Genomic DNA, 56,629 nt, shown 5'->3' with positions numbered 1-56,629 from the left:
CGGTGTCGGACAGGCGTTGGGCCAGCCAGGCCGCATTCCAGAACGTGATCAGAAGCAGGCCAACAACGGCAAGGAATACGCCTGCATAAACAAAGGCTTCTACGGGCTTCTTGATCTGGTGTGCATACAGGATCAGCGTGGTGATGGTGCCGGGGCCTACCAGAATGGGAAAGGCCAGCGGATAAAAGGCGACGGTGTCGGGTTCGGGGTAAGCGTCCTTTTCCCCCTTCGTCCCGTGATGAGAGGTGCTTTCGTGTCCGTTCAGCATGTTCAGACCGATCATCATGACAACCAGACCACCGGCGACGCGCAGATGATTGACGCTGATGCCAAAAAGGCCAAGCGCCTGACTGCCGACCAGGGCAAAGGCACCGCCAAGGATCAGGCAGTAGATCACGGTTTTGACCGCAATCTTGCGCTGTTCGGTGGCGGACAGGTCCTGAGTGACGCTCAGAAACACCGGCAGGTTAGTGACCGGGTTCATGATCGCAAACAATGCGCCGAAAAATCCGACGGCAAAGGTGGATTCCATCGTGTAGACCTCGTTTCTGCCTGTTCCCCGATGAAACCTGTCCTATTTTACAAGAACTTGAAAGAGGCGGCCTGAAAGATGACGGGAAAACTGCTGGCAATTCTTCTGCTGCTGTCGGCCATCGTGGCAGGCCTCGGCATGTATTATCTACAGGTCTACGGCTATTATTATGAGGTCGAACCGCAACCGGGGCAGGACGTTGCCCTGATGACGGATGCAGGCGGTGTGCCGGAACCCATCGCCTATTCCGGGTTTCAGGCAATTGACGCCGACAGTTCGCCTATTCGGTATCGCGCCTGTTTCGAGACCGAATTGTCGCCGGACCAGATGGCTGGATACGTGCCTGTCGAAAACTCCAAACCCCTGACCGCACCGGGATGGTTTGAATGCTACGATGCGGTGTCTTTGGCGGAAGCGCTTGAATCCGGTCAGGCGCGGGCGTTCATGGGGGTGAAGAACATTCATTTCGGCGTCGACCGGATCGTGGCGATCACCGAAGAAGGCAAGGGCTATGTCTGGCACGCGTTGAACAATTGCGGTGAAAAAGCCTATGACGGTACCGTCGTGGGCGAGGAATGTCCGCCGCGCCCGGAAAACTGAAGGAGCAGACCGTGGGCCATGTCATAGAAATCCCCGATTTCCTGACGGCCACTCTGGGGTTTGCGGTCTATCTGATCGGGGCCGAGATCAACGCACGTGTGACAACCCTGCGCAATTTCAACATCCCCGAACCCGTAACAGGGGGCCTGCTGGCCTCGCTGGTGGTTCTGATGCTCTATCTGGTCTTCGGGATCGAACTGTCCTTTGGCCTGACAGCCCGCGATTTCCTGCTGGTCCTGTTTTTTGCCGGGATCGGCCTGAACGCCCGCCTGTCTGACCTCATTGCTGGTGGTAAGCCGTTAATCTTGCTTTTGATTCTCACTCTGGCGACGATAGTCTTTCAGAATGTGATTGGCGCGGCTGGGGCGGTGATCTTCGGCTATCCCGCACAGGCCGGTGTGTTGTTCGGATCGGCCGCTCTGATCGGTGGGCACGGTACGGCAATCGCATGGGCGCCGGACGTGGCGCAGGCAACGGGGCTTGACGGCGCGACCGAACTGGGTGTGGCCGTCGCCACCCTTGGATTGGTCCTTGCCGCGCTGGTTGGCGGCCCGATTGCGCGCCTGCTGGTCGAGCGGCGCGGCCTGAAGCCTGACCGCCCCGACGAAGAACACAGCATCGGATTGCCGGATGAGCATGACGGGCACACCGCAAACATCGATCATCTGACCGTCATGCGCGTCCTGCTGCACCTGAACCTGGCGATCATCTCGGGGTATGCGCTGAATGAATCAATTGCCGCCGCCGGGCTGAAACTGCCGCTGTTCGTGCCCTGCCTGATCATGGGCATCGTGATCGCCAATCTGCGGGACGCGCTGTTTCCCGGCGCTCCGAAAGTGTCGCGCACACCATCGCTGGCGTTGATTTCGGAATTTGCGCTGGGCGCGTTTCTGGCAATGTCGCTGATGAGCCTGCAACTCTGGACCATCGCGCAGCTGGGCATGGCTATTGCCGTGATCATGACAGCGCAGACGCTCTTTGCGGTGCTGTTCGTCCTCTGGGTGCTGTTCCCGGTCATGGGGTCCAACTATCGCGCGGCTGTACTGGCCGCTGGGTTTGGCGGCTTTGCGTTGGGGGCCACCCCCACCGCTATCGCAAATATGACAGCCGTGACCAAGCGATATGGCCCATCGCCTATTGCCTTTATCGTGCTGCCCCTTGTATCCGCCTTCTTTGTGGATATCGCCAATGCCATCGTCATTCAGACGATCGTCAATTTCTAAGGACCGACAATGCCCGACCTGCTGATCGAACTGTTCTCCGAAGAGATCCCCGCACGGATGCAAGCCCGTGCCGGCGAGGATCTTAAAAAACGGATTACCGATGGTCTGGTCGAGGCCGGTCTGACCTATGCAAACGCCGCCGCCCTGACCACGCCCCGCCGCCTGACGCTGGCGGTCGAGGGGCTGCTGGCGAAAAGCCCCACCATCCGGGAAGAACGCAAGGGCCCAAAGGTCGGCGCGCCCGACAAGGCAATCGAAGGGTTCCTGCGCGGCGCGGGCCTGACCCGTGATCAGCTGGAAGAACGCGAAACGCCCAAGGGGGCCATCTATTTCGCCACCATCGAAAAGGCCGGTCGCCCCGCGGCTGAGATCATTGCTGAAGTGCTCGAAACCACCATCCGCAATTTCCCTTGGCCTAAGTCCATGCGCTGGGGCAGTGGCAGCTTGCGCTGGGTGCGCCCGCTGCATTCGATCCTGTGCATTCTGACGGATGAGGCCGGGGCGCAGGTTGTGCCAATGGATGTCGATGGCATTTCGTCCGGCGACACCACAGCAGGACACCGCTTTATGGCGCCCAACCGGTTTTCGGTCACGTCTTTCGACGATTACGCGGCCAAGCTGAAGCGGGCTTTTGTCGTCCTGTCCCCCGAGGAACGCGCCCGGCACATCTGGAACGACGCCCAGAACATGGCCTTTGCCGCCGGTCTTGAACTGGTCGAAGACAAGGGCCTGCTGGCCGAGGTCGCCGGGCTGGTCGAATGGCCGGTCGTTCTGATGGGACAGATTGACGACGAATTCCTCGACCTACCGCCCGAGGTGCTGCAAACCTCGATGAAAGAACACCAGAAGTTCTTCTCGGTCCGCAATCCCAAAACGGGCCGGATTGAACGGTTCGTCACTGTTGCGAACCGCGAAACCGCGGACAATGGCGCGACCATTCTGGCGGGCAATCAGAAAGTGCTGTCGGCCCGTCTGGCGGATGCCAAGTTCTTTTGGGAGAATGACCTGCGCGTCGCCAAATCGGACATTGCACAATGGACCCGCGCGCTGGAGAACGTCACCTTCCACAACAAACTGGGAACGCAGGCCGACCGGATCGGGCGCATCGCCGCGTTGGCCCGCGAACTGGCCCCAGTGACCGGAGCCGATGCCGATCAGGCTGAAAAAGCCGCGCGCCTGGCCAAGGCCGACCTCAGCTCGGAAATGGTCTACGAATTCCCCGAACTCCAGGGCCTTATGGGGCGGTATTACATCGAAGCGGCAGGTGAAGATGCCGCCGTGGCCGCCGTCGCGCAAGAGCACTACTCGCCTTTGGGGCCGTCGGATGATGTCCCCACTGCTCCGCTGTCGGTGACCGTTGCATTGGCCGACAAGCTGGACACACTGACCGGGTTCTGGGCGATTGATGAAAAGCCTACTGGCTCGAAAGACCCGTTTGCCCTGCGCCGTGCGGCGCTGGGGGTTATCCGGTTGGTGCTCGACAATGACCTGCGTCTGCATCTGGATCGGTTTTTCGACAGACAGCTGCTGCGTGCTGAAAGCGCTGCAAACGAGGCGCTGGCGGCTGAAAATGTTGACGAACTGTTGGATGAAATCGCAGATCATGGCGTGTTTGGCGCAGCCTTCCAGACTGTCAAGGAAAGGCTGGGAGAATTGTCGGGTGCCGATTTCCTGAGTCTTGAAAAGAAGATACCCGACGCATCCGACGATCTCCTCTCGTTCTTCCACGACCGCCTCAAGGTCTTCCTCCGCGACGAAGGCATCCGTCACGACGTCATCGATGCCTGTATCGCGATGGACGGAAATGATGATCTCAACCTGCTGGTCAAACGCGCCCGCGCGCTGAACGCGGTGATCGCGACCGAGGATGGCGAGAACCTCGTGCAGGGCTTCAAGCGTGCCAACAACATCCTGACCCAGGCCGAAGAAAAGGACGGGGTGGAATATTCCTACGGTGCGGATGTGAAATTCGCCGAAACCGACAGCGAAAAGGCATTGTTTGCCGCTTTGGATGCAGCACAGGCGCAAATCGAGCCCGCGCTGAAATCAGAAGATTTCCCCACGGCCATGGCCGCCATGGCCGGGCTGCGCGGGCCGGTGGATGCGTTCTTTGAGGATGTGCAGGTCAACACCGACAATGACATTGTTCGCCGCAACCGGCTGAACCTTCTCAGCCAGATCCGGCAGATCTGCTCCAGCGTGGCCGATCTGACCCGGATCGAAGGGTAAACGACTGGGCGCACTGGCAGGCGCGCCCACAACGCACTTGCGTGAAGGGCGCAAGCGCCTATGCTGCAGACAAACCAAAAGGTGCTGCAGTGCAGAATAATCCGAATACAACGCTCATTACATCCGACGCGCCTGTCACCGCCCATACACATGGCGGGCGGGCCAAATGTCTGCAACGTCTGGTCCGGCTGGACCTGCCGGTGCCCCGAACCGTTGCGCTGTCATTTGATGCCGTTCACCAGATTGCAGAAGGGGCGATCCCGGATATTGCGGCGATCCTCGAACAGTTCGACCCGACCTCGTTGCTATGCGTCCGACCCAGTTCCGAAGATCCCGATTGGGGCGGCCCCGGCGCGGTTCTCAATATCGGAATGAACGACGCGCGCTATGTCGACCTGTCCGACACCATGGGCGCCGAGGCCGCCGCAGCTCTGTATCTGCGGTTCGTTCAAAGCTATGCGATCCACGTGGCACGGCTGGATGCGGATGTGTTCGATGACATCGAAGCTGATGGCCGCGAGGGGTTGCGCCACTCGCTGCGCGCCTACGAGGATGAAACCGACGAGGTCTTTCCGCAGGACAGGGGCGAACAGCTGATCGGTGTTCTGCGCTCGATGGCGCGTGCATGGGACGGGACGTCCGCGCGCTTGCTGCGGCAGGCCAAGGGGGCACCCGCAGATGCCGGGCTTGGGTTGGTCATCCAAGAGATGATCCCCGGCGTCGGGAAAGGCGAATGCGGATCTGGCGTTCTGCAACTGGTTGATTCCACAACCGGAATGCCACAAATCACCGGCCGCTATCTAAGCCAGAGTCAGGGGCGCGATGCGCTGGGTGAAGATGTGGCAGCCCTGTTTCTGGAAAAAGACCCGCGCGGCCCCTCGCTGGAAGAGGTCGCACCAGATGCTTTCGCCGAGGTCAAGGCTCAGGCCGCGCTGATGCGCGAGAAACTGCGCGAAGAGATGCAGGTCGAATTCGTCATTCAGGACGGCACCGTGCATATTCTCGATGGTGTCCGGGTGCAGCGATCGGCCCGCGCGGCCATGCGCATTGCCGTACGTCTTGCCGAAGACGGTATCATACCGCCGCAAGAGGCGGTGATGCGTGTCGACCCGCACGCGCTGAACGAACTACTGCACCGTCAGGTCCACCCCGATGCGCAACGCGATGTGCTGACCACGGCCATTGGTGCCAGCCCCGGTGCCTCGACCGGCAAGATCGTGTTTACCTCGGCCGAAGCACAGGCCAGTGCCGCCCGTGGCGAGGCATGTGTTCTGGTGCGCCGGGAAACCTCGCCCGAGGATGTGCGCGGGATGCACGCCGCCGTTGCGGTTCTGACGGAAAAAGGCGGCATGACCAGCCACGCGGCCGTGATCGGGCGCGGATTGGGTCTGCCCTGTATCGTCGGGGCCTCGGAAATGCGGTTTCAGACGAAAGACAAGATGCTGACCGCACCGGATGGCCGGGTATTCAAAACCGGCGATATTGTCACCATTGATGGCAGCTCGGGTCAGGTGCTGGCCGGTCAGCCCGCCATGCTCGAGGCCGCGTTGGATGACTGTTTCCAGACGCTGATGGGCTGGGCCGATGCCGAGCGTGACATCGAAATCCGCGCCAATGCCGACACACCGGCTGATGCGCAGACGGCCCGGAACTTTCAGGCCCAGGGGATCGGTCTGTGCCGGACCGAACACATGTTCTTTGACCCCGGTCGTCTGATCGTGATGCGCGAAATGATCTTTGCGCAAACCTCGGCGGGCAGGGCGGCGGTGCTGGAACGCCTGCTTCCGATGCAGCGCGAGGATTTCGTTCAGCTGTTCAGGATCATGGAAGGTCAGCCTGTCTGCATCCGCCTGTTCGATCCACCCTTGCATGAATTTCTGCCGACAACGCGCACCGGGCAACGGGAGTTGGCCGAGGCGCTGGACCTGCCCGTGTCCGACGTCGAACGCCGGGTTGAGGCGATGACCGAATACAACCCCATGCTGGGCCTGCGCGGCGTTCGTCTGGGTGTCACCGTACCCGAGATCTACGACATGCAGGCGCGCGCGATTTTTGAAGCCACGCTTGACGCCCGAAAAAACGGTGCTCCGGTGGTGCCCGAAGTGATGATCCCGCTGGTATCCGCCAAGCGCGAGGTTGAACTGGTCAAATCCCGCATCGACTCGGTCGCCGCCGCCGTTGAATCGGAACGCGGGCAGAAGTTCGAATATCGGCTGGGCGTCATGGTCGAAACGCCACGCGCCTGTCTGCGCGCGGAAGAGATCGCGCCACAGACTGCTTTCATGAGTTTTGGAACGAACGACCTGACGCAGATGACCTACGGCCTGTCCCGCGACGATGCCGGTCGTTTCATGTCCGCTTACGTGCGGCAGGGGGTCTTTACCGAAGATCCGTTCCATGTCCTTGATCCGGACGGGGTGGGCGAGCTGCTGAAACTCGGGGCGGAACGCGGGCGTGCCGCGAAGCCGGATGTGACCCTTTCGGTCTGTGGCGAACACGGCGGGAACCCCGAATCAATCGCCATTTGCCGCGATCTTGGATTCGACTATGTGTCATGCTCACCGTTCCGGGTTCCGGTCGCTCGGCTGGCTGCCGCTCAACTGGCGATTTCCTCCAGACTTGGGGGTTGACACCGCGCCGAACCCCAAGAAATAGTGGGTTATACGGTCACTCGTAGGCGAAAAATATTTTCGCTACGGGCGATTTTCCACTTGCTTTTTTCAAGATACTGGACCTTTGCCTCAGTCTGGGGTATCAGCCTCGTCGCGCCCGCCGGGGGAGGGTATGGCGCGTGATGTGCCTGTGCGAGGTTATCTGATGCTACGTTACATATTGGCTGTTGCCGCAGTGGCGGCAACCGTGCTGCCGAGTGCGTCCTTCGCCGAGAAGGAAGCGACTGATACTGCAAAACAAGAACTTGTCGCCCGCAGTGAACTGCCGGCGCAAAGTTTTCGGGACTATTTCAAGCTGTTCCAGCCCCGCAAGGCGGCTGAACCTGTCGAAGTGTCCTTCTCCAAAGACTGGCTTGACCAGCAACCAAAGGCCTCTGGTGGTGAAAACTGGAAATGCCTGTCCGAAGCCCTGTACTTCGAGGCGCGCGGCGAAAGCGTGCGCGGCCAGTTCGCGGTTGCCGAAGTGATCCTGAACCGGGTCAAAAGCAGCCGTTTCCCGGATTCCCTGTGCGGGGTGATCCATCAGGGGACCGGCAAGAAATACCAGTGCCAGTTCACATACACCTGCGATGGCCGCAAAGAGGTCATCCACGAGAAAACGGCGTATGAGCGTGTGGCAAAAGTCGCGCGGGCAGCCATTGATGGTGTGGCGGATGAGTTGACCGAAGGGGCGACGCACTATCACACGACGTCGGTTCGCCCATCCTGGTCGCGGGTCTATAAACAGACGGCGAAAATCGGCGTGCATGTTTTTTACCGCCACAACTACCGGACAGCGAGCAACTGATTGACGCACCCGCGCTGGAAGCTTGCTGGCGCGGGGCAGGTTGCATCCTATATTGCGGGCCAGGAGGCCCGTAATGAATTTGAACCGCAGACACCTTTTGCAAACGGCTGCAGCAGCACTGCTGATGCCGCGTGTGGCCAGTGCGGGTTTTGCACCGCTTAATGCGCGTGTAACCAAACACCCGATCGCGCCTGCAAGTTATCCTGAAACGGAAGTCTGGACATATGACGGGTCTGTCCCCGGCGTTGAACTGCGCGTCAGGCAGGGCGACCGCATCCAGCGCACCCTGATGAACCAGCTTCCGCAAGCAACTTCGGTCCATTGGCACGGCATTCGCATTGAAAACGCCATGGACGGCGTGCCCGGCCTGACACAGGACGCGGTCGAGACGGACGCAAGCTTTGATTACTCCTTCGTCGTTCCCGACGCAGGGACCTATTGGTATCATGCGCATAACCAGTCGATGGAACAGGTTGCGCGCGGGCTTTACGGGCCGCTGATCGTCGAAGAAACCGCGGCCTCCGATGTGGATCAGGATCTGGTGCTGATGCTGGACGACTGGAGGCTTGATCCTGAAACCGCCCAGATCACGGATGATTTCGACAATGGCCATGATCTCAGCCACGCTGGCCGACTGGGGAATATCATCACTGTTAACGGATCCCTTGACCCGCGCGTTCAGGCGCGACGGAACGACCGTCTCCGGCTACGCCTGATCAACGCCTCCAACGCGCGGATTTTTGACCTGAATCTCGATGGGTTGTCAGGGTGGATCGTCGCCCTTGACGGTATGCCACTGGAAACGCCGATCCCATTGTCGGGGGCTTTCCCAATCGCCCCTGCACAACGCATCGATCTTGTTGTGGATGTCGTGGCTGCGGGTGATACGGCAAGTCTGGTGAGTGTTGAACGCGACGGTGCCTTTGGCATCGTTCGGTTCGATGTCGACGAACTTCTCGCACCCGCGCCACGACAAGGCGTGGCAGCGCTGCCGCCCAACCCTTTGCCAGTCATCGAGGATGTCTCATCCGCACCATTGCACCGGATGTCCCTGCAAGGCGGGGCGATGCGCTGGCTGGACAACGCCCGGATCGGGGACACTGAATTGTCAGGCCAGGAACTGGCGCAGTTGGGCCGGTTCTGGGCCCTGAACGGTTATGCGGAACGCCCGTCCGATCCGTTTCTGGACGCCCGGACCGGCGGCCTTCACAGGATCGAGTTCGTCAATGAAACAGTCTTTCCACATGCCATGCATTTGCACGGCCACCACTTCCGACTGATCCAGCCGGACGGATCGCTTGGCCCGTGGCGCGACACTGTTTTGGTTGATCGCGGACAAACCCGCCAGATCGCGCTGGTCGCGGATAATCCGGGGGACTGGCTGTTGCATTGCCATATGCTGGGCCATGCCGCTTCGGGTATGATGAGCTGGTTTCGCGTCACCTGACGCCGCATTCGGCGGTTGGAATGGCGTTTGTTTGAATGTTATAGGCGCTTGCAACGCCTATAGTGGGCAAGCCCTGCAACAAGCCGAAAAGGCCGGACCCATGAGTTCTGAAATCCGACTGGCATTTGCGCACCCGTCCGAACGGTCCGAGGCGACCTCGCCCCGAGGGCCGCTGGACCGCATTTCCCTGCGCGACCATATTGTCGAGGTTGAAATCGGTGCGTTTCAGGCCGAGCGGGGAACAACCCAGCGGATCTGTTTCAATATCGTCGTCGAAGTCCGGCCTCTTACTGACCCCATTGACGACGATGTGGATCGCATCCTGTCTTATGACCGGGTGACGGAATCCATTGCCTATGAGCTCGCGGCCGAACGTCTGAACCTGCTTGAAACCCTTGCCGAACGTGTGGCCGAACGTATCTTGCATGAACCTCAGGCTGTAAGGGTCTTTGTTCGCATCGAAAAACTGGATCGTGGTCCGGGCGCTCTGGGGGTCGAGATCGTGCGCGGGAAAGACTCGGTTCATCACGACGTGACCGAGGAAGACCGCCCGCATCCCCGTCTGGTCTACCTATCGAATGACGCCATCGCCTCGGACAATCTGACCGGGTGGATCGACCAGTTGCAGAACCGCCAGCGCCCGCTGATCCTGTGTGTGGGGGCGTCAGACCTGGCTGCGCCGCAAACCGGCCACGCAATGACACAGCGCCGGATTGACCTGCTTGCGATCGAGCAAAACGCGTGGGTTCTGGCCGCGCGCGATCACCGCTGCAAGGTGGTTTCAACCCGGACGGAACTGGACTGGGCCATGAAGAACGGCCAGATCTGCGTCTGGGCCCCGTCCAAGATCGTTCTGGACGCGGTGGATGGTCCTTCTGCCGCGCCATCCGACGCCGTGGCTTTGGCCGCATGGTTTGCCGCGACCTTTGAAGCCAGTGAAATGATGGTCATCGGCGGCGAATTGCCGAAAGCGCCCAAAACCCCGCTGCGGGCTGTGGCCGTGGATCAGGCCCAATTGTGAGCATCTATTTCAGACCGCTGGTTCAGCACGGCCAGACCCGGCCCGCTGGCGCGTATTCTCTGGCCGGTCAGCCCCTGTGGTTTACCCATGTCGAAACGCTTGGGCGCGATACTACACCGCAGATCATGTCGGCATCGGATATTCCCGGTGGGGCGCTGGCGCGTTTGACCGGCCCGCGCGCACCCATCGCCGGGCTGGATATGCAGGTGCCGCATATCATGGGCATTCTCAACACCACGCCTGACAGTTTCTCGGACGGAGGCGTTCACAGCTCGGTCGAGGCCGCCCGCGATGCCGCTGCCCGGATGGTGGCGCATGGGGCCACCATTCTGGATATCGGCGGGGAATCAACGCGCCCGGGTGCGGATTTCATTCCGTCAGATCAGGAAATTGCCCGCACCCGCCCGGTGATCGAGGCGATTCGCGCGCAAACGGATGCCTTGATTTCAATCGACACCCGCAAAGCCAGCGTCGCCAAAGCGGCGTGTGCGGCGGGCGCAGGGCTGGTCAACGACGTCTCGGGGTTCACGTTCGATCCCGAACTGGCACCGTTTTGCGCCGACAAGGGCACACCGGTCTGCGTTATGCATATGCAGGGTGATCCGGCCACGATGCAGGAAAACCCCAGCTACGACAACGTGTTGCTGGATGTTTACGATTTCCTCGAAACCCAGATCACTCTGCTGGAAAGCTTGGGGCTTCGGCGCGACCTGATCATCGTCGATCCGGGCATCGGTTTCGGCAAGACCGAAGACCATAACCTGACCTTGCTGCGTAATCTCAGCCTGTTTCACGGGCTTGGCTGCCCGATCCTGCTGGGCGTGTCCCGCAAGGGCTTTATCGGAACAATTGGACGGGAACCGGACAAGACTGCCCGCGCGCCGGGTTCAATTGCTGTGGCTTTGGCCGGATTGTCTCAGGGCGTGCAGATCATTCGCGTTCACGACGTCGCCGAGACTGCTCAGGCCTTGCGCCTATGGGCCGCTGTCCGGTAATCCGGTCTCACGGAAAATCACGGAGTGACACCAATGCGCAAGCTGTTCGGAACCGACGGGGTGCGGGGCACGGCCAACACGCATCCGATGACGGCGGAAATGGCGTTGCGCATCGGGGCTGCGGTGGGGCGCTATTTCCGGCGCGATGCGACCGGTGTGCACCGGGTCGTCATCGGCAAGGACACGCGCCTGTCCGGCTATATGCTGGAAAACGCGCTGACCGCCGGTTTGACCTCAACAGGAATGAATGTGCTGTTGCTGGGGCCGGTCCCCACGCCTGCGGTGGGTCTGATGACGCGCTCGATGCGGGCCGATCTGGGTGTCATGATCTCGGCCAGCCACAACCCGGCAGAGGACAACGGTATCAAGTTCTTTGGCCCCGACGGCTATAAACTGTCCGATCAGGCCGAGATAGACATCGAAAAGCTGATCGACGAAGGTGTCCGGCCTGCTCAGGCCCAGAATATCGGACGGGCGCGTCGTGTTGATGACGCCCGGTTCAGATATGGCGAGCGTGTAAAGTCCTCGCTGCCGCGCGATGTGCGTCTGGATGGTCTCAAGGTGGTGATCGACTGTGCCAATGGCGCCGCCCACCGCACCGCGCCCGAGGTTCTTTGGGAACTGGGTGCAGACGTGATCCCGATCGGGATTTCGCCCAATGGGAAGAACATCAACCTCAACTGCGGATCGACCAAGCCGCAACTGGCCGCCGAAACCGTCGTGGCGCATGGCGCTGACGTTGGTGTCTGTCTGGACGGCGACGCGGATCGGGTTGTTATCGTCGACGAGACCGGTCAGATCGCCGATGGCGATCAGCTTATGGCGCTGCTAGCGACGGCCTGGAAAAAATCCGGGCAGTTGAAAGGCGATGCCCTTGTGGCCACGGTGATGTCCAATCTGGGGCTCGAACGGCACCTCTCGTCACACGGCATGCGACTGGAACGCACGGCTGTCGGCGACCGCTATGTGGTCGAGCGCATGCGCGAAGGCGGCTTCAACCTGGGCGGTGAACAATCCGGTCATATCGTGATGAGCGATTATGCCACCACCGGTGACGGCCTGATGGCCGGCCTGCATTTCCTGGCCGAGATGGTTCTGTCTGGTCGCAAAGCCTCGGACCTGTCCAAGCAGTTCGAAACCGTGCCGCAGCTGTTGAAGAACGTCCGCTATGCCAACGGTCAAACTCCGCTTGAAGTTCAAAGCGTTAAAGCTGCCATTGCCGATGCCGAGGCGCGGCTGAACGGGCAGGGCCGGTTGCTGATCCGCAAATCCGGCACCGAGCCGCTGATCCGCGTCATGGCCGAATGCGAGGATGACGCGCTGCTGGTACAGGTCGTCGACAGTATCGTGGCCGAGGTCGAAGCCGCCGCAGGCTAGCGCCCGAACAGAACCCTGCGCAGGCTGAACCACTGGCTGATGGCCATGCCCGTCAGAATCAGGGCCAGGGCGACGTAGAATCGCAGGGGCAGGGCCTCGGACAGGATCCAGGCCCCGAACACCATCGACCAGATCGGCACCTGATAATTCACCAGCGTCAAAAACACCGATCCGGCGCTGCGGGTGATCGAAACCCGCAGCAAATTGGCGAAAGCTGTGGGGATCAGCCCAAGGACAATCAGGGCCAGCGATGGGCGGTTGCCCTGCCAAGTAGGGACACCTTCGACCAGCAGCATGATGGGCACCAGCAGAACAGCGCCGACCAGCAGGGTCAGCGCGGCCAACGCCAGCGGCTCGACCGGCGGGCAGCGCCGCGTCAGGATCGATGTCGAGGCATAGCAGAGGGCAGCCGAGATACAGGCCAGCTGCGCCAGCGGCTCGGTCCCTTGACCCAGCTTTGCCAGACCGGGTCCGATCAGGACCAATGCGCCGGAAAACCCAAGGCACACGCCCAGAAACCGACGCAGGTTCAGCGGCTCATCTGAAAAGAAATGCGCCAGCGGCAGCACCATCAGCGGAATTGCGGCCATGGACAGCCCTGCAAAGGCCGAGGGTACATATTGCTGCCCCCAGCTGAGCAGCATGAAAGGCACCGCAGTCGACAACACGCCAATCAGCAGGATTGATGTTGTCAGCGCGGGTGTCAAAACCGGCATACGGCGCCCGGTGATCCGCATCAGGACAAGCAATGTCACCGCACCCAAAGTGGTGCGCGATGTCGCCACGGTAATCGGGCCATAGCCTTCCAATGCCATCGCGACGACCATGAATGTGCCGCCCCAAATAAGCCCCAGCGTGAAAACGCCGCTCCAGTCCTGCTTCGTGGGTTGTTCAACCATTCCATCCCCTTATCCCGCGTGCGCGCCGGTGTCACGGGCTGATCTTGACTTTATGTTAGTTTCCACTTACCGTAAGCAATGACTTACGATATGACATTTTCAGCTTTGGGCGATGCGACCCGCAGGCAGGTGTTCGAAGCCGTCGCCAGCCAGCCTCAGGCAGTGGGCGAACTTGCGTCAAAGCTGCCGGTAAGCCGACCGGCCGTCTCACAACATCTCAAGGTGCTGTCTGATGCTGGGCTGGTGACATGCCATGCGAAAGGGACGCGCCGGATCTATGCGGTGCGCCCCGAGGGGTTGGCAGAGCTGCGCAGATGGCTCGACCGTTACTGGAGCGACGTGATGAACAGCTTTGCAGATGAGGTGAACAGAGCGGGAGAGAGGCCATGACAGACCCGATAGTCAAGACAATTGTCGTAAGTGCCTCTGCTGCGCGCGCTTTCGACATCTTCGTCAACCGCATCGGGACATGGTGGCCGCTGGACAGCCACGCGGTGTCCGCATCGCAGGGGCAACCGGCAAGGGACGTGGTTATTGAACCCCGGATCGGTGGCGCGGTCTATGAGGTCATGTTCGACGGAACCCGTGCCGACTGGGGTCAGGTGCTGGCAATTGATCCCGGCCAATCCGTGGCATTCACCTGGCATCCGGGCACCAGCAGGGAGTCTCCAACGCGCGTCGATGTGCGTTTTGAGGATTGCGGTTCGGGACAGGCCAAAGTCACCCTGATGCATTCCGGCTGGGACGTCTGGGCTGGGGAAGCGCCCGAAAAGCGCGGCGGCTACGATACGGGATGGGATATCGTTCTGGGTGAACGCTTTGCCAAAGCGGTCTTAAAATGAAAAAGGGCGACCGCCTGGGCCGCCCTTTGCCTGACATCGGTCAGGTTTAGTTCTTTTCTTTGTCGACCATCTTGCCGGCCGAGATCCACGGCATCATGCCGCGCAGCTTGGCGCCGGTCTCTTCGATCATATGCTCGTCATTGGCGCGGCGCGACGCTTTGATGGTCGGCTGGCCAACGGCGTTTTCCAGCATGAAGTCACGGACGAATTTGCCCTGCTGGATGTCGTCCAGAACCGCTTTCATGCGGGCTTTGGTCTCGTCGTATTTCAGGATGCGCGGACCGGTGACATACTGGCCATACTCAGCCGTGTTCGAGATCGAGTAATCCATGTTGGCAATGCCGCCTTCATAGATCAGGTCAACGATCAGCTTCACTTCGTGCAGACATTCGAAATAGGCCATCTCGGGTGCATAACCGGCCTCGACCAGAGTTTCAAAGCCGCAGCGGATCAGTTCGACCAGACCACCGCACAGAACGGCCTGTTCGCCGAACAGGTCGGTTTCACATTCTTCGCGGAAGTTGGTCTCGATGATGCCCGAACGGCCGCCACCGATGGCCGAGCAGTAGGACAGGCCGATTTCCAGCGCCTTGCCGGTTGCATCGTTGTGAACCGCGACCAGGCAGGGCACACCGCCGCCTTTGGTGTATTCGCCACGTACGGTGTGGCCGGGGCCTTTGGGGGCCATCATGATGACGTCAACGCCGTCTTTTGGCTCGATCAGGCCGAAATGGACGTTCAGGCCGTGGGCAAACGCGATGGCGGCACCGGGCTTGATGTTGTCATGGACGTATTTCTTGTAGGTCTCGGCCTGTAACTCGTCGGGCATGGTGAACATGATGACGTCGCACCAGGCAGCCGCTTCGGCGATGCCCATCACTTGCAGACCTTCCGCTTCGGCTTTCTTGGCCGAGGGCGAGCCTTCGCGCAGGGCGATGACCAGGTTCTTGGCACCCGAGTCGCGCAGGTTCAGCGCGTGGGCGTGACCCTGGCTGCCATAGCCCAGGATAGCCACTTTCTTGTCTTTGATCAGGTTGATGTCGCAATCGCGATCGTAATAGACGCGCATTTTGCCGGTCCTTTCTGGTTTGGTTGGGGCGGTTCTACCTGCCGTGCGTCGGATTGGCGATAGGGTTGGGCTTGAGTATTTGTAAAAAAGATGAAGAATAATTCTTGAAAACGGAAAATACTGAAAAAATTATGCTTGACGATATCGACCGGCGCATTTTGCGTCACTTTCAGGCGAACCCCAGCCTGACCACCGCGGAACTTGCCGATCTGTGCCGGATCAGCGCAGGTGTTTGTTGGCGCAGGCTGGAAAAGATGCAGGCAGCCGGGATCATCGAAGGGCAGGAGGCGGTGATCGACTGGACCGCGATGGGCTATGCTGTCGAGGTCTCGCTTCGGATCACCCTGGACAAGACACAGGCCCGCGCCTTTGACGAGTTTATGGAAGAGGCCCGCAACGTGGCCGAGGTGATCGAAATCCAGACATTTCTGGGCCGGGTGGATGTCCGCCTGTCGGTAATTGCGCGGGATATGAAGCACTATCAGCAGCTTTATCGGGACCGGATCCTGACCCTGCCGCATATCGCCGATATCGAAGCGCTGATGCATATCGCGCGGGTCAAGCGGGACGAGGTGTTACCGGTATGATCGAGCTGGACGAGATTGACCGCCGTCTGCTGCGCGCGCTGCAACAGGACGCCACCCAAAGCGCAGGTGCCCTGGGTCGGAGGTTCAACCTGTCTCAGCCCGCCACCTGGCGGCGTATCCGCAGGTTGGAGGACGTCGGGATCATCAAGGGCCGAAGGCTGCGTCTGAATGCCGAGGCGCTGGGGTTCGGCGTGACCGTGTTTCTGGGGGTCAAGCTGGCGCGCAAGGGACAGATCAGCCTTGAGGATTTCGAACGCGCCGTAAGTGCCATCCCCGAAGTGCAGACCGTCGAGCATGTTCTGGGATTGTACGATTACCGCTTGCGCGTTGTGGCGCGGGACCTGTCCGATTTCGAACGCGTGTTGCGGCGCCGGATCATGACGCTGCCCGGCGCTGGCGATGTCGAAGCGAACGTCCTGCTGAGCGAGGAACGGCTGCCCGGACCGATTGGATGACCTGCCTTAGTATCTGGTGCGGATGTAATATCCGGGATGATGGGTCAGGCGGGCAAACGTGATCGGTTTGTCTTCTTTCCAAGTGGTACGCTCCATCTGGATCATCGACGCGCCCGCCGTGGTGCCCATGAATTCCGCCAGCCTTGCGTCAGCGGAAATAGCGCAGAACGCGACCTCGGCATCGTTGAACGGAGCGGCATTCAGCAGCCACTCATGCGGTCCTTGCTGGGTCAGGTCGGCGTTTTCCACATCGGGGACGGTTTCGATATTGATCCAGCGCTCTTCAAGCTGGAACGGGCGGTTGTCCGCGTAATGCATACAGACGACATGCAGAACCCGCGTCTCGGCGGGGACATCAAGCTGAGAGGACAGCCAGCGGGGGCAGGCCTCGACAGTCCGTTCCACCAGCGCATAGCGATAGACGGCATTCTGGCTTTCGACCATCTGCCGCGCCAGCGAGAATTCCAGCTTGGCGTGTTTGCTGGGCTCTTTCTTGACCCGCGTCCCGCTTTTGCGCTTGCGTTCGATGAAACCCTGATCGGCCAGTTCCCTGAGGGCACGGTTCACCGTCGCGCGGGCGCAATTGAATTCTTCGGCCAGTTGCGTTTCGGTCGGCAGTAATGATCCCTGAGGCCACACGCGGCTTTCAATACGTCGTTTTACTTCATCTCGAACGGACTGGAAGTTAATACGCTTTTGTATCGTCACAGGAAAAATATCCCTTCAAGTAAAAAGTGTGCGCATCTGTTCAGAAGCAAGCAGAAGTGTAAAGGGGAAGTGACACTGGTTGGCGTCATTTTCTTGTGTTCCCAGTGTTATACAGCACCGAATGGGTCGATTTTACCCGCATTCCGTCGCGTCACTTTTTGTCGCGAAATGGCTTTACTGGCCAAGGTAAAGAGACCAAGACTGCACTGACGATATTGAAAGGACGCCATATGCCTGCCTTGCTGAAGAACGTTGACCCGAACGGGCTCGAAGAATTCTCGGTCGTATTCACCGATCGCTCGCTGAACCACATGTCCCAAAAGTTTCAGGGGGTAATGCGCGACATCTCGGCCATGCTGAAAGAGGTGTACAAGGCAGACGGGGTGGCCATCATTCCGGGCGGCGGTACCTATGCGATGGAGGCGGTTGCCCGGCAATTCGCGCGCGGGGCGGATGTTCTTGTGGTCCGGAACGGGTGGTTTTCGTACCGCTGGAGCCAGATCATCGAAAGCGGCGCCCTGACCAGCTCGACCACTGTGATGAAGGCGCGCGAGACCGGCAATGCCAGCCCGTCCCCCTTTGCGCCCGCACCGATTGACGAGGTCGTCGCAACGATTCGCGAACAGAAACCCGGCGTTGTGTTCGCACCGCATGTTGAAACGGCGGCGGGTGTCATCCTGCCGGATGACTATGTGACCGCCCTGGCCAGCGCGGCGCATGAGGTGGGTGCATTGATGGTGCTGGATTGCATCGCATCCGGGTGTGCCTGGGTGGATATGAAAGCCAGCGGCGTCGACGTGCTGATCTCGGCCCCGCAAAAGGGCTGGAGCGCATCGCCTTGTGCCGGTCTGGTCATGCTGTCCGAACGGGGCGAGGCGCGTCTGGAACAGACAAGCTCGGACAGTTTCGCCATCGACCTGAAGAAGTGGCGCCAGATCATGCAGGCCTATGAAAACGGTGGTCACGCCTATCACGCCACAATGCCCACCGATGCGCTGCTGGCTTTCCGCGATACCATGGCAGAAACCAGGGGGTACGGGTTCGAAAAGCTGCGCAAGGCGCAATGGGCATTAGGCGACGGCGTGCGGGCGATGTTGAAGGAGTATGGTATTGTCTCGGTGGCTGCTGACGGTTTCGGCGCGCCCGGCGTTGTGGTCAGCTACACCTCGGACCCCGAAATCCAGAACGGCAAGAAATTTGCCGCTCTGGGGATGCAGATCGCGGCCGGGGTGCCGCTGCAATGTGACGAACCCGAAGGCTTCAGCACCTTCCGTCTGGGCCTGTTCGGATTGGACAAGCTTTATGATGTGGACGCCACCATCGCGCGCCTGAAGCGTGTGCTGGATCAGGTTCTGTAAACGGGCCGGGCCTTAGCGAACGCCAAGGCCCATCTGCATCAGCGTCTTGCGCACAGGCGGCAGGGAATACAGCGCGCTCAGCCCCATTGCGCGCGCATCCCGCAGCGGGCGCGCCTCGATCATCGAGGCGCGGTTCAGCAGATCAATCCCTTTGACCCGCATCTCGATCTCGGTGTGGCGCGCCTTGTGATAGGCGTCCAGCATCTGCGCGTCGCCCAGATCTTCGGGCCGGGACTGCGCCAGATCCAGCAGGCAGCGCAGATCGCCCAATGACATGTTCAGCCCCTGCGCGCCGATCGGTGGCACCACATGCGCGGCCTCGGCCATCAGGGCAATGCGCTCACCCGCCAGCCGTTCCGCGGACTGGCTGATGATCGGCCAGATCGTCCGGCGCGATGCCAGCCTCAAGGGGCCAAACAGGCCACAGGACCGTTCCGTCATAGCGGCCTCAAACGCTTCGGCATCAAGGGTCAACAGGTCAACGGCATTCGGCCCGCGTTCCATCCAGACAATGGCGGACGAAGGCTGCCCCTGCCAATCGGGCAGCGGAACCAGCGTGAACGGCCCGCCAGACCTGTGTATCTCGGTCGAGACATTCTCGTGAGGAACAGGATGCGTCACCGCAAACGCCAGCGCTTTCTGCCCATACCGTGTTGTATGCACTTTGATACCGGCGGCCGTGCGCATGGGAGAGTTGCGCCCATCTGCGGCCAGCACCAGCTTGCAGCGGATGCGGCTGCCGTCGCTCAGGCCAACGCGGGCTTCGGCAGTGCGGGTGAACAGGCTGACGGTCCCGGTGCCGGGGCGGAAATCGACATTCGGCAGCTCTGCCAGCCGCGCGACCATCTCCCGGCGCAACAGCCAGTTGGGCAGGTTCCAGCCAAACGGTTGCTCGGAAATGTCAGCGGCGTTGAAATCGCGTATGACGCGGGGTTCGGGCACGTCCCCGCCGGCATCGACAATACGCATGATCTGCAAGGGGGCCGCATGGGCATCCAGCCGTGCCCACAGGCCGCATTGCTCCAGCAGGCCGCGCGCAGGTTGCAGAAAGGCGGTGGTGCGCAGGTCGGACCCGTCCACATCCCGTTCGGTGATCGGTGGCGCGGGATCTACGCACACCACGTCAAACCCGGCGGTTCCAAACGCCGCCGCTGCGGTCAGACCGGCGATTCCACCGCCGGAAATCAGGATGTCACAACGGTCAGTCATGGCGCCTCTCATCAGTTCGGGCAGACCCTAGTTCGGTTCCACTCCCTGTGCCAAGTGACATCCTGTCCCGTATCTCAGCCGCGTGAGATCAGGATCAGGACCAGGAACATCACCGGCACCATCATCAGGGCAGGGATGTAAAGGCCGGGAAGACCAAACACCATGGCCGAACAGCCCCACATGCTGAGGACCGCGCCGACGGTATAATACAGGTCCTCCGCCTTGGCGTTGGCGGCGTCGCGGGCCAGCCACCCGAAAACCGGAATTGCAAAGAATAGGCGCTGCCAAACCGGCAGGCGTCCGGGCATCTCGATCGCACTCATGGGGCTCTCCGTTCTGTTCGTCGCTCCAGCGCATATAGGGCTGCGCATGCGGGTGCAGAACGTACGGATCGTCGCAGTGTGACAGGCTACCGCAGGCGGGCCAGAAATGCGGTCAGATCATCCGTGTGATGGTGGATGTGATCGGCCTCATGCGGGTCCGGGGCGACATGAACCGTGCGCATTCCCATCTCATGCGGGGCGGCCAGATTACGCGGGTCATCCTCGAACATGGCGGCCTTGTCAGCCTGAATGCCGTCCTGTGCAAAGATGGCTTCAAAGGCGGCTTTCTCGGGCTTTGGCCGATACCCGGCATGTTCGACGCCATAGATTGCATCAAACAGCCCCGAAAGCCCGCGCGCCTGCAAAACCCGCTCGGCGTAGGGTGCGCTGCCATTGGTGTAGACGATGCGCCGTCCGGGCAGGGCGCGAATGTGATCGGCCAGCTCTGCATCCGGGTCCATATGGCTCATGTCCACCTGATGCACCGCGTGCAGATAGGGCTCGGGGTCCAGATCATGTTCGGCCATCAACCCGGCCAGCGTAGTGCCGTATTGGCGCCAGTACTGCCCGCGCAGCCTGTCGGCCTCGGCCCGGTCCACGCCGATGGCCTGCACCACGTAATCCGTCATCAGAACTTCGATCTGATCGAACAGCTGCATATGCGGCGGATAGAGGGTGTTATCCAGATCGAACACCCATTGCGTGACATGACTGAAGGACGGTTTGACCATGGCTTGGGTTTAGGGCGCGGGCGGGGTGTTTTCAATGCCGTACTTGATTGACGCCCCCAGAGACGGATAGACATGTCCGAACGAGGAGACAGAATACCCCATGAGCCAGACCCGATCCCCCACCAAGGATGCCTATAGCCTGATACTCGAAGCCATTGATGTCGGCGTCTACAAGCCCGGCGATCGTCTGGTGGAAAGCGAGCTGGCAGAACGGTTCGGGGTGTCGCGCACCCCGATCCGCGAAGCGTTGCAACGCCTGGAAACCCAGTCTCTGCTGGAACGGGACGGTCGGTCACTGATCGTGGCGTCGCTGGACCACAACCAGATGGCCGAGCTTTATATCGTGCGGCGCGAACTGGAAGGGCTCGCCGCGCGGCTGGCTGCCAAACACGCCACCGAAGAAGAGATCAGGGTTCTTCAGGACATGGTTCTCGAAGATGACAAGCTGGTGGGCGATCCGATGGCGCTGTCACGTGCCAACCGGCGCTTTCACGAACAGATCCATCTGGCCTCGCACAACCGCTACCTTGTCCAGCAGCTTGATCTGGTGCACCGGACAATGGCCTTGATGGCGACTACGTCCTTGGCCGTGCAGGGGCGCGGAGAGATTGCCCAGAGCGAACATAAAGGCATCGTCGAAGCCATTGCCGCGCGCGATGAAGAGGCGGCGGGGCGGGCGCTCAAGGACCATATCTCGATCGCATTCATGACGCGCCTGAAGCAGGACGCAAGCCGCCGCGACAAGTGATTGTCAGGCCAGCGGCTCGTCTTCGCTGGCCTGTCCGTGCTGGGTCTTGTCCCAGAAAAACGGGTTGGTCGCCAATTCCCACAGCGCCTTGTAACCGGCAATCACGCCCAGCGGGAAATATAGAAACATCGTCGGAACCCAAGGCAAAAGAAACCGCCGCTCGCGTGCGGATACGGCGATCAGACCAACACCGATACTCAGCCCCTCTGCCATCAAAAACAGCCCGATCAGCGCGGTAGAGGTTGAATGCGGCACGATATTATCCATCGGATTGGCCAGCCCCAGGCTTGACAGCCAGAATACCCAGAGAACGGGCGCCAGCAGAAATTGCCCAAACGTGCCCAGAAAGAACGCCTGAAGGCCCAGAAATCTGGCACCTCCAAGGTCACGCCACAGCTTTTGCGGGCTGCGCATATGCACCAGATACGTGACCATGAACCCCTTGAGCCAGCGCGAACGCTGTTTGACCCAGGGCCACGCCCGGAAATTCGCCTCTTCATATGTTGTGGTATCCACCATTTCGGTCCGGTACCCGGCCCGGCACAGCCTTACACCCAGATCAGCATCCTCGGTGACGTTATGGGCATCCCAGCCGCCCAGTTCCAACAGCTTGTCGCGACGGAAAAAGAACGTGGTGCCCCCAAGTGGAACCACCAGCCCCATGCGGGCGATCCCCGGCAGGATCACGCGGAACCAGCTGTTGTATTCGATGGTAAAGCAGCGTGACCGCCAGTTGGTGCGCGGGTTGTAGTAATCCAGAACTCCTTGCAGGCACACCACATCCGGCGCGGCCTGGGTGAAATGCGCCACCACGCGCTCGATCTGATCCGGTTGTGGAGCGTCCTCTGCGTCCCATACGCCGACGAAGTCGCCCCGGCAGAAATCCAGCGCGTAATTCATGGCGCGCGGCTTGGTGGTCAGTCCGTTCAGCTCAGGCACCTCGACGATGCGCATCCAGCTGGGCAGGCTCACCTGCGCAAGGGCATTGCGCGTCACGTCATCCTTTTCCTCAAGCACAAGGATGAGATCCAGCAACGCCTTGGGATAGGTCAGCCGCTGTAGTCTCTGTACCAGAGCGTTCGCGATCTCGCGCTCCTTGTACAATGGCACCATGATCGATACGCAGGGTTGCCGCAATGTGATGGCAGCTTCGGTGTGGTCCGGCTGCGTTCTCAGGCGATGCCAAAGGTAAGCCAGCGTGCCAGCCATCCGAAAGGCTGCAAAAAGCACCAAAGTTCCCACAGCTATGCCCAGCACCGCCAGCAGGCCAAACGCCGGGAACATGGCAAACAGCCCCAGCACACACAACAGGGCCACCGAAGGCCCCACGCGCGACCTAAGGGTCCAGTTGCGGCAGCTTTGCGCGGGATCAACCCGCGTTTCCGCCGATCTGGCCAAAGACCCCGAGAATTGCCGCGCAATCGTCCGATCGATCTGATCGGATGCCGCCAGCACCGGGATCACGGCATAATCGCATTCCCGCATCCCGGCGGTCACGGTTGCGAACCGGTCGGGCCGGGCGGTGGCCACCAGAACAAGGGGGCCAATCCGCATCCAGGGGATGACATTGTGTTTCAGCCAGAAGTCGACCGGCATTAACCCGCTCAGTTCCGGCATCGGCGGGATCTGTTCAAGATCGGCAATCTGCCAGCCGGATTGCGCAGACAGCGCGCTCAACACGTCCTGCCGGGTGGCATAGCCTTCTCCGACCAGTATCTCTCCCAGCGGTGCGTTCTGTCTGGTTTGCTGGCTCAGCGCATGGTCCAGCTGGGATCGGGTGATAGCCCCGGTTTCCAGCAGGCAGGTGCCCAACGGTTTCCGATACCCGGGCGCGGGGATCGGTGCGGCGGACGTGAAATCCAGAAGATCAAGCTCAGCCATAACAAAACCCTGGCGCAGTTACCTGCGCTCAGGGTTGTTCGATCAGGGTTAACACCCGGTTAACACTGCACAGACAAGCAGTTATGCCTGAATTTTCTTCTTTTCCATGGCCTCGGCGAAACGCTCGAACAGATAGAAACTGTCCTGCGGTCCGGGCGATGCCTCGGGGTGGTATTGCACCGAATAAACCGGCCTATCCGCCATGCGGATACCGCAGTTCGAACCGTCAAACAGCGACCGGTGGGTTTCCACGACGCCATCCGGCAGGGATTGCGCATCGACAGCAAAACCGTGGTTCATCGACGTGATCTCGACTTTGCCGGTGTCCAGATCCTTGACCGGGTGGTTCGCGCCATGGTGGCCATGGTTCATCTTGACCGTCTGACCTCCCAGCGCCAGCGCCAGCATCTGGTGTCCAAGGCAGATGCCGAACACAGGCAGGTCTGTCGTCTCCAGAATCTCTTTGATCATCGGCACGGCGTATTCGCCTGTTGCTGCCGGATCGCCGGGACCGTTCGACAGGAACACACCGTCGGGCTGATGTGCCAGCACGTCGGCTGCGGTCGCGGTTGCGGGCAGAACGGTAACATCACATCCGGCGGATGCGAGGCAGCGCAGGATGTTGCGCTTGGCGCCATAGTCTACGGCAACAACCTTGTGGGCAGGGGCCTTCTGACGCTGGTACCCATCCGGCCAGGCCCACCGCATCTCATCCCAGCGATAGCTTTGGGCGCAGGTGACTTCCTTGGCCAGGTCCATGCCCTCCAGCCCGGCAAAACCGCGCGCGGCGGCGACCAGCGCCTCGATGTCGAAATTTCCCTCGGGGTCATGGGCCAGCGCCACATGCGGCGCACCTTGCTGGCGGATTGCCCGGGTCAGGCGGCGGGTATCGACACCCCCGATGGCGATGCGCCCCCGGCGGGCCAGCCAATCCTTGAGCTCCTCGGCCGAGCGCCAGTTCGATGGCTCGGTCGGATCCCATTTCACAACCATGCCAGCGGCGACCGGATCACCGGTTTCGTCATCCTCGGGGTTCACGCCGACATTGCCGATATGAGGGAAGGTGAAGGTCACGATCTGCCCGGCATAAGACGGGTCGGTCATGATCTCCTGATATCCGGTCATCGCCGTGTTAAAGCACAGCTCGGCCACGGTTTGCCCGGTCGCGCCGAAGCCTGCGCCGTAAAACAGGGTTCCATCGGCCAAAGCCAGACATGCGGTGGGCTTGGACGGGGCATTCGGGGCCATGGCGCGACTCTCCTGTAGGGTAAATCGGCGCATACCTAAGGGGGTTGGGCGTCTGGGTCAAGTCTGTTCAATTTTTGGGCTGTTGTTGTTTTTCAATGGGTTAGATGGATCGACCCCCGGTTGTATCAGGCTTTTTGTTTCTATATGGTCGGGGTTCCGTTGTCATGGGGATGGACAAACCAAATGGACATGCGATCACGGGTGAATGCCGCCCTGAAGCAAGCAATGAAAGACAAAGCAGCCGAGCGTCTGTCGACGCTGCGGTTGATCAACGCCGCCATCAAAGACCGCGATATCGCGGCACGTGCGTCCGACAATGAAGAAGCAAAGGGATGCAGCGACGCAGAGGTTCTTGAAATCCTTGGTAAAATGACCAAGCAGCGCAAGGAAAGCGCCCGCGCTTACGAAGAGGGCGGTCGCCTGGATCTGGCCGAACGCGAGATTCGCGAAGTTGAGGTGATCGAGGAATTTCTGCCCAAACAGTTGGACGACGACGAGGTCAGCAAGGCCATTCAAACCGCCATCACGGCAACCGGCGCGGGTTCGATCCGCGATATGGGCAAGGTGATGGGCGAGTTGAAGACGCGCTATACCGGCCGGATGGATTTCGGCAAGGTCGGTCCGATGGTCAAGGATCACCTGTGCGCAGCATCAAACGGCGACTGCTGAGGCACTGGGCCCCGTGAATTGCTACTGCGCGACTGGCTCGCGCAGTCTTAGGACCAGCTCGTCATAAAGCGTGATCCGCTCATCTTCGGACAGAAACGCCCCGATTTCGACCTCGCGCCCGTCTCCGACAAGGGTGACATAATGCGGAACCGGGCCACCTTTCTCGTGCATCGTCGGTCGCGCCCAATAGCGGTTGCAAGACCATTCGTGCTGCTCTTTGCCGGGGGTGTGGTGCACCAGCCGCGCATGCGTGCCCGACAGGGTCAGAACCTCGAAAACACTGCGGGCGCGGTAGTTGGTCTTGATGGCCAGCCAAAGCCCCAGCACAGTGATCAGCAGAAACGGCAGCAGCCCCCACAGGATTACGGAACCAAGCGTGGCCAGCAATGGGATCAGGCCAAACAGGAACACCGACAATATCGTGATCATCGCCCCCCGCGGCGGCAGCGAGTTATGCGGCCAAAGCCGCAGTTCCTGTTCGGTTTCCGAGGTCTGATTCCACGTATAGGGCATACCGCGAACATAGCGCAGCGCGGCCTCGTGTCGACGGGTTTTGATCAGACGACGTGGCCGACCCGAGACCAGGACAGGGCGTCATCCAGACGATCGTCACCCCAGAATACCTCCTGCCGGACAACAAAGCTGGGGGCGCCGAAAACACCCAGTTTGACGGCGGTTTCGGTTTCCACCTCAAGGGCTGCGACGATGTCGTCGCCTTGCGCGCGCGCCAGGGTCAGTCGGGGGTCCTGCTGACACCGCAAAAGCGCCTCGGACAGTGCACTTTCGCGACCGGCTTCCACCCCTTCTTCGAACCAGATGCGATAAAGCGTCTGGGTGAACGTCACGCCCCAGCCGTCCATCATTCCAAGCACCGCAACCTGATTGGCCAGCGGCAGATTGGAAATCGGATAGGGCGCGGGCAGGTTGGCGTGGATGTGGTACTTGGCACAGCGGCGTTCGATGTCGCGCCACATATAAGCCGATTTCACAGGCTTTCCGGCAAAAGGAATATTCTGCTGAGCCGACATCACCGTACGCACGTTGAACGGGCGCCAGTTCACCGTGGCGTCATGCTGGGCACACCATTCGTCCAGACGCATCACGGTCAGGAAGCTGTACGTGCTGCCAATGGAATACCAAAAGTCGATCTCGGGCATTGCCGACCCTCCGACTGTTCCGTCCGCACATCATAGCCGATTTCGGGGCAGTTGGCGAACGCGGGGTGAGGGCAAAGAAAAACCCCGCCACCTGGGCGGGGTTTTCTTGGTTCAGATCGGGATCAGTGCGCGTGGCCCTTGTCCCAGTCTTCCTGCTTGGGCAGCTGCTCGAACGTGTGCTCGGGCGGCGGCGTGGGCAGGGTCCATTCCAGCGTATCCGCATACTCGTTCCAGTAGTTGGGCCGGGTCTCGCGCGCGCCACGCAGCAGGGCGTAGATCACGATGCCGAAGAACAGCAGGAACGAAGCGAACGAGATGAACGCACCAATCGACGAAACATAGTTCCACTGCGCGAACGCCTCGGGATAGTCGATGTAGCGGCGCGGCATGCCCTGACGACCCAGGAAGTGCTGCGGGAAGAAGGTCAGGTTGGCGCCGATGAAGAACATCCAGAAGTGAACCTTGCCCCAGAACTCGGAATATTGGCGACCGGTCATTTTCGCGAAGTAGAAATACATCCCCGCAAAGATCGCAAAGACGGCACCCAAGCTCATCACATAGTGGAAATGCGCAACCACATAGTAGGTGTCGTGATAGGCACGGTCCACGCCAGCCTGCGACAGAACCACACCGGTCACACCGCCAACGGTGAACAGGAACAGGAAGCCGAAGGCAAACAGCATCGGTGTCTTGAACTCGATGGAACCGCCCCACATGGTCGCGATCCACGAGAAGACCTTAACGCCCGTCGGAACCGCGATGACCATCGTGGCCAGCATGAAATAGGCCTGCTGACGCAGCGACATGCCGACGGTGTACATGTGGTGCGCCCACACGACAAAGCCCAGAACACCGATCGCGATAATCGCCCAGACCATCGGCAGATAGCCAAAGATCGGCTTGCGCGAGAAGGTCGCGATGACATGGCTGATGATGCCGAAACCGGGCAGGATCACGATATACACTTCCGGGTGGCCAAAGAACCACAGGATGTGCTGATACAGGATCGGATCGCCGCCACCGGCCGGATCAAAGAAGGTAAAGCCAAAGTTGCGGTCCATCAGCAACATGGTGATTGCGCCCGCCAGAACCGGCAGCGACAGCAGAATCAGCCACGAGGTGACGAAGATCGACCAGCTGAACAGCGGCACCTTGAACAGGGTCATGCCGGGGGCACGCATGTTCAGGAAGGTGGTGATCATGTTGATCGCGCCGAGGATCGAGGAGGCGCCCGATACGTGTACGGCAAAGATCGCAAGATCCATCGACATGCCGCCCTCGGTCGTGGACAGCGGCGGGTACAAAACCCAGCCGACGCCCGAACCAAGCTGATCGTTACCCCCGGGGCTGAGCAGCGAGGCCACACCCAGCGAGGTACCAGCGACATACAGCCAGAAGGACAGGTTGTTCATCCGCGGGAACGCCATATCCGGCGCGCCGATCTGCAACGGCATGAAATAGTTGCCAAATCCGCCGAACAGGGCAGGGATGACAACAAAGAACATCATCAGAACACCGTGATAGGTGATCATCACGTTCCACAGATGCCCGTTGGGCGTACACGGGTCGGCCATGAAGCCTTCCAGGCACATGTACTGAACACCGGGGTGCATCAGTTCAAGCCGCATGTAAACGGTCATCAGAACCGAGATCAGACCGGCCAGAGCCGAAACGATCAGGTACAGAATCCCGATGTCCTTGTGGTTGGTCGACATGAACCAGCGCTGGAAAAAGCTGCGCTGGTCTTCATGGTCGTGACCATGAATGGCTGCGTCTGCCATTATAGGTGCCTCCTGTTGCAACTACACCGCGCAGCCGGACCTCTCCAACGCGCGGGATTCCTGCTGGTTTTAGAATGCGTAGGGGCGACCTTCAATGGCCGAGTTTGATCTGGATCAAGATAAATGGCCGCACCCCCCTTGAAAACGGGTGTTCGAGAAGCCGGGATCTGAGCGTTCGGGGGGGGCTGGTGATACAGCGGATCTGGTACCTGTCGTCATGCCGCACGCAATGGGACCGCCTCCCTAAGCCGACCCGGCAAGCGTGAACGCCTGCCGTCGGCCCACTCCGCAGGATCGAGGACAGGGAAGGGGGGTGTTGAGGCCAATTTACCGAATGCTGCATAACGATTAAATGTCCGCTATATGTTCGGAGGTGCAACGAGTGCGCCAACTTGGGCTCGAAGGCAACTCTGGAATTGCAGTGTACGGGAGAATCGGAACAGCGTTATGGCTCAGCAAAATAGACGCATCGTACCTCAACCCAAGAAACTCGTATGTACCCCCCAGAACTACCGAACAACTGGAGGTCTGGAGTTCTGGTATGAACACGAAAGCAGGCGGATCGCTACGTCAAACCCTGACGTATCGTTGAATTTTGTCAGAACTGGCGGAATGGAAGCGGTAATGTATTTGTTTTTAAAGTTGGACGGTCTGAGTATTCAGATCGGTCAAAAGGGAGGCAGACCGTTCCCGCCCAGCGTTTATCAGGGGCCCAAGCGAGAAACGACTTGGGTAATAGGCTCTCTTGGTATGCCACTCTATTTTGATACATTGGCAAAAACGCATACGTCACGCCGCGTCCATAACCCATCCCACCGCTTTGAGCCTGTGGCTCTTGACGAACATTTTATCTCAATCGAGCAGCAAGAGGACGCGATAGCTTTTCTGAAAGAAGCTCTCGCAAAATACTGTGGGGAATGGATCGGTGCATGCCGAGGAGAGGAGCAACACGCAAAGGTATACTTGCTCCCAGAGTTGGAAGAACAGTTGGCGGCTGGGCAGTTCTTGAAATGAACTACTCGCAGGCAAATTTGTCATTGGCGCAATTGTAGCGAAAGCTCAATTTGTCCGCACAGTGCACCTTCGACTTGAGCTTGATGAAGTATTCAAAAACTTAACCAGTTTACGTCCGATTAAGAGTTGCGAAATCGGTACTCTGCTGCGCGGGCAGACATCACCTGTCGGGAACGTGCCGCATCTGTCTCTGATGATGTGATCTCATGCCAAATCCAAGTGTACAAAACGTACAGCGCCCTCTGAAAACCCGGTACATTTTGTACATTTCAGGGCTCAATCCCCCGGCTTGACCCGGCGGGGCGGGTGGACCACAACTCGGGCAAAAGCCCCTCAAGGAACGGATGGCAACCATGGTTTATGATCCCGACAACATCTTCGCCAAAATTCTGCGCGGCGAGATACCTTCGTCAAAAGTTTACGAAGACGCCGACACACTGGCCTTCATGGACATCATGCCTCGTGCCGATGGGCATTTGCTGGTGATCCCCAAAACGCCCTGCCGCAATGTGCTGGATGCCACGCCCGACCAACTGGCGGCGGTTATGAACACCGTTCAAAAGATGGCTCGTGCAGTGATGAAAGCCTTCGACGCGGACGGTGTAACCATTCAGCAATTCAACGAAACCGCAGGCGGGCAGGAGGTTTTCCATCTCCACTTTCACGTCCTGCCGCGTCATGACGGCGTGTCGATGCGCCCACCTGGTAAAATGGGTGATTTCGACCTGATTGCCGAGCATGCGGAGAAGATACAAATCGCTTTGTAGTCAATATCTTACGGTCTTTTTGTGAGGTGATAGTTCGGACTATTACCCACACCCGCCCGCGCATATCGTCGTGACCGGAGACAAGAAAACCCGAAACCCCTCCTTGGGACCGACCAAGTGACTCAATAGCCGGATAACGCAGAAATCGCCTGCTCCCTTGCAACGCGAATTGGCCATAAGATTAAGCGGGAAGGGGGAAATGAATTGCCGTTCCGATTTGGGGTCGGAACGGCAGACTCGTAACCAAACACTTCTCGGATTTCGAGGGCGAGCCCTTGATCACCGGTTTAACATACCACTCACTCTTGATTGGCAGTTTCATATTACTCGTTAACAACTCCGGTGTATCCCAGAGAATTAAAATTTGCCTAAAGAATAACGTAAAACTGAATAGTTCTTGGTAAATTGCAACGTGTTTCGGAAACAGAGCCTTCCACACATGCATATTGTTGTATCCAAGCAGAGCGGATGCTGATTCTCTGACGAAGTAGAATCAGAGATCAGAGGCACCAAAAACGTCCGAGAAGGTTTTTTTCAGGGCCGCATCAAGATCATCCATAGTGACCGGAAGCCCCAGATCCACCAACGAAGTCACGCCATATTCGCTGATCCCGCAGGGAACGATGCCCGAGAAATGCTCCAGATTCGGTTCGACATTGATCGAAATGCCGTGAAAGCTGACCCACTTTCGCAAACGCAGGCCAATTGCCGCGATCTTGTCCTCTGCCGGTTTGCCAGTCACCGTCAGCGGTTTGTCGTCGCGTCGCACCCAGACACCAACGCGTCCGTCGCGTATTTCGCCGTGTACGTTGAATTCAGCCAGTGCCGATATCACCCAGTTTTCCAGCTGCTTCACAAATTGGCGCACGTCGCGCCCGCGCTTGTTCAGGTCCAACATGACATAGGCCACACGCTGACCGGGCCCGTGATAGGTGTACTCGCCGCCGCGTTTGCTTGCATAAACCGGAAAGCGGTCAGGATCGGTCAGGTCTTCGATCTTTGCCGACGTGCCTGCCGTATAAAGTGGCGGGTGTTCCAGCAACCAGATGCACTCCTCCGCGTCGCCACGTGCAATCCCGGCGACGCGCGCCTCCATAAAGGCGGTGGCGTCGTCATAACTGGTCAGACCATCGGTGATTTTCCATTCCATGGCGGCCTCATATCCGCCCAAAGCGGGCAGGGGAAGAGGGGTCAGGCCGCTTCGGCCAAACACTGTTGCAGCACCCGAGAATAGGTGTCGACCCCTTGCGCGCCGGTCAGCAGGTATTTTCCGCCAAATACCATGGACGGCACACCAGAGATCCCCCGGCTGGTCCAGAACTGCTGTTTCTCTCGCACCAAAGCGATATGCTCCCCGGTCTCAAGCACCTGCCGTGCGGTATCAGGGTTCAGCCCTGCAGAAGTGACTGCCTGCAACAGAACCTCAGTGTCGGAAACATCCTGTTGCCGGGTGAAATACGCGTCGAAAAGCGCAAGCTTCAATTGATGTTGCAGGCCCTGACCTTCGGCCCAATCCAGCAACTGATGCGCCTTGAATGTATTCACGATCCGGCTGTCTTCATCAAAGTTGAAGGTGAACCCCAGTTCCGCCCCGATCGCCGTTAACCTTTCGCGGGCCTGCTGGCTCTGTTCAGGGGTCGAGCCATATTTCTCCGTGATGTGTTCCCGAAGGTTCTGCCCTTCAGGCGGCATGTTCGGGTTCAATTCGAACGGGTGCCAGCGAAGTTGGGCTTGGATGCCCTGCTGTTTCATTGCCACATCAAGCTGACGAAACCCGACTATACACCATGGGCACACAACGTCCGACACGATATCGATCTGTATGATGGGGTGGGTGTCGGTCGAGGTCATCTGAGGCTCCTGTCAGATCGAAACTGCGCTGTGTATCGGCTTAGATAAGACTGCTGCGAAGGATTTTAAACCAGCGTGTTTTTGCCTCTTCACATCGCGCGCGCCAACGTCTATACGCCGCTCTACCAAGTCACTGGCAGTGCGGTCGTGGCGGAATTGGTAGACGCGCAGCGTTGAGGTCGCTGTGGGGTAACTCCCGTGGAAGTTCGAGTCTTCTCGACCGCACCAAAAAATCTGAAATAAATTAACTATATCAATGTTTTATTGATTCTGGATGGAGGCGTGCCCACCCCTGTAACCACCGTTAGATTGCGCTTTAGTCAATCGCCGCTCAATTGCAGAGGCTTTTTTGCTAGGTCGAGCACCATGGGGCTTGAAACACTTATTAGGTGCTCGCGACCTTCAAGTGGCTTAACACAGTCCCAACATCATTTGGTCCATTGCGTTTCGATCTCGACTATCGCAGAAATTGTGCAATGGATCAGATGCAAAGTAATTTCGATTTTTTGGGTAAGCTAGACGGTGAACTTGCCAATTTAGGCCGACTTGCCGAGAGCTATTTTCAAGAAGACCCCGGCACAAGCTTGATTAAGCTTCGGCAATTCGGCGAACGTCTTGCCCGACGACACGCCGTGCTAGTGGGCGTTGACTTAGTTGACGCAGATACTCAAGTCGATCTGCTGCGTAGGCTAAAATATGATAGGGCCGCGCCTGACCGTGTGCTGGATGTGCTTCACCACATCAGAAAGCTTGGCAACATTGCGGTTCATGAGGGTCAGGGTGATCACCGTCAAGCACTGACATGTTTAAAGATGTCGGTTCAGCTCGGAGTTTGGCATCTTCGTGCCACCACAAAGGATCGAGAGTTCTCGCCTGGCCCGTTTGTCCCCCCGCGTGCCCCTAAGTCATCAACAGAAGAGCTTGTGAAGGAACTTGAGCGGCTGCGGCGTGAGCGTGACGATGCACTGACCGCTGTGCAAAGAGCGGAAGAGCAAAGAAGACAGGCTCTTCTGGACGCTGAAAGCGCCGAGGCGAGGCATCAACGTGAACTTTCCGAGCGTCAGACTTGGGAGGCTTTGGCGCAGGATGCCGACAAACAGCTGCAAGAACTGGCCGCACAGGTGCAAGGACAATCGGCGACGCTGCGAGCTGAGTTCGTAGAAGCTGCTAATGTAGCAGTTTCGGCTATAGACCTAGACGAACAATCTACACGTGCACTGACAGATCAGCAGCTTAGAGATCGCGGGTGGGAGGCAGACAGTTCCGAAATTCGGTACAGCAAAGGTATTCGGCCCGCGAAAGGGCGAAACGTAGCAATTGCCGAGTGGCCAACTAAATCCGGTCCTGCTGATTACGCCCTTTTTGTTGGAGAATACTGCGTTGGTATTGTTGAAGCAAAGCGGTATCGAAAAAACGTGTCGGCTGCGATTGATCAGGCCGAAAGGTACTCAAGAGGATTTGAGTGGACAGGAAACAAGGTAAAATGGACAGAAGAGTTCCATGTCCCATTTGTTTTTTCAACAAACGGACGGCCCTTCCTGAAACAGGTTGAAACCGAGAGTGGAATTTGGTTTCGAGACGTAAGGCTGCCGCAGAACCTACGTCGCGCCCTCATGGGATGGTTCTCACCCGACGAATTGATTTCCATGCTGGAAGTCGAGAAGGACAAGGCGCAGGCTGCCTTGGAGGCCCGTTCCTTCGACTTTGGTTTCCAATTGCGCCCGTACCAGAAGGCTGCAATCCAAGCAGTTGAGCATACACTTAGTTCAGAAAAACGCGAAATGCTGGTGGCTATGGCGACAGGAACCGGCAAGACCAAGCTAGCCATTGCCATGCTTTATAGACTGTTGGCCACGAAACGTTTCCGTCGCGTCTGCTTCGTTGTGGATAGGTCCGCGCTAGGCACTCAGACCAGTGAGGAATTTATGAGCACTGCGATTGAGGGGCCGAAAACCTTTGGGCAGCTGTTTGGCATAAAGGGGCTTGAAGACGTCAAACCTGATCCCGAAACACGTGTGCACATTTGCACAATCCAAGGGTTGGTGAAGCGTGTTCTTTATAACTCCGACCCCACAGATGTTCCACCGATTGGTCAATACGACCTGATGGTGATTGACGAATGCCATCGTGGCTACTTGCTCGACCGGGAAATGTCGGATGCTGAACTGAGCTTTAGAAGCCAAGATGACTATGTCTCGAAGTATCGGCGCGTTTTGGAGTATTTCGATGCGGTTAAGATCGGGCTTACAGCTACGCCCGCGCTCCACACAGCACAGATCTTTGGCGATCCAATTTATACCTATACTTATCGAGAAGCGGTGGTGGACGGCTGGCTGATCGACCATGAACCTCCGGTTCGTTTTCAGACGGCCCTTAGTAAGGCGGGTATCACCTTTGAGGCCGGAGAAGATGTGGAAGTTCTTGACAGCCAAACGGGAGAGGTCGACAGCGTTACCACGCCAGACGAACTGAATTTCCAGGTGGAAGCATTTAACAAGCGAGTGATCACACAGCCTTTTAATCAGGTCGTCGCGGAGGAACTGGCAAGACACATCGATCCAAATCTGGATGGAAAGACTTTGGTGTTCGCGGCCACGGACGCCCATGCGGATATCGTCGTGCATGAACTGAAAAAGGCATTCGCAGCGCAATACGGTTCGATTGAAGATGCTGCCATTCGAAAGATCACAGGCAGCGTAGACAAAGTTGGGGCATTGATCCGCTCGTTCCGAAACGACGCGTTTCCGCAGATTGCAGTTACCGTTGATCTGTTGACCACTGGTATCGATGTGCCAAAGATCACCAATCTCGTTTTTATTCGGCGCGTGAATAGCCGTATTCTATATGAGCAAATGTTGGGTCGGGCCACCCGCCGGTGCGATGATATCGGGAAGGAGGTTTTTCGTATTTTCGATGCCGTGGACCTCTATGCCTCGCTTCAAGACCTAACAAAGATGAAACCTGTGGCCAGCAACCCCAAGCTCACGTTCGAACAGCTTTTTGATGAGTTAGCGTCGGTTGTTGAAGAGGACCAACGTGAGCTGGTGCGCGATCAGGTGCTGGCGAAGCTCCACCGCAAACTCAGAAAGTTACCTAGCAAGGTAGCGGATGCGGTAAGAGATCTGACGGGGGAGACCGCAGAGGAGCTGCGGGACCGTTTGAAGAACCACAGCTCTGAGCAGGCCGCTGAATATGCCAAGCGGTTTGCAGGGTTGGGCAAAATACTTGATTGGGACCCTGACGGGTCTGGACCAAACCTCGTGCCGATCTCGCACCATGAAGACAGCATGGAGGCTGTAACAACCGGGTACGGCGACTATGAGAAACCGGAGGATTTCTTGGATACCTTCACGTCCTTCGTGAAAAACAACCAGAACAAAATCGCAGCACTTTCAGTCGTGGTACAACGGCCTAGGGAACTCACGCGGACCGAGTTGCGAAACCTGCGCCTTGAACTGGATAAGATGGGCTTTTCTGAAACTAGTCTTCGACGCGCTTGGAATGATGCATCAAACGAAGATATAGCCGCTTCAATCATCGGTTTCGTCAGGCAGGCGGCGTTGGGTGATCCTCTGATACCATTTGAAACACGCGTGCAATTCGCTACAAAGGCGATCCTAGCAAAGGCAAGGTGGACAGACCCGCAAAAGACTTGGTTGCGACGTATCGCCGAACAAATCACAAAAGAAATTGTCGTGGACCGTGACAGCATCGACCAAGGCACCTTTGCAGCGCAGGGGGGCTTTAACCGCCTCAATCGGGTGTTCAACGGTCAGTTGGAAACCATCCTCCACGACTTTAATGAAGAACTCTGGAAAGTGAGCGCATGAACCCGAATACCGCTGAAATCGTCGCCAAGCTTTGGCGTGAATGCAAAACGCTCCAGTCGGCTGGGGTGTCGTACGCGAACTACGTTAACGAACTGACTTACCTGCTGTTTTTGAAGATGCTGGAGGAAACCGGTCAGGAAAGCCGACTGCCAAACGGGCATTCTTGGCGAAAACTAGCAACGACGGAGGGCGGTGATCAACTCGAATACTATAAGTCGATGTTGCTGGAACTGGGTAACCCCAAAAATACGACTGACCCGGTGACGCTGGCGATCTTTACCGACGCAATGACGCACATCCGATTGCCCAAAGACCTCAAGACACTGACAACCAACATCGACAAGCTCGATTGGTTCACGGCTCGTGAAGACGGTTTGGGTGATCTCTATGAAGGTCTTTTGGAAAAGACCACTTCGGCTACAAAGTCCAAGGCTGGACAGTATTTCACACCTCGCGCCCTGATCGACAGCATCATCCGCGTGGTCAAGCCGCAACCCGGCGAGATCATCCAAGATCCCGCCGCTGGCACGGGCGGTTTCCTAATTGCCGCTGATCGCGCGATCAAGGATGTCACCGACGATCTGTTCACGCTGTCCGAAGAACAGGGCAATTTCCAGCGCCGCCTTGCCTATCGGGGACACGAATGGGTGCCTGATACGCACCGGCTGTGTGTCATGAACATGTTGCTTCATGGTATCGAGAGCCTTGTGGGATGCGAAGACAGCTGTGCACCACAAGGGGAAACGCTTGGCAAAGCCGATGTGATCCTCACCAATCCGCCGTTCAACAAGATGTCGGGCAATGTGAACCGTCCCGATTTTACTCTAACTGCGGGCGAACGCGTAGGCCCTATGCCATTCCTCGAACATGCTGTTCGCAACCTTAAAAAAGGAGGGCGTTGCGCGATTGTCATGCCGGACAACATTCTGTTTGGCGACGGCTTAGGCACCGAACTGCGACGCTTTCTGATGGCGAACTGCAACCTGCATACCATCTTGCGTCTACCCACGGGGATTTTCTATGCCCAAGGGGTCAAGACGAACGTGCTGTTCTTCACCCGCGTAACGGACAAAGTCTATCCGGCCAACCACGGGCAACAGGCCACCAACGACGTCTGGTTCTACGACCTGCGCACCAACATGCCGTCCTTTGGCAAGACCAACCCGCTGACGCCAAACCACTTCGAAGAATTTGAAAGCCTCTTTGGTCCCGATTCCCTCGGCAACTCTGACCGAGAGGAAAAAGGCGAGGATAGCCGTTGGCGCAAGCTAACGCGTGAACAGATCACTGAGCGCGGTGATAATCTCGATTGGACATGGCTGCGCGATGAAAGCGGCGACCCCGAGGATGACATGACCGAGCCGGACGAAATTGCCGCCGCGATCATGGGCCACCTCCGCGCCGCCTTGGACGAGATCGAAGCGCTCAGCGAAGAATTGGAAGACACCCCAGCCGTCGAGGCCGCAGAATGAGTACGGGCGAAACCTTTGGGCGCACCATCCAGCTGTTTCTAGTCGATGGTAAACCTACCGGCCTGCGTAAGGCGACGATCCACGGCTGGACGGGCGTAGTACTTGTCTCCAGCCAATCCACATTCGCCAAACTCACCAGCCGCGACGAGGTGGACCGCACCGGCGTCTATGTCCTGACCGGGCCAGATGCCGACAAACAGGGCATGACCCGCGTCTATATCGGCTCGGCCAATTCCGTGCGCGAGAGGATCAAGACGAGCGCTGAAGAACGCGAGTTCTGGGAAACGGCTATCGCGGTCACCACCAGCGATGATGACCTGTCAAAAGGGCATGCTGAATACCTTGAGGCGCGGCTGATCGAGTTGACCGCTCAAGCAGGCCGCGTGACTCTTGACAATGGCACCCAGCCTGACACCACCCGTCGCAGGTTGCCCGAGGCGGACGTGGCGAATATGGAGCAGTTTTTGGCCAATCTTCGGACCATCCTGCCGGTAATCGGGCTGGATATGCTCAAGCCGCAGCCCCGCGCGGTGACGCAAATAACCAAGCCTGCGGAGGAACGTACTTCGGATGGTGTGCAATTCGAAATTCGAAACTCAGGAGTGGACGCGCTGGCTGTAGAAGAGAACGGCGAATTCATTGTTCTGGAGGGCTCAAACGCTCGCCAAAATACCGAAAACGTCAAGCTGTCATACATTGGCTTGAAAGAAAGGTTGATCGAAGATGGCGTGTTAGAAGTCGTTGACCGTAATTTGCTACGTTTCGCAAAACCGTACCCGTTCAGAAGCCCATCCGCGGCAGCCGCAATCGTTTTAGATCGAAATGCTAACGGACGTGTCGAGTGGCGTGTCAGGGGCAAGAAGCAAAGCTATGACGACTGGCAACAGGCGCAGGCCGCAAAGCAGGAGGCAGCGGAATGAGCGAGCTTCCAACGGGTTGGGCAAAAAGTACAATGCTGGAGTTGACCGAGTATGTCACTAGCGGGTCGCGCGAATGGTCTAAGTTTTACTCAGACGAAGGTGCCTTGTTCATCAGGACGCAAGACATCAAAACAAATGCGCTTTGCAGTCAAGAGCATATTGCGCGTGTTTCCCTACCAAAAAAGGTAGAAGGCAAGCGGACGTTAGTAAAACCCAATGACTTACTTGTAACTATTACCGGTGCCAATGTTGGCAAAGTGGCGATTGTGCCTGAAAGCATAACCGAAGCCTACGTCAGCCAGTCAGTCGCATTGATTAGGCCAACGCATTGGAAACTGACAGAGTACCTCCATTGCTGCTTGATGGCACCGACAATAAATGGGAAGACATCGCTTCAAAACGCAGCTTACGGTCAGGGACGTCCGGTGCTAAGTTTGGGAGACGTCCGCAACACGGAAATCCCACTCCCCCCACTCCCCGAGCAACGGCGGATTGTGAGGAAGCTCGACACCCTCAGCGCCCGCACCACCAACGCCCGCACACACCTCACCGCCATCGCAAAGCTGGTGGAGAAGTATAAAGCGGGTGTGTTGGAAGCAGCGTTTTCCATTTCAGCGCCACCTGTCACGGTTGGCAGCCTTATCGATGGCATTAAAGCCGGTAAAAACCTGAAATGTGATGAGCGCCCCCCGCGGGACGGCGAACGAGGCACAGTGAAGGTCAGCGCCGTTTCTTGGGGAGCGTTTCGGGCAGACCAGTCGAAGACCTTTCCACCACACTTTGAACCGGACCCTGATACTGCAATCAAGTCCGGGGACTTTTTGTTCTCCCGAGCAAACACTATCGAGCTAGTTGGGGCGGTGGTCATTGTTGGCGAGGCACCTGGAAACCTTTTCCTAAGTGACAAGGTTCTCAGGTTGGATATGGCATCTCATTTCAAGCCTTGGCTGCTGTGGTTTTTGCGCAGTCCACAAGGGCGAATGCAGTTAGAAGAGATCTCATCGGGCAATCAAATGTCTATGAGAAATATTGGTCAGGCAAAACTGAAATCACTGCTTTTGCCTTTGCCAGAAAAAGCGCAACGAGATGAGGTGCTAAACCGAATCGAAACCGCCTTCGCCAAGATCGACCGCCTTGCAGCTGAGGCCGATAAGGCCCTGAAACTCACCGACCGACTGGATCAACGCATCCTCGCTAAAGCCTTCGCCGGCGAGCTTGTCCCCCAAGACCCCACCGAAGAACCCGCTACCGAACTCCTAGCCCGCATCCGAGCGGCCCGCAGCAACACCCCCAAACCTAAACGCGGACGCAGGAAGAAGGTTCAGGTATAAGTCATGGCAAGGCACATACCCGGTCAGCGTGTCGAAGGCATCCCAGAGATCACCGTAAAACAAGGCAGTTTACCGGGCACTTGGGATGTGTTCATGAAGCCCTCCAAAGAGCGAATTGAGGAAGCAGGCCTTGGCTCATTTACCGATAATATCGAGCCGGTAGTCCTGTACATCCTTGATACAGCGAACGAGCGCGTGCGGCTCTTTCCGATCTTTACTAGACCAGAGCCAGATGGGTCGTACACGCCCAAGCATAAGAAAATCAAGGCGATCTCTTTTGATTGGTTCCTTTCCACCCCAAACCCGAATGAGAACGACGCAGATGCTGCCCTAGACTTCCAACCGGATGGCCTTACCCGTGACCCGAACTTTGGGTTGGGGATGAAAAAAGAGTATCGTTTTGTTTTGGATGCGGTTGCTGAGCACACAGACAAGGATGTTCTTTACATCGGCGAAGGCGATCCGTTGGAAGACGAATTCAAGCTATCGTTGGACGACTTTGAAAACCTAGTCACGGAGATCGATCGAATTGATCGTCGCGCTCAAGTGGCTGAAAATGAGGTAAAGGCAACGACGGCATTCAATACTATTGCCGCAGTTGTGGGGGCCGAGTCGCGCCCATTTCGGTTAGGCCGTAACGAAATTCGGCAGTTGATCCAGAAGTATGCGGCTGACCCGGACTATCGCGACCCAGATGCACAGAAAGAATTGGTCACTGAGCTTGGGCGCTCAGCCCGTACTTTCGCTCAGCATGCGCCGGAAGCGACGGAGCAACTTATCTCAGAACTTGAACTGACCCGATTGGAGATGGCTGTCAGAGAGTTTGAAGATTTGATTGCCAAGAACCACAATGAGAACAAGTGGCAGAAATTTTTTGAAGATGACCCGTTCCTACTGTCGTTTGCTTTTGGTTATCCCCTAGTTTGTGTCAACGGTCAGTCATATGTCGGAGGACGCCGAATAGATGGTAAAGGCGAAAAAATCGGTGACTTTTTGTACAAGAATAGTGTCAACAACAACGCTGCTCTTGTCGAGATTAAGAAACCCCAATCTCCGCTTTTGAAGAAATACCGAGATGGCGTTTTTAGCCCTCACGATGAGCTTACTGGTGGCGTGACACAGGTACTCGATCAGCGCTATCACTTTGTCCGGCGGTTTGCGCTGCACAAGTCTGATAATGATTGGCATGGGGATGACGAAGTTGCCGACTACGAGATTGATTGTGTATTAATCGTCGGCACCATGCCTAGCGAGACAGACCAACGACGTTCGTTTCAGATGTATCGAAAGAACTCCCACGGTGTCCGCATCGTCACATTTGATGAAGTGTTGGCGATGCTAAAAAACTTGTTGCACTATTTGCAGACGACCAGCCTGACGAGTGCTAGCTGAGGGTGGTCTCAACAACGGGCTTACAAAGCATTACCAAGGCGGGCGCAAACGCATGACAGATTGTGACACTTGCAACTATCTTAGTTGCCGAGTACCCGCGCGTTGATGAAGCCATACAGGACAAAGATCGGCCACGCTACTATGAAGACAGCCCTGCATAGAATAACAGCAAGGTTGCCGGATTGTTCACCTGTGAGCAGAAAACGCTGATCTTCGCGCAGGGTCTCCAGTTCTTCATCCGTTCGGCAATTTGATTGTTCCAACGTCGAGAGGTCTCTGAGAAAGACCAGCTTCCAAAGATATGCCCCGGCAAGTAGATATCCAGTGGCGGCGGCAACGGTCCAGAATGCCATGTTAATCTCCTTCCATGTTTTTCGTTCTGCAAATGGTCCCGGTGGTTGCAACCCGTTGCAATTTACGCGCTGGGCGCGGTCACTTCGATATGACCGTTGCAACGGGTTGCACCTCCCTCTGACAACTGGTGGATACGTGTCTCAATCATTTGCCACGGGATTTCGCGACGGATGGCCGCTGTCTGCGGTCCATGATGGGGGCGGGCCTCCGTAGCAGCCACGTAGGCCGCCCTCAGAGCAGCATTGGGCACTTCAAGGGCCTCACCCAGCCAAAACACCATTGGAGGGCACTGAAGCTGGTTGTAGATGAACTGACAGGACCGGCCAGAGTTTGGCTTGCGACCATAGACACCGGGGGTGTCGTATTCCTTCAGCCAGCGCAGCCAATGTTCTTTCTGACTGCTATACCAAGCATTACCGAAGCCAACGCCAATCTGGAGGAATTGCTCCAGCATCGTGGTCATCGGCTGGTCTTCGATAAGGGTTTCAATCGTCTTCAAAAGGTCATCTTTCTTCATGAGGAACCATACAAACGTAGTCGGTTCAGTAAACAGTAACTGACTGTTATCATTTCATTTTATGCCGTCTTTTAATACTTCTTATCGTCTTGAAGAAGTTTTCCTCGAATGGGGTCCATTGGGCAAACAACCTCCAGTGCATGTGCATCAGCATGGGGTCGTTCGACGCCTCAGGTATCCACGCCGATGTGGTAACGAATTCGGCCATTTCCGCCTCTATGTCAGTCGTGCTGGAATAACCGGACGCGAAATCGAGGAGCGTACTCCACATCGCGAAAGTCTCTAACTCGGGGTTGGCAAATTTGCCGTTTTCAAACTTTTGTTCGAGGGCATTGAGATGCCGCATCAGTCGCTCTCGGGCCTTTTGGCCAACGCCGATGGTCGCACCGTCAGTAGGGTGATTATAACCAAGAAACTCTATCCCGTGATCCGGGTCAGCGGATGTCGGGCTATGCAACGTCAGAGGGCCGAAAGGGCACCGACCCAAGCCGTCGGCCAAGGTATCCCTAATCATCCGGCTGCCTTCCTCGGTGCGGCTGGCAACCAAAAGGTTGTCAAAGCACACGATCACCCGAACGTCGTCAATACAAGGTAAGTCATTGAGAAAGGCGTTCAGGTGCCACGCCAGAATGGCGCTGGAAGCCGGAGAGCCTTGCATAAGTCCCGAAGGCCCTCTGGTGTTGCAAACAATATCATCGGTATGGGAACCAATAGGAGCATGATCCCGTACCATGTAGTTCTCCGGCGTTGCCGCATCTGGCGTTTCCGGCGAAGCCCCTTTCTTGGCTTCATGTTTCGAGGAATGTGCTTGGAACGAAAAGTTGTCGCTTCGCGTATCTAGAGCATTGGCGATTACCTGATTGGGGAGTGGCAAGTCGTACAGCGCGTCCAAGTTGAAGCTGTCAAAGCAGTCTTCAATGTCGGTTTGCCAAAGATTGGCGTATCCTTCGCGTTGCAGTTGTTGGATGTGAACTGCTGCTTGGTCTCGACCAAAGTGCTTGACGCCAAACAGTGAAGGGTGCCGAACAAACTCGGCGTCTAGGGCGCTTTTGATGATCTTGTGCGTTGCAGATAGCACCGGCGGCATAATGCAGATATTTCGCTTGCCACCGCTGGCTTTTGCTATCGGATATGTTGCCACGACATGTTCCTGCTGGGCGTACGGGTAAACTTGCTGGGCCAAAGCATAGGTTTGTTCTCGACCAATCTTTCCCTTGGTCGCTTTGAGAATAGCTGCCTGCTTTACCTTCGGGTGCCGTAAAAATTCACGTTGCAGGGCATGGCGACGCTTACCCGCTTTCAGTCCAGCCATCAGCCTTTGGGCCTGCTGCGAATAAATCCGGTACAGAGCCTGCTTCTCCACTTTCCAAGGGATGTTACCGGAGGTGTTAGGATTTTGGTGGTCGTTGGGCTGCATCGCTTGTTCTTCGGTTGTTTGGAAGTGCTGCGAGAGCAACGCGATTGAACGCGCGGCGCTCGCGGGAAGCATGGCAACTAGTTGCAACTGGTTGCACGAGAATGGGCGGGGGGCTTGGTTCGCCCCTTTAAACCCGCTTGAACTGGGAATACCGCTCCGGCAGCATCAAGGCATCGCTGGGTGCATCCGTTTTGGTTTTCTTGCGCCACACGCGGAGCAGCGAATTGCAGTTCCGGTGGTAACTAATGGCTTTCCATGAGATGCGGGCTTTAGACCGCGCTCCAGAATTTTGCTTCTGGATGATCCACTGGATGTTGTCCTTGCAACTGATGATGCGGAAACGCTCTACACGGACGATTTCATAGGCATAGTTGTCTTGCGTTTCGCGGCGCGAAATACACGATGGCGTGTTGTTGGTTTTCGTGTTTTCGTGCAACTGGTTGCACTGGTCTCGGCGTGACCGAACGAAGTCGGAATGTTGGGGTTTTTTGCAAAGCATTTTGGGTCTCTCGGTTTGCCACCGGAGCCGGAAAGTGCTATTCTTCAATTGGTTAGATTGAGACAGCCCGTTCCCGGTTTGCCGGGGCGGGCTTTTTAGTTGAAGCGTTTGTCTTCAAGGGCTTTAACGGCTTCTTCAATCTCATCGCTCTTCCAGTACGAGCGACTGCCAAATTTCACCGGCGGAGGGAATTCACCCTTTTCTATAAGGCGATAGAGGGTAGTGCGGCTGATCGGATATTTCGCCAGAATTTCTTTGGCTGTGCTGTAGCGTATTTGGTTCTGCATGTTATTTTCCGTGTCTCGGCGTTTCTTCGAGACCAACAAACAGACGCTCGACGGAGCAGTGGAGAGCAAACCTCCAGTTATTTTCTTTTGATGTGGTAGTCGTAGATTTTTCTATTGGCGTCGACGCTGGTACCAAGCCCGCGCTTCAGAGCTAAAGCGGCAGCGCTCGACTTGCTTTTCCCATTAAAGATTAGTTCCTGCATTACACGGACTATCTCGGATGTGTCTTTCTTCACCTGCCCACGCTTGCTTTCGCCGCCTTTACGCCGCGCTTCCTTTTGTGCTGCTTCCCGTTCAACGTCATTTAGGTGACCGCTCCGCAAAAACTCTTCAGTCAATAAACTACCAGCAAGGAATGCTTGGTTCAGTGCGTGAGAAATTGCTTCGTGATATTTTTCTGGAACATTCGTTATTGCCTCTCCGGCGGCGTCCAATGCTCCTTGCGCTCGTTCGCAAAAATCGTTCGCTGATAAGTCGTCAGCCGCTGGCGGGGGCATTTCGTCCAACCGCTTTTTCGCGCTGGAAATCGAGCGCGGTGCGTGGTTTTCACTGAGTTTTTGAATGTTTTGGAGCACTGCATCCAACCCATCTCCGCTATCGGTGGGGAAAGATATTGTGAGCCGAGATTTCCTCGACATGGCATCTTCCGCTATGATCTCTTTTTGGATTGTAATCCGCGATTTCTTAGCGTTCATGGTGCAACCAGTTGCAAGATTGCTGATTGTTGGCCAGTTACATGTTGCGCCCAGCGTTCCATGAGAATACGCCGCTTCTCCAAGTAATCAGTCCGTCGATATGACAGTTCCACTTTGCCTCCGACGGAATGAGCCAAAGCCATTTCGGCAATGTCGCGTGGCGTGTCGGTTGCTTCGGCGCACCATGTGCGAAAACTTGATCGAAACCCGTGGGGACGAGCCTTCAAATTACGTCTTTTCATCAACTGAGACATGGTGGCATCCGATATGACGCCTTTGTGGGTGCTGGGGAAAAGAAAGCCGCCACGGGCGAAAGGTTTGGCCTGTTCGATCACTGATTTGGCTTCGGTGGATAGCGGGACGCGAAACTCTTTTTCCATTTTCATCCGTTCCGCCGGAATGACCCATGTGTCTCCATCAAGCTCATCCAAATGACAAAACCTGATCGGAGTGGAGCGAACGGCTGTCAGAATGAGGAGGCGTAGCGCAAGGTGGGTGATCGAACCTTCGTCGAGGCTTTCAAAAAACTCGGGTACCTTGGGCCACGGCATTGCGGGGATGTGCTTCCTTTTTTGTCTAGATTTTCCCAGAAGAGCTTTGGCTTTTGTAGTGGCTTGCATGTCAACGTCGAGGCCCATTGCCGCGCCATATTGCATAACAATGCCGAGCCTGCTCATGGCCTTCTGAGCGGTTTCACCTTTTGAATGCCAAATCGGAGCTAGTGTGTTCTTGATGTCTTGCTGGTCTATTTCTTCAATGGGAACTTTGCCAAGCTTGGGCAACACATGAAGAGATAACGGCGAGAACCAACGCCCTGCTTTTCCGTCGTTTTTCAATTCGGCCTTGCGGGCCTCATAGGCTTCCTCTGCAACTGTTCCCAAAGTGTGGTCCGCTTTGGCTGCCGCTCGGAGCAAACGCTGTCGCTCTTTAATTGGGTCTTTGCCACTCCGGGCGACCTTGCGCCATCGCTCGGCACTGTTACGGGCTTCTTTCAGGCCCACTTCCGTAAATGAGCCAAGACCCATTTCGCGTCGTCGGCCGTGGATTTGAACCCGCAGAAACCATTGCCCGCCGCCATCGGCGCGTTTGTGCAGCCAAAGCCCGCCACCGTCGTTGTATTTTCCGGGAGGTGCCGTCTTTATCTTGATTGCCGTGAGCTTGTTCAATGCGGGCATCAATCCACCTTTATGTCCACCCAATATACAGGGACACAGTGAAACACTTGCAGCCAAAGGGAAACAGTAAAGTACCCGCAAAGCACTGTTCTTGCGTAAGTTCCTCCACAGTGAGGGATGTAGGGGGACAAGAAGAAATACGGTGCAACGATATTTCAATGCATCTCGACCGCACCAAATCTTTTCGCATCCTGTGAAGCGCGATCAGCTTTCGCGAAGCTGACTTTGCCGTTCTAGTCTGTTCTCTTGCATTGCAAATCCGTGGCCCGTAACTAAGCCAGGTGTCGGGAAGCGCGCCATACCTCTGCAATGATGCGATTTTTCCCTTCGTCCTGAATTTGCGGGCCGTAATTGCGGGTAGGTGCGATGAGACTTGTCATATCAACGATGAAAGACGAGGGGCCGTTCATCCTTGAATGGATCGCCTATTACCTTTCGATCGGGTTCACACATTTCATCGTTAACTCGAATGACTGTTCTGACGGCACCGACGCGATCCTGAAAAGATGCGAGGAGCTGGGTTTTCTGGCGCATATCGATAACCCCGGTCCCTGGAAGCATGGGCCGCAGGCGTCGGCCTATGCGAACGCTATGGAACATCCCTGGTACGCTGAAGCCGAGTGGATTCTGGTTTGTGATGTGGATGAGTTCTTAGACATCCGTGTTGGGGACGGGTCGTTGGACGATCTGTTTCGCACCTTTCCACATGCAGATGGCTTTGCCGCGATATGGCAGATGTTCGGGCACAATGGGATTGTCGAGTTTGACGACAAGTTTGTAATCGAACAATTCACATATGCAGCAGAGTTGGGGGTGGTCACGCCGCAGAATGTGCGTGCTTTCAAATCGCTTGTCAGAAACAACGGGTCTTATCGGGCAATCAACACACACCGTCCGCGTGGCCCAATCGCCGGCAAGGCCGAAAGCTTTGCATGGATTGATGGTGACGGAGATCCCTTGCCACCTTCAATGCGGCGAAACGGTTGGTCCCATTCCACGACTGGCGCGGCCTTTGGACAGCAGTTTTTCAGGATGAACCACTATGCCGTCCGGTCCATTGAGAGTTATCTGATGAAGCGGCTGCGGGGGGATGTAAACACAACCGCGTTTCATCCCAAGATGGAGGCAACGGGACAAGCCTATTGGCACATGCATTGCTTCAACAAAGTTGAAGAATTATCGATCCTTTCCAAATTGGACCGCCTTGTAAAATCGTATGATGAACTACGTGCGGATGGTGTTCTGGGAGTCTTGCACGAAAAAGCTGTTGCTTATCACAAGCGCCGTATCTCGGAGATACGTGAAACAGAGGCCGCGCAGGGATTCATAACCCGGTACAAGAATTTTGCCGGGGGGCGATATATCAAGGCGCTGGATCTGGGCGTGATGGAAGAAGGCGATCTTTCCTTTGATGCGGAGACCTACAAAGACCCCGAAGTTTCTTTCGCGCAAGTTGCGAAATGGACGCGTTTGGGCAAGATGTCCAAACCTGAAAACTCACGACCCAATAACTATCCCTGGTTTACCCGGCTGGACTCTCTGGGAACGGCCATGGAGTACGAAGAAGCGGCGGCGCAGCATGCATTAATCACTGATGCAAAACAGGTGGACTTGCCGTTCGATCCGAAGGACCCATCTTTCCTGCCGCCAGTGTCTCCGGAGGTTGAAAGAACGAAAGAGCAGCGACAGCGGTTCTTGCGGTCAATCAGCGGCAAGAAGAACTGGGTTTTGATCGGGCATGTCGAAACCGAAATTGTAGAAGAAATACTCGCATTGGATGCAGTTGCTCAATTGACGATCATCGGGCCATGGGGGCTGTCGTGGGATACATTCGCCTGCAAGGATACGACGCAAGACAGTAATCTACAGGCCCTGGATCGCACGTTCTATGCATTGCTGGAGTACTTCCGCGAACCGATCATTGCGGGGCGTCTGAGGGTCTACCGGGCGCTGCCGCCTTTGATGCTGAAGCTGTTTCAGGATCAAAGTGTGGGCGTCGTGATCATACGCGGCGTTCGCGCCGAGCGTGTCATGTTGCAATTGCTGAACCGGATCGACAGGGTTCTGGCTCCGGGCGGAAGTATCGCTTTTACATCCTACAGGCGGGGCAAAGGGTCTTATTCCGGAATGTCTTCGGCTATTAACCGTTTTCTTGCGAGTAAAGCGAGTGACTATCGGATTACAAGCCTCGAGCCTCCGTGGCTTGGTATCGACAAGTTGCCACCACTTTCCAAAAACGACACATAGCTTCTGGTTCTTGAAGCAACGACATGTTAGCCATTGCCCAATAAACAAAACGGGTTTCGTGTGAATTCAATACCCGTCTGCAAGTGAGGTCGAGATGTCAAACGAACCCAGAGTGATCGGTGCTGTTCCCGGCAGCCAGAATAAACCGAACGCAGACAAGGCAACCAAGCGCAAGAATACAAAAGACGCGATACGTCGTACGTTCCTGACGCGCCTTCCCAAGGGCGGGGTGGCTGTTGAGATCGGTGTCTGGCAGGGCGAGTTTTCTCCGACAATCCTCAAATTGCTTGAACCCAGTCAGTTGTTTCTGATCGATCCCTGGAAACATATTGGCGAGGAATCGCATACAACGGCGTTTGTCGGTCGGACCGAAGACGAAAAGATGGAAGCCATCTTCCAGAAGGTCGTCGCGTCCTTCGAAAAAGAGATCGAGGAAGACAAGGTTGGCATCATTCGCGATTTCTCGGTGCCAGCATTAAAGCTTTTTGACGATGAGAGCATTTCATTTGCCTATGTCGATGGGGATCATTCTTACGAAGGTGTTACTGCGGACCTGGAGGCGTTGTTTCCCAAGATCAAATCGGGTGGGATCATGGCGTTTGATGATTACCACCGCCGGGGGTGGTGGGGCGACGGAGTGATCCGGGCCGTCAACGAGTTTCTGGGCAAACACCCCCGTGAATTGCGTATCCGGGCAATTGCTGGTGCGCAGATCGCTATTGAAAAAATCACCCCGCAAGATGACAGCAAGAAACAGGGCGACTAAGCGTCTGGGGTGAATGGCAGTGATGAACAAGCCTGAAAAAATCCTCATCTCTGCGATGAAAAATGAGGGCCCGTACATTCTGGAATGGGTGGCTCATCATAAAGTTTTGGGTTTCGACAGGATCATTGTTTACACCAACGATTGCACGGACGGTACGAACAGAATTTTGCGCCGTCTTGAGGCCCTGGGTCATGTTGAGTTTCACAGGAACCGCGTTGGAACGGGCGGGATTCACAGATCAGCTCTGAGGCAGGCCCGCCGTTTGCCCGTCGTGAAAGAAGCCAAATGGGTCTATGTCTGCGATGCGGATGAGTTTCTGAATATTCATGTCGGAAACCATAAGGTGGACGACCTGATTGAGGCCACACCGGGCGTGGATGTCATTTCGATTCCCTGGAAGATATTCTCGAACAGCGGTCGCCATGTGTTGCGCGACGCGCCAGTGACGCAGCAGTTTTTTGATGGTGAGTTAGAGTATGAGCAGGGCGGGGCGGGGCGCCGGTTCGTCAAATCGCTTTTCCGGCAGGGTGAAGTCTATCTCCGCTATGGTATGCACAACCCGCATCCCAAATCCGAGTTTGAGGCAGGTGTGTTCCGGTCTGTTCCCGGGGGGCACGCGAAAGAACCCGCACCTTTTGGGAATCATGTTGCACCGCCTTTTGGATTTGAGATTGCACAGATCAATCACTATGCGGTCCGCTCCACACAAGCCTATCTGGCCAAGCGCAGCCGTGGGCGAGCTAATCACTCGTCCCAGACGTTGGGAACGGAATACTGGGACCGTTGGAACAGGGGTGGGGCGGCGGATGAGACGATCCTCAGGTACAAGGACGAAGTTGACGCATTGATGGCGGAGTTTCAGTCCGACGAACGGCTTGCGCGGCTGCACCGAAAAGCATTCCTGTGGCATAAGGCGTTGATCGAAGATCTTCTCAAACAGCCAGAGTACAACGCGCTTTACCAGACGCTTGTTAATAAGCCGGCTGTTGAATTTGTTGCAAAAGACCGCGGATTGCACGCACGTCTTTCGGCTGACAAGCAACCGTCTTCCAGCGAAAAACAGCCTGAATCCTGACAAACTCGCCCTCGGAGAAACTGCATATGGCTGCGGAAAATACTCTTCCTACAATCGGAATGCTCTGGTTGGAAGGTCCTCTCAGTTTTCTGGAACAGATGTGCCTTTTGTCGTTTGTCGCGAACGGGCACAGGGTCGTGCTGTTCCACTATGACGAAGTCGAGAATGTACCAGAAGGTATCGAACTGGTTTCCGCGAACGAGATTCACGAACCGCAGCGGTTCATCATGAACAACCAGTTCAAAACACCGGTTCCGCAATCTGATATTTTCAGGCTGCAGTTAATGCAAAAAACCGATTTTCTCTGGTGCGATACGGATGTGATTTCTTTGAAACCGATCCCGAAAGCGGATCATATTTTCGGTTTCTTCAATCGCAATACGATCTGCAATGCGATCATGCGGTTGCCGTCAGACAGCCCCGCATTGAAAGCGTATACGGAATACAGTCTTGATCCATTCCCGATCCGTCCTTGGGTAGAAGGTGAGGAACGCGAGAAGCTGGAACGCCAGAAAAAGGCCGGTGAGTTGCCTCATGCCTCGGATCAGGCACACAGCGTTTACGGACCCGGTGTCATGACGTGGTTTCTGCGACATCATGGCGAGATTGAACACGCTAGCCCACCCCCGGTGTTTTACCCTTTGCCGTTTCGGCAAACGGGGCAGGCGAACGACATTCCAGCGCGGGAGTTTCGAAAAAAGTACCTTACGGACCAGACGCAGGCCGTCCATCTTTGGGGCCGTCGGATGCGTTGGTGGATTGCCAAGGGTGTAAAACGTCATTCATTTCTGGATCGAAGGCTGCGCGGTTTGGGGATCAGTCCTGCCAATGCACCTTTGCCACGCAGAGGGCGGGGCGCGCCGCAGAAAATCGAGTTTCCCGACTCGCTTCCGGACTTGCGGATCAGCAAAGAGGAAATCAGTGAGGCCACCAACGGCGTGATGTCCGTAGCTCAGGTCGCAAACTCTGAGCAGTTCTTCAAATTGGCCCAGGTTGAATTGGATAAAATAAAAGACAGAGGGCTTTATGGGGTGAATGATAAACCCCAATCGGGTCATCAGCGAGGTTGGGATCACTATGCCAATGACGCATTGCGGTTGAATGCCATGTCTATGTCATTGTCAAGATTTGCCAACAATCAGCGCTATTTGCCTGATTTGAGCAACCCAAAGACCGTGACTGAGAAGATGCTGGTCATGAAGCTGTTTGCCGAGATGCCCGAAGTGTCGGCGGCGGATAAGTTGACGGCGGAAAGTTATATCCCAGAACCAGCCAGGAACCTTGTTACACCGGTGAAGCGCTATTGGGTTTCATCGTCGCCTGAGTTGCCGGAAGACCTCGATCTCGAGCCCGGCAGCTATTGGCTCAAATGCAATAACGGGCAGGGGCAAAACCACAGGATCACTTGGCCCATGAACACAGAAGACCGCAACCTGGCCAAGGAAAAGCTTACCAACTGGAGCAATAAACCCATTCCCCACGGCTTCTGGGCGGCAGAATGGTGGTATTCCACGATCGAAACGCGCTATTTCCTTGAAGAGGATCTGGCGGCTGAAGGTCAGGACATCATCGATTGGAAATTCTGGGTTGTCGCCGGAAAGGTCCAGATTGTTCAGGTCGACCGGGACCGCTCTCGGGGGCATGTGCAGATGATCCACGACCGGGATTTCAACTTTATCCCGAAAGAGCTGTACTTCCAGACAAGCGATGACACCGAGCCCAAGCCAGAGGTCTTTGACGATATGGTCGCAATAGCCGAAGCGGTTGGGCAACGTGTCGAGTTTGCGCGGGTGGACCTTTATGTAATTGGCGACAAGATATATCTTGGCGAAATCACTCTCTGCCCGTTTGGCGGAAAACGCAAGATGCGTACTCCCGAACTGGATGTGCAGATGGGTGAGGCCTGGGTTGGCACCCGTCTGTTCCCGAACTGATCAGGTTACTCGACGGCGATTTCCTGACGCAGCTTTCCTGTTGTCTTGTCAAAGATCAGGACGCGGTTGTCGTCGGTCACGACCGCATACCAGTTGGACCCGATGGTCAGGGCCTGTGCCCGGGCACCGTCGGGCAGGTTGATTTGATCTGGCAAGGTGGGTGTGCGGTCCGATAGGCGGATGACAATCAGGGCGAATGTCACTAGAACCCCGCCAATCATCACCGCGGTCAGCAGCATGACCATCCGCCGCAGCAATCGCAGCTGCGGGGTTTCCTGCGGTTCTTGGGGTTCGGAAGGGACAGTCATGGGCACCCGCCAGATTGAGTTTCAGATCGCGGCCGATCCGCCGCCTCGCCTTGATAAGGCGCTTTCGCGGGATGTGCCAGACGGTGAAAACCTGTCGCGCACGCGGCTGGCGCGAATGATCGAGGATGGCGCAGTTCGGATCGACGGAACCCGGATGCAGGACCCAAAGGCCAAAGTGTCCGAAGGGGCGCAGGTCGTCATAACTGTGGCCGAGGCTGAAGACAGCCACATCGGCGCAGAAGACATCCCGCTTGAAGTTGTTTTCGAAGACGCAGACGTGATCGTCGTCAACAAGCCAGCAGGCATGGTGGTGCACCCCGCGCCGGGCTCGCCCGGGGGTACGCTGGTCAACGCTTTGCTACACCATTGCGGTGAGGCTTTGTCAGGTGTTGGGGGGGTGAAACGCCCCGGTATCGTTCACCGGATCGACAAGGAAACCAGCGGTCTTCTGGTGGTCGCCAAATCAGACGCCGCACATCACGGGCTGGCCGAACAATTCGCAGCACATAGTGTCGAACGCTATTACCGCGCTGTGTGTTACGGGGTTCCGGATGCAAGTGATCCCCGTCTGCGAGGCGTCAAAGGGGTGAGCTTTGAGCCGGGAAACATCATGCGTGTGACCACCCAGCTTGCGCGGCACAAGACCGACCGTCAAAGGCAGGCGGTGTTGTTTCATGGCGGGCGTCACGCGGTGACACGCACGCGGGTAGTTGAAACATTTGGCACGCCTGCTGGTCTTGCTCTGATCGAATGCTGGCTCGAGACCGGGCGAACGCACCAGATCCGTGTTCATATGACCCATGCCGGGCATGGGCTTGTCGGGGATCCGATCTATGGTGGCAAGCGGAAACTGGCCACCAGGGCGTTTACGCTCGCCGCTGCCGAATGCGTGTACGACTTTCCCCGGCAGGCGCTTCACGCCGCCGTATTGGGGTTCGAGCACCCGGTGACGGGCGAACACCTGCGGTTTGAGGCCGAACTGCCGCAAGACATGGAGAACCTGATTGCCGCGCTTCGCGCGCCGCTGACACAATAAGCAAAGTCCTGTGAGTAAGAGTTTCTTATCTTTCCTTCATGAAAGATTAATTTCAGACTGTTAGCAGCACCTCTTGAACAGGATGGGTTCTTTACCCATATCCTATGTTAAAGACTTAAACATTTGTCGGAGGGACATCATAATGGCAAATTACGCAAACCTCCCCGCGCCGACGCCCGAGGGCGGTCTGAACCGCTATATGCAGGAGATTCGCAAGTTTCCCCTGCTTGAGCCGGAAGAAGAATATATGCTGGCCAAGCGCTGGGTCGAAGAGCAGGACACAGAAGCCGCGCACAAGATGGTGACATCGCACCTGCGGCTGGCGGCCAAGATTGCCATGGGATATCGCGGCTACGGTTTGCCGCAAGCCGAAGTGATTTCCGAAGCCAATGTGGGCCTGATGCAGGCGGTCAAACGTTTTGACCCTGAAAAAGGCTTCCGTCTGGCCACATATGCCATGTGGTGGATTCGCGCCTCGATTCAGGAATATATCCTGCGGTCGTGGTCGCTGGTTAAACTGGGCACAACCTCGGCGCAGAAAAAGCTGTTCTTTAACCTGCGCAAAGCCAAAGCGCGCATCGGCGCCCTGGAAGAGGGCGACTTGCGTCCGGAAAATGTCGCGCAAATCGCCAATGATCTGGGTGTGACCGAAGAGGAAGTGATCAGCATGAACCGCCGCATGTCCGGCGGGGACGCGTCTCTGAACGCCACGGTCGGGTCCGAAGGCGAAGGCACGATGCAATGGCAGGATTGGCTTGAGGATGAAGATGCCGACCAGGCCGGAGATTATGAGGCGCGCGATGAGCTGGAAGCGCGTCGCGAGTTGCTGGCTGCGGCGCTTGACGTGTTGAACGACCGTGAAAAGGATATCCTGACTCAGCGCAGGTTGCTGGATCAGCCGGTGACGCTGGAGGACCTCAGCGCCCAATACAATGTCAGCCGCGAGCGGATCCGTCAGATCGAAGTTCGCGCGTTCGAGAAGCTGCAAAAGAAAATGCGGGATCTGGCACGTGAAAAAGGGATGCTGGGTGTCAGCTGACCACAATACCAGCCTGCAATAGCTGCGGGCTGGTATTTCATCTGTGCGAAGAAACCGCCTCTTCGCGCACATGCCCGGCGCGTCCTGACAGATCATTTCCTGCTGAACGCGTATGACCGCTATCCGGACTGTGAAGCCAAAAGAATGGCCGCAGGGCCAAAGCTATGGTACTGCAAGGACGCGTTTCATTTCGATGAAGGTGTGACAGGTCGATCCTGCGGATCTCGCAGGGTCACGAACCCTTTGGGGTTCAAACATCTATGGAGAGCGTTATGCAAAAACCGGTTCAGTTTGGCGTGTTAGGTGCCGCGAAATTCGCGCGTGAATACATGGCACCGGCGATACATGCCGCCAACGGGGCGCGACTGGCTGCACTGGCGACGTCAGATGCGGCAAAGGCTGAACCTTTTTCGTCTTTCTGTCCCGATCTGAACGTGTTCAAAAGCTATGATGCGCTGTTGGCGGACCCTGGTATTGATGCGGTCTACATACCACTGCCCAACCATCTTCATGTGGAATGGAGCCTGAAAGCGTTGGATGCCGGCAAGCATGTGCTGTGCGAAAAGCCGATGACTATGAAGGCGGACGAGTTTGACGCATTGATCCAAAAGCGCGACGAAAGCGGCTTGCTTGCCGCCGAGGCGTATATGATCGTGCATCACCCCCAGTGGCAACTGGCACGTAAACTGATTGCGGATGGTGCAATCGGCAATCTGGTGCACGTAACCGGAGCGTTCAGTTTCGACAATCGGGCAGATACCCAGAATATTCGAAACCGCGCTGAAACGGGCGGCGGCGGATTGCGAGACATCGGTGTTTACGTAATTGGCGGAGCCCGGTTTGCAACGGGGCAGGAACCGGTGGCGATACAGTCAGCCATCCGTTGGCAGGATGATATCGACATCTTCACCGAAATTCGCGCGCAGTTCCCCGGTTTTACCTACTCAAGCTACGTGTCCATTCGGATGCATCCCCATCAGGAAATGGTGTTTCACGGGGAAAATGGCCTGATCCGCCTGACTACACCGTTTAATGCGCGTGTGTTTGGTGAAGCCCGGGTCGAGTTGCATCGTCCGGGGCTTGAGGTGCTGGTCACCCGGTTCCCCGGCGCAGACCATTACAAGCTTCAGGTCGAGGCCTTCTGCCGCTCGGTCAGGGAAGGGGCAGAATATCCCTGTCCGCTGGAATTCTCTCGGGGGACGCAAGAGGTGATTGACCGCGTGTTCGAGGGCGCAGTTTCGCTGTAACTTGCCCTTTGCGCGCAGGCTCGGCTATCCTTTTGCTTACGTTTAGCAGGAGATGACCCATGGCCGGAGGCTGGGCGCGCGACGGCGCAGTGAGCGAACAGATCGAAGCGTCGATTTCGGATGAACTGGCGCGGATGCAGGCGCAAAAGCGGCCTGTTGGTGAAAGCCTGACCCATTGCGCCGAATGCGAAGAGCCGATCCCTGAAAAACGCCGCGTTGCTTTGCCGGGCGTGAAGCTGTGCCTTGATTGCCAGCAGGAACGGGATGGTGCGTTCAAGGCACGTGGCGGCGTCAATCGGCGGGGGTCGAAGGACAGCCAGTTGAAGTGATCTCAGGTGCGGCTGCTTTGAGCCCTTATTCGCTCTCAATAACGGCGCATTTGTCCCAGCTTTGAGCGGAAGCGGCGTAGATTGATCTTTCCGGGCGATAGTAAGTCGGATCGTCAAGAGATCCTGCGCAAACGTATATCCTGTCGCTCATCCGAGCGCTGTTCCTCGTAAGTTGCGACCCACAATTCGGACAGAAACCGCTGTAAGTCGGCTGACCCGATCCACCTTGCATTTCGTATGACTTAACACTGTCGCTAATCGCGAAATCACCGATGGAAAGCGGTAACATCTCTGAATGACCCGTGCCAGTAAGATGCTGGCAATCTCGACAATGGCAACGAAACATCGGTGCATTGAGGCGTTTGCCTTCGTATCGCACAAGACCGCACTTGCAACCCCCGGTAACATGTTCTGTCATGTCCGCTCCTTCACGACCCAACGCTAGCGCAGGATGCGGCCAATGTCAGCATTGTCCGGATAGTGTTGAAGAAGTCGACGTTTGAACTGCCGGTTGGCGAAGCCGAAAGCAGTCGATTTATTCCTCTCAGCCTGTTGGTTCTGGTTGCGGAACCATTTTTG

54 protein-coding genes and 1 tRNA gene (1 of these 55 cut by a window edge) are annotated in these 56,629 nt (G+C 57.0%); 32 read left to right on the top strand and 23 right to left on the bottom strand.

Annotation, left to right across the window (positions count from 1 at the left end; translation table 11 throughout):
* A protein-coding gene (locus tag ACR0DS_RS00275) for a MarC family protein (RefSeq protein ID WP_480493435.1) crosses the window boundary here: on the bottom strand, positions 1-532 show its 5' portion. 101 nt of this gene lie to the left of the window's left edge; only the first 532 of its 633 coding nucleotides appear in the window; it begins with the start codon at positions 530-532; its stop codon lies off the left edge, out of view.
* 78 nt (positions 533-610) lie between these two features.
* Here ACR0DS_RS00275 and ACR0DS_RS00270 point away from each other — a divergent pair, with 78 nt between their 5' ends.
* From ACR0DS_RS00270 to glmM, 9 genes are all read left to right on the top strand, one after another.
* Positions 611-1,132, top strand: a complete 522-nt coding sequence (locus tag ACR0DS_RS00270) for a DUF6446 family protein (RefSeq protein WP_480557295.1) — start codon at positions 611-613, stop codon at positions 1,130-1,132.
* 11 nt (positions 1,133-1,143) lie between these two features.
* Complete coding sequence (gene gltS, locus ACR0DS_RS00265) at positions 1,144-2,355, top strand: sodium/glutamate symporter (RefSeq protein WP_480616656.1); 1,212 nt, start codon at positions 1,144-1,146, stop codon at positions 2,353-2,355.
* Between the two features lie 9 nt (positions 2,356-2,364).
* A complete protein-coding gene (gene glyS / locus ACR0DS_RS00260) occupies positions 2,365-4,584 on the top strand; it encodes a glycine--tRNA ligase subunit beta (protein ID WP_480557291.1) in 2,220 nt (739 codons plus the stop codon).
* A gap of 89 nt (positions 4,585-4,673) precedes the next feature.
* Positions 4,674-7,214: a putative PEP-binding protein gene (locus tag ACR0DS_RS00255; RefSeq protein WP_480476946.1), complete on the top strand. Its 2,541-nt coding sequence runs from the start codon at positions 4,674-4,676 to the stop codon at positions 7,212-7,214.
* Between the two features lie 187 nt (positions 7,215-7,401).
* Entirely contained in the window at positions 7,402-8,043 is a 642-nt protein-coding gene (locus ACR0DS_RS00250; protein WP_480485995.1) for a cell wall hydrolase, read from the top strand.
* A 73-nt stretch (positions 8,044-8,116) separates the two neighbouring features.
* Positions 8,117-9,490 carry a multicopper oxidase family protein gene (locus ACR0DS_RS00245; RefSeq protein WP_480485993.1) on the top strand — a complete coding sequence of 458 codons (1,374 nt, stop codon included), beginning with the start codon at positions 8,117-8,119 and terminating at the stop codon, positions 9,488-9,490.
* Positions 9,491-9,590: 100 nt separating this feature from the next.
* Positions 9,591-10,511, top strand: a complete 921-nt coding sequence (locus ACR0DS_RS00240) for a dihydroneopterin aldolase (protein ID WP_209504247.1) — start codon at positions 9,591-9,593, stop codon at positions 10,509-10,511.
* Positions 10,508-11,506, top strand: coding sequence for a dihydropteroate synthase (gene folP, locus ACR0DS_RS00235; RefSeq protein WP_480557289.1), 999 nt, complete (start codon positions 10,508-10,510; stop codon positions 11,504-11,506). The genes ACR0DS_RS00240 and folP overlap by 4 nt, the downstream gene beginning before the upstream one ends.
* Before the next feature lie 33 nt (positions 11,507-11,539).
* The gene (glmM, locus tag ACR0DS_RS00230; RefSeq protein ID WP_480554693.1) at positions 11,540-12,883 is read left to right on the top strand and encodes a phosphoglucosamine mutase; all 1,344 of its coding nucleotides are present in this window, start codon (positions 11,540-11,542) and stop codon (positions 12,881-12,883) included.
* Here glmM and ACR0DS_RS00225 read toward each other — a convergent pair.
* Positions 12,880-13,782 carry a DMT family transporter gene (locus ACR0DS_RS00225; protein WP_267363378.1) on the bottom strand — a complete coding sequence of 301 codons (903 nt, stop codon included), beginning with the start codon at positions 13,780-13,782 and terminating at the stop codon, positions 12,880-12,882. The two genes, glmM and ACR0DS_RS00225, sit on opposite strands and share 4 nt — an antisense overlap.
* Before the next feature lie 78 nt (positions 13,783-13,860).
* Between ACR0DS_RS00225 and ACR0DS_RS00220 the strand changes: the two genes are divergently transcribed.
* Together ACR0DS_RS00220 and ACR0DS_RS00215 are read left to right on the top strand one after the other, a co-directional pair.
* Complete coding sequence (locus tag ACR0DS_RS00220; RefSeq protein ID WP_480476548.1) at positions 13,861-14,172, top strand: ArsR/SmtB family transcription factor; 312 nt, start codon at positions 13,861-13,863, stop codon at positions 14,170-14,172.
* Positions 14,169-14,624 (top strand): SRPBCC domain-containing protein, encoded by a 456-nt coding sequence (locus ACR0DS_RS00215; RefSeq protein WP_480557287.1) that lies wholly within the window; start codon positions 14,169-14,171, stop codon positions 14,622-14,624. The genes ACR0DS_RS00220 and ACR0DS_RS00215 overlap by 4 nt, the downstream gene beginning before the upstream one ends.
* A 46-nt stretch (positions 14,625-14,670) precedes the next feature.
* Here ACR0DS_RS00215 and ilvC read toward each other — a convergent pair whose 3' ends face one another.
* Entirely contained in the window at positions 14,671-15,693 is a 1,023-nt protein-coding gene (gene ilvC / locus ACR0DS_RS00210) for a ketol-acid reductoisomerase (protein ID WP_209504241.1), read from the bottom strand.
* 131 nt (positions 15,694-15,824) lie between these two features.
* On the opposite strand from ilvC, the gene ACR0DS_RS00205 reads away from it, so the two are divergent.
* Positions 15,825-16,280, top strand: a complete 456-nt coding sequence (locus ACR0DS_RS00205; protein ID WP_267363387.1) for an Lrp/AsnC family transcriptional regulator — start codon at positions 15,825-15,827, stop codon at positions 16,278-16,280.
* On the top strand, positions 16,277-16,735 hold the full coding sequence (locus ACR0DS_RS00200) for an Lrp/AsnC family transcriptional regulator (RefSeq protein WP_480557285.1): 459 nt from the start codon (positions 16,277-16,279) through the stop codon (positions 16,733-16,735). Before ACR0DS_RS00205 ends, ACR0DS_RS00200 begins: the two co-directional genes overlap by 4 nt.
* Before the next feature lie 6 nt (positions 16,736-16,741).
* Here ACR0DS_RS00200 and ACR0DS_RS00195 read toward each other — a convergent pair whose 3' ends face one another.
* Positions 16,742-17,443 carry a GntR family transcriptional regulator gene (locus ACR0DS_RS00195; RefSeq protein ID WP_209595877.1) on the bottom strand — a complete coding sequence of 234 codons (702 nt, stop codon included), beginning with the start codon at positions 17,441-17,443 and terminating at the stop codon, positions 16,742-16,744.
* Between the two features lie 230 nt (positions 17,444-17,673).
* Between ACR0DS_RS00195 and ACR0DS_RS00190 the strand changes: the two genes are divergently transcribed.
* The gene (locus ACR0DS_RS00190) at positions 17,674-18,801 is read left to right on the top strand and encodes an aminotransferase class V-fold PLP-dependent enzyme (protein ID WP_480481686.1); all 1,128 of its coding nucleotides are present in this window, start codon (positions 17,674-17,676) and stop codon (positions 18,799-18,801) included.
* Between the two features lie 12 nt (positions 18,802-18,813).
* On the opposite strand, the gene ACR0DS_RS00185 is transcribed toward ACR0DS_RS00190, so the two are convergent.
* The 3 genes from ACR0DS_RS00185 to ACR0DS_RS00175 all read right to left on the bottom strand — a co-directional run bounded on the left by ACR0DS_RS00185 (position 18,814) and on the right by ACR0DS_RS00175 (position 21,064).
* Positions 18,814-20,010: a UbiH/UbiF family hydroxylase gene (locus tag ACR0DS_RS00185; protein WP_480557281.1), complete on the bottom strand. Its 1,197-nt coding sequence runs from the start codon at positions 20,008-20,010 to the stop codon at positions 18,814-18,816.
* 74 nt (positions 20,011-20,084) lie between these two features.
* Positions 20,085-20,333: a hypothetical protein gene (locus ACR0DS_RS00180; RefSeq protein WP_209504235.1), complete on the bottom strand. Its 249-nt coding sequence runs from the start codon at positions 20,331-20,333 to the stop codon at positions 20,085-20,087.
* 86 nt (positions 20,334-20,419) lie between these two features.
* Positions 20,420-21,064, bottom strand: coding sequence for a pyrimidine 5'-nucleotidase (locus tag ACR0DS_RS00175; RefSeq protein WP_480476564.1), 645 nt, complete (start codon positions 21,062-21,064; stop codon positions 20,420-20,422).
* A 100-nt stretch (positions 21,065-21,164) separates the two neighbouring features.
* Here ACR0DS_RS00175 and ACR0DS_RS00170 point away from each other — a divergent pair, with 100 nt between their 5' ends.
* Positions 21,165-21,812, top strand: a complete 648-nt coding sequence (locus ACR0DS_RS00170; RefSeq protein ID WP_267363400.1) for a GntR family transcriptional regulator — start codon at positions 21,165-21,167, stop codon at positions 21,810-21,812.
* A gap of 3 nt (positions 21,813-21,815) precedes the next feature.
* Here ACR0DS_RS00170 and ACR0DS_RS00165 read toward each other — a convergent pair whose 3' ends face one another.
* Positions 21,816-23,693 carry a glycosyltransferase gene (locus ACR0DS_RS00165; RefSeq protein WP_480557279.1) on the bottom strand — a complete coding sequence of 626 codons (1,878 nt, stop codon included), beginning with the start codon at positions 23,691-23,693 and terminating at the stop codon, positions 21,816-21,818.
* 81 nt (positions 23,694-23,774) lie between these two features.
* Entirely contained in the window at positions 23,775-24,941 is a 1,167-nt protein-coding gene (carA, locus tag ACR0DS_RS00160) for a glutamine-hydrolyzing carbamoyl-phosphate synthase small subunit (RefSeq protein ID WP_480537598.1), read from the bottom strand.
* A 183-nt stretch (positions 24,942-25,124) separates the two neighbouring features.
* On the opposite strand from carA, the gene ACR0DS_RS00155 reads away from it, so the two are divergent.
* Positions 25,125-25,610, top strand: coding sequence for a GatB/YqeY domain-containing protein (locus tag ACR0DS_RS00155; protein ID WP_267366166.1), 486 nt, complete (start codon positions 25,125-25,127; stop codon positions 25,608-25,610).
* A 21-nt stretch (positions 25,611-25,631) separates the two neighbouring features.
* Here ACR0DS_RS00155 and ACR0DS_RS00150 read toward each other — a convergent pair whose 3' ends face one another.
* The 3 genes from ACR0DS_RS00150 to ctaD all read right to left on the bottom strand — a co-directional run bounded on the left by ACR0DS_RS00150 (position 25,632) and on the right by ctaD (position 28,548).
* Positions 25,632-26,123 (bottom strand): DUF2244 domain-containing protein, encoded by a 492-nt coding sequence (locus ACR0DS_RS00150; RefSeq protein ID WP_480485972.1) that lies wholly within the window; start codon positions 26,121-26,123, stop codon positions 25,632-25,634.
* 44 nt (positions 26,124-26,167) lie between these two features.
* Positions 26,168-26,767, bottom strand: a complete 600-nt coding sequence (locus ACR0DS_RS00145; RefSeq protein ID WP_480557277.1) for a DsbA family protein — start codon at positions 26,765-26,767, stop codon at positions 26,168-26,170.
* Between the two features lie 122 nt (positions 26,768-26,889).
* Positions 26,890-28,548, bottom strand: coding sequence for a cytochrome c oxidase subunit I (gene ctaD / locus ACR0DS_RS00140; RefSeq protein WP_480557275.1), 1,659 nt, complete (start codon positions 28,546-28,548; stop codon positions 26,890-26,892).
* 447 nt (positions 28,549-28,995) lie between these two features.
* Here ctaD and ACR0DS_RS00135 point away from each other — a divergent pair, with 447 nt between their 5' ends.
* Entirely contained in the window at positions 28,996-29,562 is a 567-nt protein-coding gene (locus ACR0DS_RS00135) for a hypothetical protein (RefSeq protein WP_480493415.1), read from the top strand.
* Between the two features lie 344 nt (positions 29,563-29,906).
* On the top strand, positions 29,907-30,329 hold the full coding sequence (locus tag ACR0DS_RS00130) for an HIT family protein (protein WP_480505592.1): 423 nt from the start codon (positions 29,907-29,909) through the stop codon (positions 30,327-30,329).
* A gap of 493 nt (positions 30,330-30,822) precedes the next feature.
* Here the strand turns inward: ACR0DS_RS00130 and lipB are convergent, their stop codons facing one another.
* Both lipB and ACR0DS_RS00120 read right to left on the bottom strand, forming a co-directional pair.
* Positions 30,823-31,479, bottom strand: a complete 657-nt coding sequence (gene lipB, locus ACR0DS_RS00125; protein WP_480505591.1) for a lipoyl(octanoyl) transferase LipB — start codon at positions 31,477-31,479, stop codon at positions 30,823-30,825.
* 41 nt (positions 31,480-31,520) lie between these two features.
* The gene (locus ACR0DS_RS00120; protein ID WP_209504224.1) at positions 31,521-32,180 is read right to left on the bottom strand and encodes a DsbA family oxidoreductase; all 660 of its coding nucleotides are present in this window, start codon (positions 32,178-32,180) and stop codon (positions 31,521-31,523) included.
* A gap of 141 nt (positions 32,181-32,321) precedes the next feature.
* On the opposite strand from ACR0DS_RS00120, the gene ACR0DS_RS00115 reads away from it, so the two are divergent.
* From ACR0DS_RS00115 to ACR0DS_RS00090, 6 genes are all read left to right on the top strand, one after another.
* Positions 32,322-32,408 (top strand) — tRNA-Leu (locus ACR0DS_RS00115).
* 212 nt (positions 32,409-32,620) lie between these two features.
* Positions 32,621-36,010, top strand: coding sequence for a type I restriction-modification system endonuclease (gene hsdR / locus ACR0DS_RS00110; protein ID WP_480557271.1), 3,390 nt, complete (start codon positions 32,621-32,623; stop codon positions 36,008-36,010).
* Complete coding sequence (locus ACR0DS_RS00105; protein ID WP_480557269.1) at positions 36,007-37,482, top strand: class I SAM-dependent DNA methyltransferase; 1,476 nt, start codon at positions 36,007-36,009, stop codon at positions 37,480-37,482. Before hsdR ends, ACR0DS_RS00105 begins: the two co-directional genes overlap by 4 nt.
* Positions 37,479-38,402 carry a GIY-YIG nuclease family protein gene (locus ACR0DS_RS00100; protein ID WP_480557267.1) on the top strand — a complete coding sequence of 308 codons (924 nt, stop codon included), beginning with the start codon at positions 37,479-37,481 and terminating at the stop codon, positions 38,400-38,402. Before ACR0DS_RS00105 ends, ACR0DS_RS00100 begins: the two co-directional genes overlap by 4 nt.
* Positions 38,399-39,733 (top strand): restriction endonuclease subunit S, encoded by a 1,335-nt coding sequence (locus ACR0DS_RS00095; RefSeq protein WP_480557265.1) that lies wholly within the window; start codon positions 38,399-38,401, stop codon positions 39,731-39,733. Before ACR0DS_RS00100 ends, ACR0DS_RS00095 begins: the two co-directional genes overlap by 4 nt.
* A 93-nt stretch (positions 39,734-39,826) precedes the next feature.
* Positions 39,827-41,125 (top strand): Shedu immune nuclease family protein, encoded by a 1,299-nt coding sequence (locus ACR0DS_RS00090; RefSeq protein WP_480616653.1) that lies wholly within the window; start codon positions 39,827-39,829, stop codon positions 41,123-41,125.
* A gap of 80 nt (positions 41,126-41,205) precedes the next feature.
* Here ACR0DS_RS00090 and ACR0DS_RS00085 read toward each other — a convergent pair whose 3' ends face one another.
* From ACR0DS_RS00085 to ACR0DS_RS00055, 7 genes are all read right to left on the bottom strand, one after another.
* On the bottom strand, positions 41,206-41,478 hold the full coding sequence (locus ACR0DS_RS00085) for a hypothetical protein (RefSeq protein WP_480557261.1): 273 nt from the start codon (positions 41,476-41,478) through the stop codon (positions 41,206-41,208).
* A 62-nt stretch (positions 41,479-41,540) separates the two neighbouring features.
* Entirely contained in the window at positions 41,541-41,996 is a 456-nt protein-coding gene (locus tag ACR0DS_RS00080; RefSeq protein WP_480557259.1) for a hypothetical protein, read from the bottom strand.
* 49 nt (positions 41,997-42,045) lie between these two features.
* Positions 42,046-43,485, bottom strand: a complete 1,440-nt coding sequence (locus tag ACR0DS_RS00075) for a hypothetical protein (protein WP_480557257.1) — start codon at positions 43,483-43,485, stop codon at positions 42,046-42,048.
* Positions 43,486-43,540: 55 nt separating this feature from the next.
* Positions 43,541-43,912 carry a hypothetical protein gene (locus ACR0DS_RS00070; protein ID WP_480557255.1) on the bottom strand — a complete coding sequence of 124 codons (372 nt, stop codon included), beginning with the start codon at positions 43,910-43,912 and terminating at the stop codon, positions 43,541-43,543.
* A gap of 95 nt (positions 43,913-44,007) precedes the next feature.
* Positions 44,008-44,199: an AlpA family phage regulatory protein gene (locus tag ACR0DS_RS00065; protein ID WP_170595956.1), complete on the bottom strand. Its 192-nt coding sequence runs from the start codon at positions 44,197-44,199 to the stop codon at positions 44,008-44,010.
* Positions 44,200-44,276: 77 nt separating this feature from the next.
* Entirely contained in the window at positions 44,277-44,894 is a 618-nt protein-coding gene (locus tag ACR0DS_RS00060; protein ID WP_480557253.1) for a hypothetical protein, read from the bottom strand.
* Complete coding sequence (locus ACR0DS_RS00055) at positions 44,891-46,069, bottom strand: tyrosine-type recombinase/integrase (protein WP_480557251.1); 1,179 nt, start codon at positions 46,067-46,069, stop codon at positions 44,891-44,893. The genes ACR0DS_RS00060 and ACR0DS_RS00055 overlap by 4 nt, the downstream gene beginning before the upstream one ends.
* A 366-nt stretch (positions 46,070-46,435) precedes the next feature.
* Between ACR0DS_RS00055 and ACR0DS_RS00050 the strand changes: the two genes are divergently transcribed.
* The 4 genes from ACR0DS_RS00050 to ACR0DS_RS00035 all read left to right on the top strand — a co-directional run bounded on the left by ACR0DS_RS00050 (position 46,436) and on the right by ACR0DS_RS00035 (position 52,091).
* Positions 46,436-48,316, top strand: a complete 1,881-nt coding sequence (locus tag ACR0DS_RS00050) for a glycosyltransferase family 2 protein (RefSeq protein ID WP_480616651.1) — start codon at positions 46,436-46,438, stop codon at positions 48,314-48,316.
* 94 nt (positions 48,317-48,410) lie between these two features.
* A complete protein-coding gene (locus ACR0DS_RS00045) occupies positions 48,411-49,082 on the top strand; it encodes a class I SAM-dependent methyltransferase (protein WP_480557247.1) in 672 nt (223 codons plus the stop codon).
* Between the two features lie 55 nt (positions 49,083-49,137).
* On the top strand, positions 49,138-50,157 hold the full coding sequence (locus ACR0DS_RS00040; protein WP_480505587.1) for a glycosyltransferase family 2 protein: 1,020 nt from the start codon (positions 49,138-49,140) through the stop codon (positions 50,155-50,157).
* 26 nt (positions 50,158-50,183) lie between these two features.
* On the top strand, positions 50,184-52,091 hold the full coding sequence (locus tag ACR0DS_RS00035) for an ATP-grasp fold amidoligase family protein (RefSeq protein ID WP_480557243.1): 1,908 nt from the start codon (positions 50,184-50,186) through the stop codon (positions 52,089-52,091).
* A gap of 5 nt (positions 52,092-52,096) precedes the next feature.
* Here the strand turns inward: ACR0DS_RS00035 and ACR0DS_RS00030 are convergent, their stop codons facing one another.
* Positions 52,097-52,399, bottom strand: a complete 303-nt coding sequence (locus ACR0DS_RS00030) for a DUF6476 family protein (protein ID WP_480557241.1) — start codon at positions 52,397-52,399, stop codon at positions 52,097-52,099.
* Here ACR0DS_RS00030 and ACR0DS_RS00025 point away from each other — a divergent pair.
* The 4 genes from ACR0DS_RS00025 to ACR0DS_RS00010 all read left to right on the top strand — a co-directional run bounded on the left by ACR0DS_RS00025 (position 52,398) and on the right by ACR0DS_RS00010 (position 56,050).
* Positions 52,398-53,435, top strand: coding sequence for an RluA family pseudouridine synthase (locus ACR0DS_RS00025; RefSeq protein ID WP_480557239.1), 1,038 nt, complete (start codon positions 52,398-52,400; stop codon positions 53,433-53,435). The genes ACR0DS_RS00030 and ACR0DS_RS00025 overlap by 2 nt on opposite strands.
* A gap of 142 nt (positions 53,436-53,577) precedes the next feature.
* Complete coding sequence (rpoH, locus tag ACR0DS_RS00020; protein WP_267366971.1) at positions 53,578-54,474, top strand: RNA polymerase sigma factor RpoH; 897 nt, start codon at positions 53,578-53,580, stop codon at positions 54,472-54,474.
* Between the two features lie 272 nt (positions 54,475-54,746).
* Positions 54,747-55,721 carry a Gfo/Idh/MocA family protein gene (locus tag ACR0DS_RS00015; RefSeq protein WP_480557237.1) on the top strand — a complete coding sequence of 325 codons (975 nt, stop codon included), beginning with the start codon at positions 54,747-54,749 and terminating at the stop codon, positions 55,719-55,721.
* Between the two features lie 59 nt (positions 55,722-55,780).
* The gene (locus ACR0DS_RS00010) at positions 55,781-56,050 is read left to right on the top strand and encodes a DksA/TraR family C4-type zinc finger protein (RefSeq protein ID WP_480481378.1); all 270 of its coding nucleotides are present in this window, start codon (positions 55,781-55,783) and stop codon (positions 56,048-56,050) included.
* A 25-nt stretch (positions 56,051-56,075) separates the two neighbouring features.
* On the opposite strand, the gene ACR0DS_RS00005 is transcribed toward ACR0DS_RS00010, so the two are convergent.
* A complete protein-coding gene (locus ACR0DS_RS00005) occupies positions 56,076-56,468 on the bottom strand; it encodes a GFA family protein (RefSeq protein WP_480557235.1) in 393 nt (130 codons plus the stop codon).
* Positions 56,469-56,629 lie beyond the last annotated feature (161 nt).

The sequence above is a fragment of the Ruegeria sp. AF5 genome (assembly GCF_056541905.1).
Note: the sequence above shows the minus strand (reverse complement) of the source record. Positions and strands in the feature narration are given on the sequence as shown.

Bases quoted from the DNA above. Each gene is read 5' to 3' on its own strand.
- ACR0DS_RS00270 (WP_480557295.1), top strand. From the start codon at position 611: ATGACGGGAAAACTGCTGGCAATTCTTCTGCTGCTGTCGGCCATCGTG.
- glyS (WP_480557291.1), top strand. From the start codon at position 2,365: ATGCCCGACCTGCTGATCGAACTGTTCTCCGAAGAGATCCCCGCACGG.
- ACR0DS_RS00250 (WP_480485995.1), top strand. From the start codon at position 7,402: ATGCTACGTTACATATTGGCTGTTGCCGCAGTGGCGGCAACCGTGCTG.
- ACR0DS_RS00245 (WP_480485993.1), top strand. From the start codon at position 8,117: ATGAATTTGAACCGCAGACACCTTTTGCAAACGGCTGCAGCAGCACTG.
- ACR0DS_RS00240 (WP_209504247.1), top strand. From the start codon at position 9,591: ATGAGTTCTGAAATCCGACTGGCATTTGCGCACCCGTCCGAACGGTCC.
- glmM (WP_480554693.1), top strand. From the start codon at position 11,540: ATGCGCAAGCTGTTCGGAACCGACGGGGTGCGGGGCACGGCCAACACG.
- ACR0DS_RS00225 (WP_267363378.1), bottom strand. From the start codon at position 13,782: ATGGTTGAACAACCCACGAAGCAGGACTGGAGCGGCGTTTTCACGCTG.
- ACR0DS_RS00220 (WP_480476548.1), top strand. From the start codon at position 13,861: ATGACTTACGATATGACATTTTCAGCTTTGGGCGATGCGACCCGCAGG.
- ACR0DS_RS00215 (WP_480557287.1), top strand. From the start codon at position 14,169: ATGACAGACCCGATAGTCAAGACAATTGTCGTAAGTGCCTCTGCTGCG.
- ilvC (WP_209504241.1), bottom strand. From the start codon at position 15,693: ATGCGCGTCTATTACGATCGCGATTGCGACATCAACCTGATCAAAGAC.
- ACR0DS_RS00205 (WP_267363387.1), top strand. From the start codon at position 15,825: ATGCTTGACGATATCGACCGGCGCATTTTGCGTCACTTTCAGGCGAAC.
- ACR0DS_RS00200 (WP_480557285.1), top strand. From the start codon at position 16,277: ATGATCGAGCTGGACGAGATTGACCGCCGTCTGCTGCGCGCGCTGCAA.
- ACR0DS_RS00190 (WP_480481686.1), top strand. From the start codon at position 17,674: ATGCCTGCCTTGCTGAAGAACGTTGACCCGAACGGGCTCGAAGAATTC.
- ACR0DS_RS00185 (WP_480557281.1), bottom strand. From the start codon at position 20,010: ATGACTGACCGTTGTGACATCCTGATTTCCGGCGGTGGAATCGCCGGT.
- ACR0DS_RS00180 (WP_209504235.1), bottom strand. From the start codon at position 20,333: ATGAGTGCGATCGAGATGCCCGGACGCCTGCCGGTTTGGCAGCGCCTA.
- ACR0DS_RS00175 (WP_480476564.1), bottom strand. From the start codon at position 21,064: ATGGTCAAACCGTCCTTCAGTCATGTCACGCAATGGGTGTTCGATCTG.
- ACR0DS_RS00170 (WP_267363400.1), top strand. From the start codon at position 21,165: ATGAGCCAGACCCGATCCCCCACCAAGGATGCCTATAGCCTGATACTC.
- ACR0DS_RS00165 (WP_480557279.1), bottom strand. From the start codon at position 23,693: ATGGCTGAGCTTGATCTTCTGGATTTCACGTCCGCCGCACCGATCCCC.
- carA (WP_480537598.1), bottom strand. From the start codon at position 24,941: ATGGCCCCGAATGCCCCGTCCAAGCCCACCGCATGTCTGGCTTTGGCC.
- ACR0DS_RS00155 (WP_267366166.1), top strand. From the start codon at position 25,125: ATGGACATGCGATCACGGGTGAATGCCGCCCTGAAGCAAGCAATGAAA.
- ACR0DS_RS00150 (WP_480485972.1), bottom strand. From the start codon at position 26,123: ATGCCCTATACGTGGAATCAGACCTCGGAAACCGAACAGGAACTGCGG.
- ACR0DS_RS00145 (WP_480557277.1), bottom strand. From the start codon at position 26,767: ATGCCCGAGATCGACTTTTGGTATTCCATTGGCAGCACGTACAGCTTC.
- ctaD (WP_480557275.1), bottom strand. From the start codon at position 28,548: ATGGCAGACGCAGCCATTCATGGTCACGACCATGAAGACCAGCGCAGC.
- ACR0DS_RS00135 (WP_480493415.1), top strand. From the start codon at position 28,996: ATGGCTCAGCAAAATAGACGCATCGTACCTCAACCCAAGAAACTCGTA.
- ACR0DS_RS00130 (WP_480505592.1), top strand. From the start codon at position 29,907: ATGGCAACCATGGTTTATGATCCCGACAACATCTTCGCCAAAATTCTG.
- lipB (WP_480505591.1), bottom strand. From the start codon at position 31,479: ATGGAATGGAAAATCACCGATGGTCTGACCAGTTATGACGACGCCACC.
- ACR0DS_RS00120 (WP_209504224.1), bottom strand. From the start codon at position 32,180: ATGACCTCGACCGACACCCACCCCATCATACAGATCGATATCGTGTCG.
- ACR0DS_RS00105 (WP_480557269.1), top strand. From the start codon at position 36,007: ATGAACCCGAATACCGCTGAAATCGTCGCCAAGCTTTGGCGTGAATGC.
- ACR0DS_RS00100 (WP_480557267.1), top strand. From the start codon at position 37,479: ATGAGTACGGGCGAAACCTTTGGGCGCACCATCCAGCTGTTTCTAGTC.
- ACR0DS_RS00095 (WP_480557265.1), top strand. From the start codon at position 38,399: ATGAGCGAGCTTCCAACGGGTTGGGCAAAAAGTACAATGCTGGAGTTG.
- ACR0DS_RS00090 (WP_480616653.1), top strand. From the start codon at position 39,827: ATGAAGCCCTCCAAAGAGCGAATTGAGGAAGCAGGCCTTGGCTCATTT.
- ACR0DS_RS00085 (WP_480557261.1), bottom strand. From the start codon at position 41,478: ATGGCATTCTGGACCGTTGCCGCCGCCACTGGATATCTACTTGCCGGG.
- ACR0DS_RS00080 (WP_480557259.1), bottom strand. From the start codon at position 41,996: ATGAAGAAAGATGACCTTTTGAAGACGATTGAAACCCTTATCGAAGAC.
- ACR0DS_RS00075 (WP_480557257.1), bottom strand. From the start codon at position 43,485: ATGCTTCCCGCGAGCGCCGCGCGTTCAATCGCGTTGCTCTCGCAGCAC.
- ACR0DS_RS00070 (WP_480557255.1), bottom strand. From the start codon at position 43,912: ATGCTTTGCAAAAAACCCCAACATTCCGACTTCGTTCGGTCACGCCGA.
- ACR0DS_RS00065 (WP_170595956.1), bottom strand. From the start codon at position 44,199: ATGCAGAACCAAATACGCTACAGCACAGCCAAAGAAATTCTGGCGAAA.
- ACR0DS_RS00060 (WP_480557253.1), bottom strand. From the start codon at position 44,894: ATGAACGCTAAGAAATCGCGGATTACAATCCAAAAAGAGATCATAGCG.
- ACR0DS_RS00055 (WP_480557251.1), bottom strand. From the start codon at position 46,069: ATGCCCGCATTGAACAAGCTCACGGCAATCAAGATAAAGACGGCACCT.
- ACR0DS_RS00050 (WP_480616651.1), top strand. From the start codon at position 46,436: ATGAGACTTGTCATATCAACGATGAAAGACGAGGGGCCGTTCATCCTT.
- ACR0DS_RS00045 (WP_480557247.1), top strand. From the start codon at position 48,411: ATGTCAAACGAACCCAGAGTGATCGGTGCTGTTCCCGGCAGCCAGAAT.
- ACR0DS_RS00040 (WP_480505587.1), top strand. From the start codon at position 49,138: ATGAAAAATGAGGGCCCGTACATTCTGGAATGGGTGGCTCATCATAAA.
- ACR0DS_RS00035 (WP_480557243.1), top strand. From the start codon at position 50,184: ATGGCTGCGGAAAATACTCTTCCTACAATCGGAATGCTCTGGTTGGAA.
- ACR0DS_RS00025 (WP_480557239.1), top strand. From the start codon at position 52,398: ATGGGCACCCGCCAGATTGAGTTTCAGATCGCGGCCGATCCGCCGCCT.
- ACR0DS_RS00030 (WP_480557241.1), bottom strand. From the start codon at position 52,399: ATGACTGTCCCTTCCGAACCCCAAGAACCGCAGGAAACCCCGCAGCTG.
- rpoH (WP_267366971.1), top strand. From the start codon at position 53,578: ATGGCAAATTACGCAAACCTCCCCGCGCCGACGCCCGAGGGCGGTCTG.
- ACR0DS_RS00015 (WP_480557237.1), top strand. From the start codon at position 54,747: ATGCAAAAACCGGTTCAGTTTGGCGTGTTAGGTGCCGCGAAATTCGCG.
- ACR0DS_RS00010 (WP_480481378.1), top strand. From the start codon at position 55,781: ATGGCCGGAGGCTGGGCGCGCGACGGCGCAGTGAGCGAACAGATCGAA.
- ACR0DS_RS00005 (WP_480557235.1), bottom strand. From the start codon at position 56,468: ATGACAGAACATGTTACCGGGGGTTGCAAGTGCGGTCTTGTGCGATAC.